The following is a 57671-nucleotide window of genomic DNA, read 5'->3' as shown; positions in this document are numbered from 1 at the left end:
CGTCAGCGCCCGATCAGTCCCAGTGCGTGACGGATGAACGCGTCGCGGTCCGTGACCCATCGCGCTTGGGGCGGTAGTGCCGGATCGACCAACGTCCAGCCCTGCGGCGCATAGACCTGCGCCAGCGTTCCCCTGGTGTTGAACGCCATGGAGACCATGCGCTGCTGCGCCAGCGTCGTCTGGCTGTTGCCTTCCATCGCCACGCCATCGGGCGCGAGATGCGTTCCTTGCGGGCGCAGCGCGATCGCATAAGGCTCCGTCCGGAAGCTCTGGACCGTGGTGTTGAGAAAAATCGACAGATAGACCTTGTCCAGCGCCTGTCCGACGACAGCCGCTTTCGTAGCCGGCATCCGCCATGCGGGATCGGCCAGCAGGCTCCACGGGTAATTCTCCGGCGCGCCATACCGCAGTTCGGTACGCAGATCGACGAGTCCTTCGCGCGGCGCCTGCGCCGGCGCGATCCGGTTCAGCCGCAGCCCGTTCGACCACGTGAAGCCAAAGGCGCTGACATCCAGCAGCGGCATGGCCGACGGCGTGGAACCGACGGGTCGGTTCGATACCGTTACGTTCTCGTAGATGCGCAGATAGGCCTTGTCCTTGATCTGGTGGCCGCTGGCGAGGTTCTGCCACGCGCGCTGGCCCTGCCAGCTCGAACGGACGAAATGCGAAACCAGCGTACCGTTGATATAGGTACTGTGTTCCTGATCGCTGTTGGTGCCGACGTTGCCGGCAATCTCGCTGTCCTCGACATAGAGCATGGTCTGGCCGCTGGGGACGAAGATCGCGTTTTTGCCGCCGTAGATCTTCGAGCGCCGGATAACAGCGGTGAACAGGCCCGGCCGATGCCCGTCGAAGGCTTCGAGATAGACCGCGCCGATCGGCTGGATCGCGCCGGGGAAGTCCAGTTCGACATCGCGCATTTCGAAATGCAGCCGCTGCTGGCCAATGTCGTAGAGGTGCAGGCCGACGGACGCCCACTCGTTCCCCGACCGGAAGGTGACACGGCGACCAGGGATCGACGAGCGCAGGATATATTGAGTTCCGCGCAGATCGCCCGCGACCTGCGGCACCAGCGGCGCGAACGGATAGACGCACGGTTGCCCAGCGCCATCTAGCGCTTCGTAAACGAGTTCGTAGCCCCCTTCGATGCGCCCGCCGAAATCGTCAACGCTCCGTCCGGCATAGACTTCACGGCCGGCGGCGCGCGAGGCATCGCATTTCACCAGCAGCCGGACGGCGGGGCGGCGCAAGCCATCCATCGGCATATAGAATGGATAGGCGCGGTCGGCCTGGTCGGGTGGCAGCGTTGCCGCCGACGGCGGTGGAGGCGCATCCTGCGCGCCGGCCAGCGTCTCCGGCATGGAAACGTCGGCATAGCGCAGGCTTTGCCCGGCTCCCGCCCCCGCACCGGACAGCAAGGGCAGCGCCAGCACCGGCAGGGCCAGCATCGTCAGCAGTTTAACCCTTGCAGGCACGCGCACCGGCTGCTCCCTGTTTCACGCGAACGGAACACCGCCCTAGACGAAAGGGCGTTAAGGCGAAGTATCGATACGGCCAGTCAATGGCATACCTTCAGGGCCGGACGCAGGCATCCGAACATGCTCCGGATCGGTGGAATCCGCGTCTGCAAATTCAACCGAACTTAACGATTGTGACCAATAAACCTTCCCCTCCGAAGCAGCGCCAGGCACGGTGAAGATTCGCCACGCCGCGAGAAGCGCTGCCCTGCCGCAGGTGATGGACCGCAGATGAGCTTGGTGGATACGACGGACGGACAGGCTCTACGCAAGGCGCAGGTCGAAGCCAGCCTGAAGCTGGCGCGGACGGCCGTCATCGGCGGTATCATCAACGCAATCATCGTCGCGACCGTCCTGTGGTCTTCCGTGTCGCACGCGGCCATCGCGTTCTGGACCTTGCTGGTCCTTGGGCAAGGCCTCGTCCGCATTCTGCACGCGCGCCGTCTGGCCAAGAACGATTACGAGGACCTGTCTCCGTCAAGGGACGGCCGCTTCATAGAGCTTCTTGCCACTCTTAACGGCATTGCCTGGGGCATTTCCATGGCGATCGGCGGCCTCGACGCCACGCCTGGCGTGTTCACGCTGCTGGCCATGCTCACCGGCGGCATGATGGGCGCCGCTGTCATCAGCTATGGCCCGCTTCCGCGCGCCGCCTTTTCCTATATGATCCCGCTGACGATCGGCTCGATCGCCGGATGGCTGCTGTCCGGCAATCCCCTGGCGACAACGGGCACGCTGCTGATCCTGTGCTACGCCGCCGTCCTCTCCCGCTCGATCAAGGGCAACGAAAAGGTCTTCGCTGAAAAAGTCGCGCGCGAGCAGGCGCTCCGGGAAAGCGCGGAGACCGTGCAACTCCTGCTCAAGGATTACGAGGCGCAAAGCGCGGATTGGCTGTGGTCGATCGACCGGGAGGGGCTGATCGTGGCCCCCACCGATCGTTTCGTCGAAGCAAGCGGACGCGACCGGGAAGCGCTTGAGGGGCATGCGCTGCTGTCGCTGTTCGAAGCAGGCCACGAGTACGAGCGTCTCGCCGAGATGCTCCGGAAACGGCAGGCTTTCCGCGACCTTACCGTGCAGATCACCGTGGGCGGCGAAACGTGCTGGTGGCGGCTTTCCGCCCAGCCACGCGCCGGCGGCCGCATGCAGGGCGTCGCCTCCGACGTGACGGCGGAAATGCGGGCGGAAGCACGGGTCAGCTACATGGCGCACTATTGCGGCCTGACTGACCTCGCCAACCGCTTCCTGTTCAACGAGACGTTGGGCCGCGCGGTCAAGCGCCTGCACGAAGAGGAATTGACGGCCGTCCTGTGCCTTGATCTCGATCAGTTCAAATCGGTCAATGACACGCTGGGGCATCCCATCGGCGATCGCCTGCTCTGCGAAGTCGCACGCCGCATCGAGGCCTGCGTGCAGGAAAAGGCCATGGTGGCCCGCCTTGGAGGCGACGAATTCGCGGTTCTGATCGAGCGGGTGAAATCGCCCGAAGAGGTGGAAGCGTGTGCCGCACGGATCATCGATGCGGTCGACCAGCCGTTCATCCTCGACGGGATGCAGGTGATGACGTCGACCAGCATCGGCATTGCCTTCGCCACCATCGCGGACAGCGACCCCACCGAAGTGATGAAGCGCGCCGATCTGGCGCTGTACAGCGCGAAGACCAACGGGCGGAACCGCTTTGCCCATTTCCAGATCGGCATGGACGAAGCGGCGCGCGAACGGCGCGATCTGGAAATGGACCTGCGCGCGGCGCTGGTGCGCAACGAGTTCACGCTGCACTACCAGCCGCTCGTCAACATCTCGTCGGGCGATGTGGTGGGCTACGAAGCGCTGATCCGCTGGCAGCATCCCACGCGCGGGCTGATCATGCCCAACGCCTTCATCCCGCTGGCCGAGGAAACCGGGCTGATCGTGCAGGTGGGCGAATGGGTGATTCGGCAGGCGACCGCGCAACTCGCGCTGTGGCCGGCGGACCTGCGCATCTCGGTCAATCTTTCGCCCGCGCAGATGCGCAGCGCGAACCTGATCCCCACCGTGGTCAACGCACTGGCCAGCGCGGGGATCGACGCCGGCCGGCTGGAGCTTGAAATCACCGAAACCGTGCTGATGCAGGACAGCGAAGCCAACGTGTCGACGCTTTACAAGCTGCGCGAGATCGGAGTGCGCATCGCGCTCGACGATTTCGGAACGGGCTATTCCTCGCTCAACTATCTGCGCAGCTTTCCCTTCGACAAGATCAAAATCGACCGGTGCTTCGTGGAATCGCTCGATCACAACGCCGAATCGCGCGCCATTATCCAGGCCATCACCGGGCTGGCGGGCAGCCTGGGCATGGACACCACGGCGGAAGGCGTCGAGACCGACGCACAGCTTCAGGCGCTGCGCGACAAGGGATGCACCGAGATCCAGGGCTTCCTCATATCCCAGGCGATCGATCCCGACGGCATCGGAGAGGGAACCCGTCCTGCCGCGCAGCAGGGTGGAAGCGATGGCGGGTCGGTCGAAGCGAAAGACGAGGACGCGGAAAAGCGCAACCGAGCGGCCTGACAGGCCCTATCCGGTCGTCCGGCGCGGCACGCCGTAGCCCAGCCCTTCCAGCCGGGCCATCGCCGGCGCCCGGAACAGGCCGGGATTGGCGAGATAATCGTCGATCATCCCGATCGTGTCGAACCCCCAGAAGAGTTCCGCGCCCACTTCCACCGTCGGCACGCCGAAAACGCCCCGCGCGATCGCCGCGTCGGTATTGGCGCGCAGCCGGTCCTTCACCGTGGGCGCGGCCAGTACCGCCGCCACGTGGTCCAGCCCCAGCGCCCGGCCGAACGCTTCCAGATTGGCCGGGTCGCCAAGATCCAGGCCATCGCGGAACACCGCATCGAACAGGGCGTCCACCGCATCCACCCGCGCATCGAGCGCGACCAGCAGGCGCAGCGCCTCGATCGAGCGGAACGGGTGGACATCGGGGAAGCGGAACGGAATGCCGTGGCGATCGGCAAGCCACTGGCACATGCGGTAGATCTGGATGCGCTTGGGCGGCACTTCGGCCGGCCCCAGTTGCCTCCAGTGCTGAAGCAGGCCGCCCAGCAGAACCGGTTCGGGCCGCAACGCCAGCGTGGCGTTCCGCCGCAACTGCTTCCACATCAGGTACGCGAACGGCGATACCAGATCGAAATAGAACGTGGCGGGCGTGGTCGCGGGTGGGAACGCGGACATGGCCGGAGCCTCCTTCGCGGCGATCATGTCGCCTCGCGAGCCATCCGGCAATGTCGGTGGGCGGAAAACCGCAGCGGGCTATCCGTGCGCCCGCTCGCCATACAGCTGGGCCGCGCGCATCAGGCAGGCGGCCGTGAGGACGGGCGTAACCGCGATGATCAGCATCGAATGCCGGATGGCCATGTCGCCGTAACGCGGCGTCAGCAGATCGGTGACGAAGCCGACGGCGCTTGGCCCCACGACGTTGCCGATGAAGCTGGCGCCGAACAGCAGCAAGGCAATGGCAAGCGCGCGCTGGCGCTCGGGCACGATGTTGACCGTGGCGGCATAGACCGGCCCCTGGTGGATCAGGGTGACGAAGCTGGTCAGCGCGAAGGCGGTAAACCAGACGGCGCGGTCGGAACCCAGCAGAAACACCGCTTCCGCCGGGCCGGCCAGCAGGCAGGCCAGCGCGGGCACGGCCAGCCGCCAGCGAATGCGGCTGGCAGGCAACCGGTCGATCAGCAGCCCGCCGCACAACACGCCTGCTGCGCCGATGAAACCGCGCGTCGGCCCGATCGTCCCGGCGATCTCGGCCAGCCCCATGTGATGCACGCGCGAAAAGAACGTCGGCGTCCACGCCCCCGCCGCCCACACGTTAGCCCCCATCAGGGTGACGCCCGCGAAGATCCAGGCGTAGCACTTGTCGGCGAACAGCGCCCGGATGTCGGCAAATATCTGCGTGGCGGACAGCCGTTCGCGTTCGCGCGGCGGCGTCTTGCGCGCAGGCTCGCGAACGGTCAGCAGAAGCAGCAGCGCGACGATCATGCCAGGCACGCCCATCGCCACGAACATCGCGCGCCAGCCATGGTTCTGCGCGATCCAGCCGGCGATCGGGAAGAACACGATGAAGGCGATCGAGTTGGCCGTGCCGAAGATCGCCAGCGCCAGCGGCCGCCGGCGCGGGTGGAACAGGTCGGCGATGATCGAGTTCGACGGCGGCAGCCCGCAGGCTTCGCCCGCCCCCATCAGGAAGCGCGCGATAGCCAGTTGCCAGATGCTGGTGACGAAGCCGGTCAGCACCGTCATCAGGCTCCAGAAGCCCAGTCCGATGGCGATGATGTTCCGCCGGTTGAACCGGTCCGCCAGCCACGCGATCGGCAGGCCCAGCAGCGAATAGAGGAAAATGAACGCGAGGCCGGTGGCGAGGCCCAGCGCGGTGTCGGACACGCCGAACTCGCGCTTGATCATCGGCAGCACCAGCCCCAGCAGCGCGCGATCGAGATAGTTGAACACGGAAATGAGCGTCAGGATGAACAACGGCCAGGTGGCCGACCATGGCCATGTCGCGTTCTCTTCGCCGGGTTCCTTGCCGGATTCCTTGATCGCGCTCATTCTACCCTCATCCCTTCACGCCGCGTGCGTTCGTGATCGTCGTCGATGGTCACCGACCGCTCGGCAAAGCGGATGTCCGCCGGCGGGCACAAGTCCGAGCGCAGCCACAGGCGCAGCAACAGTCTGCGCTGCTCTGGATCGTCCTCGAACGCGGTGCGGCCGTGCAGCCACGACCAGTTGTGCCACAGCACCACGTCACCGGGCGAGAGGCGGAATTGCGCGGTCCCGGCAAGCTCCAGCGCCAGCGCGCGCAGATCGGTGACGGCAGCGGCAAGATCGGGCGGCAACGCTTCCCCGCGCGATTGCGCGGCGGCTTGCAGGAAATAGGGGTTGAAGCAGCACTGCACCCCGTCGCCATCGCCCGCGAAAACCGGAACCTCGCTGGCGCTGACGGGCGCGCGTGAGCGGAGCACCGGGTTGGTGCCGAAGAAGTACCCTTGGCGCAGCGCCGGCAGGTGATGCGGCATCCGCCGCCGGACCGCGTCGTGCAGGTCCACCGCGCGGACCAGGAACGAATCCCCGCCCCGCACCGCCTCGCGCACCGTGCCCAGCGCCAGAATATCGTGCAGATCGGTGTGCGGCGCCAGTTCGAGATCGGAATGCGTGCCGCGCGCCTGCGCATCGCCCGGCCGCCGTTCCACCCGCGCGACCAGTTCCCCTTGCGGCGACTGGATCGATGGCGTGCCAAGCCAGCGCCCCATCATCAGCAGGCAGGCGGCGAAGACCTCCTCGCCCAGAACCAAGGGATTGCCGGTTTCGATCACAATCGCCCGCGCGCCCTGCGTAAACGCTGCGCGCAGATCGGCCCGCAGTTCCGCCAGCGCCGCCTCGTCGCCGGCGGCGAACGCCTCGCGTTCCCCCGCCGACAGGCTGCGACGCGGCACCACCGCGGTCACAGGCGCGAGGCTCTCGTTTCGGTATGCGTGATGAACTCGATCAGCGCGGGCTGGCCGGCCTCGATCGCGGCAATGCCGCGCCGGATCGCCGGCGCGATCTGGTCGGGCGTGGTCACCCGCTCGCCATAGCCGCCCAGCGCGCGGGCGAAGGCGGCATAATCACCCGAGATGTCGGTGCTGCGGTAGCGCTCGGTGGCGATCGGCATGACCGGCAGTTCGATGGCCATGGCGCTGTTGTTGAGCAGGATCGACAGGATCGGCAGCCGTTCGCGTGCCGCCGTTTCGAAATCCATGCCGGTAAAGCCGATGGCGGCATCGCCCCAGACGTTGATGCACAGCTTGTCCGGGCAGGCGAGCTTCGCGCCCATCGCCAGGCCAAGCCCATAGCCGAGCTGCGTCGACTTGCCCCAGCCGAGGTAGGACAGCGGCGTCTTCGATTTCCAGAACGGCGTCAGCTGGTCACGCGGCGAACCGGCGTCATGGGTGATGATCGTGTTGGCCACGTCCACCGTGCGCTGCAGTTCCCACAGCACGCGATAGGGGCTCAGCGGCGTGTCGTCGCTTTCGAGCAGGGGCAGCCATTCCGCCAGCCAGCGGGTTTCCACGTCGCGGATTTCGGCAATGGTCGCCGAGGGATCGCGCGGCGCGTCCAGCCGGGTGCGGCAGGCCGCGACCAGCATGGCCAGCGTCAGCTGCGCGTCGCCCACCAGCGCCGCTTCGCAGCGCACGCTCTTGTTGATGTCGGCAGGGTCGAGCGTGGCGTGAATGATCGGTACATGATCGGGCATCGCCACGCCGAACGCGGTTTCCGACAGGCTGCACCCGATGCCGAGGATCAGGTCCGCGCGATCAAGGAAATGGCGTAGCTGGCCGGGAATGGCCGCGCCGCCCGATCCCAGCGCCAGCGGATGCGTTTCGTCGAACGCGCTCTTGCCTTCCAGACTGGTGGACACGGGCGCGCCGAGCAGCTCCGCCAGTTCGCGCAGCTCGGCATAAGCCTCGGCCCAGTGCACGCCCTGCCCGGCATGGATCACCAGCCGCCGCGCGGCGACCAGCCGGTCCGCCACCGCCTCGACCGCCGCGGGATCGGGGCCGAAACGGGTGCTGATGACCGGGAGGTAGTCCAGTTCCCCCGGGATCTCCTCCGCCAGCACGTCCCACGGCATTTCGACAAGGGCCGGGCGCAGCCGGCCGTTGCGCAAGGCCGAGAAGGCGCGGCGCAGCACCGCCGGCGTGTCCTCGGCACGCAGGATCGGTTCCGCCGTCTTGGTCACGTCGCGCATCGAGATCGAGGCGTTGAAGTTGTCCGGCACGTTGGCGATGCGCCGGGCATAGCCCTGCGGAAGCACCAGCACCGGCACGCTTTCCGAATAGGCTTGCGCCACGCCGCCATAGGCGTTCTCGGTGCCCGGCCCGTGCTGCATCGCGAACACGCCCATGCGGCGCCCGCGCGTCAGCCGGGACAGCGCATCGGCCATGTGAACGCCGGTGCGTTCCTGCCGGACGATCACCGGGCGGATGCCGATGGCCGCCGCCGTTTCCAGCACCGCGTTGCGCGGATAGCCGAAAATGACGTCGACGCCCTCGCGCCTGAGGATTTCCGCGATCGCGGCGCTCACCTTCATGCCGGTTCTCCGTGTCCGCCGCGGTTCAGTTGCCGGCCTGGCGCGCGGCCGGACCGACGGGCCGTTCGCCCACCACGGTGGTACGGATCAGATGCCGCCGCTCGTACTTGAAATCGTGGACCCCGCGATGCAGCGTGAAGCGGTTGTCCCACACGATCAGCGTGTCCTTCTGCCACTTGATGCGGCAATGGTAGTGCAGATGCTGCGCCAGGCTCTGGAGATAGGCCAGCAAGGCGCGGCTTTCGTCCTCGCTCCAGCCGACGAAGCGCTTGAAATAGGCACTCGTGGCGAACAGCGCCTTGCGTCCGGTTTCGGGATGAACGCGCACCGCCGGGTGGATGCTTTCGAGCTGGTCCTCGGTGAAATCGTGGCTTTCGCGCAGGCGCAACCGCTTGTCGGGGTCGAGCTTTTCGTTCTTCGCCCAGATATCCTTGCCCGAATAGACCACCTGAAGCCCATCGAGCAGCGTCTTCATCCCGTCGGACAAGTGTTCATAGACAAGGTAGGCGTTGGAAAAGGCCGTATCCCCGCCCCACTGCGGCACTTCCAGCGCGCGCATCACGATGCACTTGGGCGGCGTGGGCAGGAACGGGCTGTCGGTGTGGAAATGCTCGAACGAGGGCACCACGTTTTCCGGCTCGTGCGCTTCGCGGCGGACTTCCTGCATGTCGCGATGGCCGGCATAGGTTGGCGCCTGCGGCAGTTCGGTCAACTCGCCGAAATAGCGCGAGAAGGCCTTGTGCTGTTCCGGCGTCAGATCCTGATCGCGGAACACGATCACCAGAAACTGCTCGAACGCCTTCATCACCTCGGCCAGCGTTTCCGCGTCAAGCGGCTGGCGCAGGTCCACCCCGGTGATCTCGCAGCCACAGGCGCCCGAGATCGGTTCGACGCCAATCCGCCTGAACTCCGGCATCGGCAGGCCGGCGACGATGGGGGTTCCGGCGGGAACATCGGATGCCGAAACGGCGGGGTTGGCAACGGGTCGAGACGACACGGTGATTCCTTTCCTGCGATAGTGCGGGTCGCCGGTCTCCGACCGGGCCGAAAGTCCGGCGAAGGACGACCCGCAGGCCGTCCTTCGCCGGATCAGTCGTTCCTAGAAACGGCGCTTGAGCGTGACGGCCCAGGTGCGCGGTTCACCCGGAACGCCCTGGATCGAATTGGTCGATCCGCGATTGTCGAAAATGTCGGAATAGTAGAGCTTGTTGGTCAGGTTGCGGACTTCTACCGCCAGCTCCCAATCCTTCTCCGCCGTCGCATAGGCCACGCGGGCGTTGACCAGCGTGCGGCTGGGGATCACGCCGAAGATGTCCTTGCCGCCGGTCGCGGCATCGACGTTGTTGGCATTGCGCTCGAACGCGTCCTCGTGGTTGACGTCGATGCGCGGAATGATCGTGCCGGCCTTGCCCAGATCGAACTCGTACTGCGCACCCAGGCTCCACTGCCAGGGCGAGATATAGACGCCCTTGTCCTCCAGCCCGATGCCGGCGCTGGCCGCGATCGCGCTGATTGAATCGTATTTGAAGTGGAGATAGGCGAGCGACGCGTCGATCGAGAGGCCCTGCACCGGTCGCACCGCCAGCTCGGCCTCGAAGCCCTTGATCGTCGCCTTGCCGGCGTTGAGCGGCAGCGCGCAGGGCGCGGCCGGGACGCCCACCGCCACCGGACAGTTCGAAACCGTCACCAGGATGTCGTTGTACTTGTTGATGAACGCCGATGCGTTGAGGCGCACGCGATGATCGAGGAACTCGCTCTTCAGGCCGATTTCATAGGCCTTTAGCGTTTCCGGATTGTGCGGCAGGGCCTGGGCCGGGAAAAACGGCCGGGGATTGATGCCGCCGCCCTTGAAGCCGGTCGAGAACTGGGCATAGCCCATGATCGCGTCGGTCAGGTGGTACTGCGCGCCAAGCCGGTAATCGACCCGGCTGCCCGAGAACTCGCGCGACAGGCCGTTGAGCGGCGCCAGCGAAGCCGGAACGGCACCGCCGGTGGACGAGCCGGGAATGCCTTCGCGGCCATAAATGAAGGTCTTGCTCTGGTCTGTGTAGCGGATGCCGCCCAGGATGGTCAGCCGCGCCAGCGGCGAAACTTCGGCGTTGGCGAACACGGCCTTGGTCTTGGCCGGAATCCGGTTGTCCTCGATGAAGTTCAGCGTCGGCAGCGTGACGCGCGACCGGTTGCGGCTCGTCCTGTCCAGATAGAACCCGCCGACGGTCAGGTTGACCATGTCGCCAATCTTGGCGGACAGGCGCAGTTCCTGGCTGAACTGGTGGTTATAGACACGGTTCGCTTGCAGCCCGGTGTTGAACGGCGAACTGTCACCCGACGAATAGTTGCCGTCGAACTTGCGATAGGCGGTGATCGAGGTGAGGTTGAGGTTGTCGGTCAGTTCCGCCGTGATCGTGCCCGAAACGCCCCAGCTGTTGATCAAGCCCTTGAGCGGCGCGGACCACGTGCCCGAACCATCGCGCGGGGTGACCTCGGTGTAGTTCTCGTAGCTGACAAAGGGGCTCTTGGTGAACGTATCCTGCGCGTAGTTCCCGTAGGGCGAATACGAGATGTAGGGCGAACCCGATGCGGTGCCGAAGACGTTGCCATTGAGCACATAGGCCGAGGATGGCGGCGTTGCCACGCCGGTCAGCGTCGCGCCCGGGACGGCTTGCCGGCCAACGTAGAGCAATGTCGCGGGGCCGACTTCGCTGTTGTCGCGCGTCACGTCCGCCGCAAGGTCCACTGTCACCCGGCTGGAAGCCTGCCAGCGCAGCGCGAGCCGCCCGGCGACGTATTCCTTGCCGCCTTCGGTGCCCAGCTTGCACTTGTCGGCGGCCACCATGCTCGGCAGCGTGCTGCCGGGATGGGTACAGGCATAGTCATAGCGGGTGACGTAACCGTCCTTCTTGACGGCAACGCCCGAAAGGCGGGCGAAAAGCTTGTCCGGCACCACCGTGAAATTCGCCGCGCCGCGCAGCTCCATGCGGTTGTAGCTGCCATAGGTCGCCGACAGGTAGCCGTCGTTCGAACCGTCCGGCTTTTTGGAATAGAGCTTGATCGCGCCGCCGATCGAGTTCTGCCCGGCGAGCGTTCCCTGCGGACCACGCAGGATTTCGATGCGGTCAAGGTCGATGAGGCTCAGCATCGATCCCTGCATCGTCGGCAGATAGACGTCGTCGACATAGATGCCGACACCCGGTTCGAGCGCGAACGAGGTATCGCGCTGGCCAACGCCGCGAATGTAAGCGACGACGGCGGGACCGAAGTTCGCCGAAGCCGTCCGGAGCGTCACGTTCGGGGCCTTGCCGCCCAGATCGACGAGGTTGGTCTGGCCGCGCTGTTCCAGCATGGCGCCGCTCATCGCCGTGATGGCGATCGGCACGTCCTGCAGCTTTTGGTCACGGAACTGAGCGGTGACGATGATTTCCTCGGCCACCGGATCCTTGCCCTTGGCCGTGTTGTCCGGAGCTTCCTGTGCGAAACCAGGCCCTGCCCAGAGCATCGCGCCAGCAAGCGCCATCACCGAACCGCCGGCCGCCCGTAACATAGCACCACGCGCCATTCGTCCATCTCCCCTTGTTGCGGCCATCTTTGTCCCGGCCTACGGGAGGCATAGAGCATGTTGATAAATCAACGGTCAAGGGCGTTCCGAATTTCGGAATCACAATTCCATTATACGGAAAACTAGCTGTAAGAGATGGCCGCCAGTTCGCTGATCCGGGAAGCGGCCAACCGGACGGCGGCGGCCAGGTCATCCTCCTCGTGCAGCCGGTAGCGTGCCGAAGGCATGGTCACGCCGATGCAGCCCAGCATTTCCTTTTCGGCCCCGAAGATCGGCGCGGCAATGCCGGCAATGTCATGACGCGGATCGAAATAGCGCGCCGTTCCTTCCTTGCGGATTCGCGCGAGGTCCGCTTCCAGTTCCGCCCGCGTTGGCCGGGGGCGCCCTGTCAGTGGGCCATCGCCGGCCTTGCGCAGCAGGATTTCCCCTTCCCCCGTCGGCAGGAACGCCAGAATGGCCCGTCCGAGCGAACCCCAAGGCAGGGCAACTTCGCCCCCCTTCTCCACCGCGAACCGCAGCAGGTGCGGCGTGGAGACCACATCCGCGATGATCCCGCAGCGCCCCGGCGGACTATAGGCGCACAGCACCGCCGTCTCCTGCCATTCGGCGACCAGCATGTCCAGGAACGGCCGCGCGCTGCGCGTCAGATCGAAGCGGGCAATGAGTTGCGAAGCCGTGCGGTAAAGCTCGCGCCCGGGGCGATAGCTCTGCCCGCTTCCCCGCTCCACGAAACCGCAATCGAGCAGCACCTTGAGCAGGCGATGGACCGTGCTTGGCGGCAGTTCCGCGCGCGCGGCGAGTTCGCCCAGACTAAACCGGTGCGGGCCGGCGGCGACGAGACGGATCAGGTAGGCGACGCGCTCGGCGGCACCGCGTGGCGGTTCAGTCATGGCATCCCTTGTCGTTGATCCATCGCCTGTATCTCCCGCTTATGCTGCACGCCGGTCACCCGGCAAGGCAAGAGCGCTGCGGACGGTGGTCAAGCAAGAGAGGATGCAAACCGTGGCGCGACGCGCGCTCAGACCAGCGCGTAGTAGCGGAACAGCGAGCGGTCGGGATCGGTTCGCCGTTCCCCGCCGCCGACGATGACCGTGCGCGAGAGCCAGTCGTGCGGCCCCTCGGGCACGCGGAAATAGGGCGTCAGCCGGAAGTACGACGGCTGCGGCTCACCCGGTAGCGGACGGACGAGATAGCCCTTGTTCTGGATGTAAATCGACGTCCCGTCATCGGCCTGAAGCAGATAGTGCGCGTTCAGCTCAATAGTGCCGTCGGCGCGTACGGTCGCGTAGTCGGCACCGCTGTGCGGCACCACCGTACCGGAGAGGCGCGGGCCGAAAATGCTACCGCCGATCGCCGGGGTATAGCCCTGGTTGCCACCGCCCGGGAGCGGACCGAAAATCACCCGGTCGGCACCGAACAGGACTTCGATGTCGAACACATGCTCAAGGCGGCAGTCGGCGGGGGACGGGGTCATCGGTTTTCCTCGGAACTGAAAGGCAACAACGGGTTGCAATCAAAGGCGCCACCACCCGGGAGGCGATCGCGGCAGGTCACAGCACAACGAAGTAGTGGATGCGGTTGGCCCCGGGGATCTTTTCCGCCACGCCCACGAAAACATGCTGCGACAGCCACGCGTGCGGCCCTTCGGGCGCATCGAACCGGGGCGTGACCCGCATGTAGTAGTCGTCGAAGCCCACCGGCTCGTTGCGGCGCATCCGGTCGGCGATCTCGTCACTGCGCGCCCAGCGGAAACCGCGGTTTTCAAGATAGATGATCGCGCCGTCATCCGCTTCCAGCAGGTATCGCGCGTCGAAGTCGATCACCCCGTTCGGGCGCGTCAGCGGAAAGTCCCCACCCGACATCGGCACCACGCGCCCGTTGAGGCGCGGCCCTTCGACCACACCGTCCTTGGCGTAGATTGCCGCGCGCGAATCCCCCCTCGCGGCGGGCGTGACCCAGCTCGGCCGCGACAATGTGATGGAGATCGTGAAGGCATGTTCGAGGCGCGGCAGGAAGGGATGCAGGTTCGTCATCCATCGAGCTAGACGCACAATAGTTGATTCGTCAACACAATAGCGATGGCGATTCTGCGCAGCATTTTGGCAACGGCAGGACCGATACCGCGTACGGCGCGGGCTTCAGACGGAAAAGATGGCGATCAGGATCGAACGAAGGTCGTTCCTGTCACCGCCGGCCGCAACGAAGCGTTCCGCCTGCCCCACGACCGCCAGCGCCGCGACGATGCGCGCTTCGCCCTGGGCGGCCGTCAGCCCAGGCCGGCCGTTCCGCAACGCCCGCACAAGAGAGGCCACGGCATCACCGCGCAGGCGCTCCAGCCGCGCCAGGTCTGCGGCCGACATATCGGCCACGGTCCCTTGCAGCAGGCTGACAATTGCGCCTTCTTCGATGGCGTGACGCGCCAGCACGCCGGCCATCGCCTCCACGCCAGCGCCGGGCGATGCCTCCAGCGAGGCCACGGCCTGAGTGACCGCCGTTTCCAGCAACGCCAGCAGCAGTTCGGTCTTGCCGCTGAAATAGCGATAGATGGCCGGTCCGCTGACGCCGGAGGCCGCCGCGATCGCATCGACACTGGCCCCGGCGAACCCATGGCGCCGAAACATTTCCGACGCGGCCGCAAGGATCACGCCACGGCGCTCCGCCGGCGCCATGCGCGTTCGCCGTGCCGCGCGAGCGGGTGGGGCAATGCCGTTTTCCATGCCTCCCCCCTAGCGCGGATGCCGCACGAATGCTAGTGAACGATCGTTCACTAATGAATCGGAGACGGATGATGACCTCGCGCCCGCTGGCCGACCCTGCCTGTTTTGACCCCGACCGCTTCTCCGCGCAGGGCTATCCGCACGATGTCTGGACCCGGATGCGGCGGGAACAGCCGATCGCCTGGCACGACGACGGCGAGCGCGAACCCTTCTGGGCGCTCACCCGCTATGCCGACATCACCGCCATCGGAAAGGACAGCGAAAGCTTCATCAGCGGGCCGGGCGTCACCATCCTGCGCAAGGATCAGATGGTGGAGGCGAGCGCGCCGCGCGTCCCGCTGATGCTGACAATGGACCCGCCCGAGCATCACAAGAACCGCATGATCCTGCGCGAACGCTTCAAGCCCAGCGTGATGCGCGCGCTGGAGGAGCATATCGTGGCACGTTGCCGGGAAATCGCCGATGACGTTGCCGCCGCACGGATCGCGGCGGTGGCGGCGGGAACCAGCGACGAAATCGATTTCGTCGACGCCATAGCCATGCGGCTGCCGCTGGACGTGATCCTGGAACTGCTCGGGGTGCCCACCGACGATCGCGACCAGATGTACGTCTGGAGCAACGCGGTCATCGGCGCCGAAGACCCCGAATATGGCAGCGTAGACCTTCCGCGCGAAGCGATCGTCGCTGCACAGCAGGCCATGTTCGGCTATTTCGCGCGGTTTATCGCGCAACGTCGCGCCGCCCCGCGCGAGGATCTGGTCAGCTTGCTGGTGGAAGCGCGGATCGATGGAACCCCACTGAGCGATCGCGAAATCCTGGGTTTTTGCTTCCTGCTGGCGATCGCAGGCAACGAAACCACGCGCAATGCCACCAGTGGGGCAATGCTGGCGCTGATCGAACATCCGCACGCCCGTGCCGCCTTGACCGCAGACCCATCGATGATGCCGCATGCGGTGGAGGAATTGCTGCGGTGGGTCACGCCCATCGTCTATATGGCGCGAACCGCGACGCGCGATGTGGAGATCGCGAACCAGACCGTGCGGGCCGGCGAAAAGGTGGTGCTGTTCTACCCATCGGCCAACCGGGACGAAGAAGTTTTCGAACACCCGTTCACGCTCGATCTTGTGCGCAAGCCCAACCGGCATCTCACATTCGGATTCGGCAGGCACAGTTGCCTGGGCAACGATCTGGCCCGGATCGAACTGGCCGCCGTGCTGGGAGAATTGCTGGCCCGCTTTCCTGACCTGCACCTGACCGGCCCGGTCGACCGGCTGCGTTCCAATTTCGTTGGCGGGATCAAGCACATGCCGGTGCGCCTGACGAGATAGGACTCGACAAGGTCTCATCTCTTATAAATACAATCATTATAATAATGGAGAAGTCGTCGCGGGCGGACACGATTCCTGCGCACGCGGGGCGGCGATTAGATCGTCGCCTATGACGCGCCTCCGCAACGGCACCGCAAAGGGAAAACCATGACCGACTGGACCACGCTTTACGCCACCCGGATGCAGCAGGTGGTCGCCTCGGACATCCGCGAGCGCATAAAACTGCTGGATGCCAAGCAGATCATTCATCTGGGGGGCGGCCTGCCCGATCCGGCGATTTTTCCCTACGACGCACTGGCAGCCGCGTCGCAGGCGATCTGGGCGGATCCGGTGCGGGCGCGCACGGCGCTGCAATACGCGCCGAGCGAGGGCCACGGACCGCTGCGCTCGTGGATCGCCGCGCACATGACGGCCCAGGGCACGCCATGCACCGTGGACAACGTGATGATCACCAACGGATCGCAGCAGGCCCTGGATTTCATCGCCCGCCTGTTGCTGTCGCCCGGCGACACGGCCATGGTCGAAATCCCCAGCTTCATCGGCGCGCTGCGGGCCTTCGACGCCTATGAGCCACGCTATGTCGGCTTGCCCGTGGACGCAGCGGAATGGGACGCGGCCCGCCTTGCGGGCGCCAAGTTCTGCTACGTCGGGCCGGATTTCCGCAACCCGACCGGCACCACGATGACCCGCGCGGAACGGGAAAAGCTGCTCGACCTGGCCGAAGACACCGGCATGGCGGTGGTCGAGGATGGCTGCTACGAGGCGCTGCGGTACGACGGGCAGGCCGTGCCATCCCTGCTGTCGCTGGCGGTCGAGCGGTATGGCGATATCGAACCGGTGCCGGTCCTGCACACCGGCACGTTCTCCAAGACGATTGCGCCCTCGCTGCGGATCGGCTGGATCGCCGGCCCGGCGGCAGTGATCCGCAAGCTGGTGCTGATCAAGCAGGCGGCCGATCTTGCCACCAGCGCGCTCAACCAGATGCTGCTGCTCGATGTCGTGCAAACCCATCTCGACAATGCCGTCGCGGCGGGCTGCGCCGCCTATCGCGAAAGGCGCGATTCCATGCTCGCCGCGCTGGAGGAGGCAATGCCGGCGGGCGTCACGTGGACGCGCCCCGAAGGCGGGCTGTACATCTGGGTCGAACTGCCGGAACACATGGACGCCACGCTATTTGCGCAGCGCGCGCTGGCCGAGCATTCGGTGTCGATCATCGGCGGCGCGGCATTCTTCCCGGCCGGCGCGGAGAAGCTGCCGGGCCGCACCAACAGCCTGCGCCTCAGCTTCTCGATGATCGGTGCCGAACCCGCGCGCGAAGGCGTGCGCCGGCTCGGCCTGCTGGCGCATGAAATGGTGGCCGAAATGGCGTGACCACGCCTCCTTCCCTCCCTTCGCAGGTTGAGGGGAGAATAGCGGACGCTAATCCACCGCTGCGATCACGACGATCTCCAGCGCGTAGGCAGGCGAGGCCAGGATGGCCTGCAGGGTTGTGCGCGTGGGCACGCAGCCGGGCACGATCCACCGGTCCCACGCCGCGTTGAGTTCGGGCAGCGTCGCCAGATCGGCCAGCAGAATCGTCGCTGTCAGCAGTCGGGACCGGTCGCTGCCGGTTTCGACGAGCAGGTCGTCGATCCGGCGCAGCACTTCGGCCACCTGGTCCACCACGGCGCCACCACGATGATCGATCGCCACCTGCCCCGACAGATAAGCGACCCCGCCGTGCACGACGGCGCCACTCATGCGGGGATTGACAGCGAAACGCTTGATATCCGCCATACTTCTGCTCCTAGAACGAATGGCGCATCGACGCGCCGAACATGCGCGGACCCGTCAGCGGGTTTGCGCGAGCGCCAGCGCGGCGATCCGGTCGAGCTGCTCGACCGCCAGCTCCGCCTGCGATGACGATGCGGTGCCGCGAAGGAGACGTCCCTTGATGCCGTGGATGATCGCCGCCAGCCGGAACAGGCTGAAGGCCAGGTAGAAATCCAGCCGATCGATGCCGTCCCGCCCGGTGCGGCGGCAATAGGCCTCGACATAGCGTTCCTCGTCGGGGATGCCGAGCGCCGGAAGGTCCAGCCCGGCCAGCCCCGTCGAAAATCCCGGCGGCATCCGGTAGATCATCAGATGATAGGCAAAGTCCGCCAGCGGATGCCCCAGGGTCGAAAGCTCCCAGTCCAGCACCGCGATCACGCGCGGCTCGCGCGGGTGGAACAGCATGTTGTCGCAGCGGAAATCGCCGTGAACGATGGTGCAGTCATCGCCGGCGGGAATGTTCGCAGGCAGCCATTCGATCAACGCATCCATCGCCGCAAGGCGCCCGGCTTCGGGATCTTCCAGATATTGCCGCGACCAGCGCCCCACCTGCCGTTCGAAGTAATTGCCCTGCCGCCCGAAATCCCCGAGCCCCGCCGCCACCGGATCGATCGCGTGGAGCCGGGCGATCGTGGCGTTCATCGCTTCGAACATGGCCGCCCGCTCGTCGCGCGGCACTTCCGGAAAGGCGGTGTCGCGGAAACTGCGGCCTTCCACCATCTCCATCACATAGAACGAGGTGCCGATAACCGCGTCATCGAGGCACAGGCCGAACGGCGCGGGCACCGGAAAGCCGGTGGCGTGAAGCGCCGAGATGACCCGGAATTCCCGGTCCACCGCGTGCGCGCCCTTGACCAGCACGCCGGGGGGCTTGCGCCGCAGCACATAGTCGCGGCCCGCCGTGCGCAGGCGATAGGTGGGGTTGGACTGGCCGCCATCGAACTGGCTCACCGAAAGTGGCCCGCGGAAATCGGGAACGTGGTCGTCCATCCACCGCGCCAGCGCGGCTTCGTCAAATCGATGATTCGGGCGAACTGGCGCCAGTTGGTCAGGCATCGGCCAGCACGCGCGAAAGTTCATAGCGCGATTGCTCCAGTCCCGTTTCCGGAACCATCTCACCCTCCCGATCAAGGATCTGGCCGAGCCCGGCCAGCACGCGCTCCGGCGCATCGTCGCCCGTGCCGGCGTGGATGCCGCGCGTCAGCGTAATGTGAGCCGCTTCGCAATGGCCCGCCCCGGCACACAGGACCACGCTCGTCGGCGCGGCATCGCAGACAAGCGCGAGCATGGCCGGCGAAACCCCGGCCGGATCGAGCGCGGCTAACTGCTCCTCGCTCATGATGTCGGCGGTCATCCGCGTGGCAGCGGTGGGAGCGAGCGCGTTAACGCGGATGTCATACTTGCGCCCCTCCTGCGCCAGGGTCTTCATCATGCCGACAAGGCCCAGCTTGGCCGCCCCGTACTGCGATTGGCCGAAGTTGCCATAGAGGCCCGACGAGGACGTGGTCATCATGATCCGGCCGAAATTCTGCGCTGTCATGATGCCCCACACCGCCTTGGTGCAGTTGGCGGCGCCCATCAGATGCACGTCGATCACGGTGCGGAAATCCGCGAGATCCTGCTTGGCGAAAGTCCGGTCACGCAGGATGCCGGCGTTGTTGACGAGAATATCGACCCGCCCCCAGGCCGCCACCGCCTGTTCGACCATGGCCTCAACCTGCGCATAGTCCGTCACGCTCGCGCCGTTCGCTATGGCCTCGCCACCCGCCGCGCGAATCTCGTCGACGACCTGTTCGGCCATCGTCGTGCTACCGCCGCTGCCGTCGCGCGCGCCGCCAAGATCGTTGACCAGCACCTTTGCGCCGCGCCGGGCCAGCAACAGTGCGTGCGCGCGCCCCAGCCCGCCGCCGGCCCCGGTCACGATGGCCACGCGGCCGGACAGATCGATCGACATTCCCGTTTCTCCCATGATTACAGGCAAGCCGCCGGTATCGCCGCGGGCAATGCGCTGCCGGCCAGCAGCGGCGCGATCCACACCTCGATTTTCGGCATCTCGCGTTCGAAAAAGTATTGGCAGGCCCAGACCTTGCCTGCACGGAACGGGGCATCCTCACCTGCCCCAGCACATAGCAGCGCGCGGTCCAGCCATTGCCAGCCGGCCACGCCGTGCCCGAATGCCCGCAGCAAGGCGGTAGCGTTGGATGCCAGCACGTCTGGCTCCGATGCCCGCAAGACCTCCGCCGCCATGCCGAGCCGGTCCCAGGCTTTGGCCAGCCTACGGCCCAGACCGGCCAGTTCCGGCTCCTGCGCTGCCTTGGCAACGGTCTGGTCGATACGCCCCCGCAACAGCGCAAGGGCAGCGGCGTCCTTTAGTTTCCGGCCGGCCAGATCCAGCCCCTGAATGCCGGTCGTGCCTTCGTGGATCGGGTTGAGCCGATTGTCGCGCCACAGCTGCTCGACATCGAAATCGCGCGCATAGCCGTATCCGCCATGCACCTGGATGGCGATGTCGTTGGCCGCCAGGCCATATTCCGACGCCCAGGTCTTGGCGATCGGCGTCAGCAATCCCAGCAGCACGGCCGCATCGGGATCGTGCGACTCTTCATCCACCAGCCGGGCGCAGTACAGCACCAGCGCCAGCGCACCTTCGGCATAGCATTTGCCCGCCAGCAGCATCGCGCGCACGTCGGGGTGGCCGACGATGGGCAGCGACTTGCCCGGCGCGGTTCCCGGCGGGCGCCCCTGCAAGCGCTCGCCCGCATACTGCACCGCATGGCGCCAGCCGCGATAGCCCAGCGCCGCCGCACCCAGCGCCACGCCGATCCGCGCCTCGTTCATCATCTTGAACATCTGGGGCAGGCCCTGGCCGGGCGCGCCCACGATCCAGCCGATCGCGCCCTCGCGTTCGCCGAAGTTCAGCAGGCAATTCGTGGTGCCGCGATAACCCATCTTGTGATTGAGCCCGGCCACCGCAATATCGTTGCGATCGCCCGAAGGCAGGATCTTCGGCACCACGAACAGCGACAGGCCCTTGGTACCCGCAGCCTGTTCTCCACAGTCATCCACCGTCCGCGCCAGCACCAGGTGGACGATGTTTTCCGAGAGGTCGTGATCCCCGCCCGAAATCCACATCTTGTTGCCGGAAAGCCTGTAGCGCGTGCCCAGCGCGTCCTGCCCGTCCGGCACCGCCCGGGTTGCGACGTCGGCCAAATTCGAACCGGCCTGCGGTTCGGACAGACACATCGTGCCGAACCACCGCCCCGCGATCTGCGGCAGGGCGAATGCCTCGATCTGCGCCTCGGTGCCGAACGCCAGCAGCAGGCGGGCATTGGCGGTCGTGAGCATGGGATAGGCGGCCGTGGCGACATTGGCGGCCAGAAACTGCGCGAAGGATGCGTTGGCGAGCAGGGCGGGCAGCCCCATCCCGCCCCGGTCGGGCGGTAAGCTGGCGGAAAACAGGCCCAGTTCGGCATATTCGCGCAAGGCCGCGCCGATTTCCGGCAGCGCCCTGACGCCGGAAGCGGTCAGTTCCGGTTCGCGGTTGTCGGACAGCTTGTAGTGGGGAAGGAAGCCGTTCGCGGCCAGCTTGGCCGAAAGGTCGAGGATCGCACCCGCGCTTTCCCGGTCGATCCCGCCATCATCGGATTCGGCGAGCACCCGGTCGAGGCCGAGCCACTCCCACAACAGGAAATCCAGTTCCTCCCGCGCAATCAGAATATCACTCATGCCGCTCCCAATCTGGTCTCACGTCCTAGGCCACAACGAAACAGGACGTCGAATATCGAAGGCGGATCGGAGGTATCGCAATCCGGCAATTGCCGTCACGCACCTATCAGCCGGAAATGGCCGGACTCAGGGAGATGACGATGGGACCGCTCGATCCGGAAATGCAGGCCATTCTCGACCGGCGCAACGCGCTGGGCCTTCCGGGATTCTCGGCCGGAACGCCCGACGATGCCCGCCGCGCCTTTGCCCAGTCGCAGGCTGCCCTGCCGCCCGCGCGGGGCGCGCAAAACGTGACAGTGCACGACGCCAGCGTGCCAGGGCCGCACGGAACGGTGCCGGTGCGGCACTATCGGCCGGAGCAAGGGAACGGCGGACGAATCCTGTACATGCATGGCGGAGGCTGGGTCTTCGGCACGCTGGACGGCTTCGATCCCGTGTGCCGCCAACTGGCGCACGAGAGCGGCGCCGAGGTGGTGAGCATCGATTACCGGCTGGCGCCCGAACACCCCTTTCCCCAGCCGCTTGACGATTGCTGGGCGGTGTTGGAAGCGCTGGGCGAAGGCATGCCGCTGGCGGTCATGGGCGATAGCGCGGGCGGCAATCTCGCCGCCGCCCTGGCGTTGCGCGCGCGCTACAGGGGTGGGCCGCCGATCGCTTTGCAAGTGTTGCTCTATCCGGTGCTGTCCGCCGATTTCACGCGCGATTCCTATACCGCGTTCGGCCAGGGCGATTACCTGATCTCCCGCGAAGACATGCGGTGGTTCTGGGACCAGCACGTGCCGCCGGAGATGCGCCACATGCCCGAAGCGGCGCCACTTGCCGCAAGCGACTTTGCCGGTTTGCCCGAGGCGATCATCGTTGTGGGCGGTTGCGATCCGCTGCACGACGAAGGCGCGTGCTACGCCGCCGCGCTGCGCGACGCGGGCGTAAAGGTCACCCTGCGCGATCATCCCGGCATGGCGCACGGCTTTTTCACGCTGGTGGACCTGCTCAGCGCCGCCAACGCCGAGGTACGGGAGCTTGGCGCGCTGATCGCCAGCAGGCTCGCCCTGCCCTGAACGGGGGTCAGCTTCCCGCCGGCCCCGCTTCGTCCGCCAGGCTTCGACGCACCAGATCGATAAAGCGTTCGATCACCCGCGATCCGTTCCCTTTCGCCCACAGCATGCTGATCGGCAAGGGCAGGTCGAGGTCCGTGATGGAGCGCAGCACGATGCCCGGCGGCGTGCGATCCGCCCGCGCGGCGGTGATGATGCCAAGGCCGATGCGGGCCGAAGCAAGCTCATAGGCGATATCGACCGCGGACACTTCCACTACGATATTCGGCGAAACGCCCCGCGCATCGAACGCCGCGATCATGCGATCGAACAGCCGTGGCGAAGTGTGCCTCGCCGGCCATAGCAGCGGCTCGGCCGCGATATCGCTGAGCGTGACGGCATCCAGCGACGCAAGCGGGTGATCGTCCGGCAAGGCAAGGACGAAGTGGTCCACGCCCACCGACAGGCGCTCGAACTGTTCCACGTCGCTCGCTTCGTCGATCACGAAGGCAACGTCGATCTCGTCGGCGAGCAGACGGTTGCGCTGCGCATCAGAGGTCAGCGGAAACGCGCGCAATTCTACTTCGGGGTACAGCGAACGGAATTCCCGCAGCACCACCGGCAGCACAGGACGGCGCAGCATGGCTTCCGAAAACGCCACGCGCACAAGACCTGAATCGCCCTCCGCGATGCGGCGCGTATTACGCCGGGCTTCCTCGATCTGCAGCAGGATACGCCGCACGTCCTGTGCCAGCACCTGCCCGGCGCGCGTTATCGCCACGCCGCGTGCCTGCCGCTCGAACAGCTCGATATTGCCCAGTTCGCGCTCAAGATCGGCGATGCGGCGCGACAGGGCCGATTGCGCGATGTTGAGTCGCTCGGCCGCGCGATGGAGATTCTGCTCCTCGGCAACGGCAAGAAAGAACGGGAAGTGCTTGGCGATACGTAACGTGCGCAGAGTGGCCACCTCGCGCGGCACGCTGGGGGGAAGCGACGTCGACATGGGCGCAGCTATGCCCGGTTCCGCCTGGCTTGAACAGGCATGGTTGCCCACGTCAGCCGAGCGCCACACGGACCACCGCCCTTGCGCTTGCGTTCCGCGCTTGCAGGATGATTTCGACATCCGCGTTGTTGGTGCCATCCAGATGGCGCGCCATGACCCTGCCCGCCAGCCGTTCCGGGGCAAAACCATCGTCCAGGCCATGGGCCGAAACCAGCGAGGCGCTTGGCGTACCCGACCAGCGCCGGACCATGTCGCACACGCGCTGTGCCAGTGGTCCGTCTCCGGCAAAAGCACCGTCGAAACTCACCGCCTCTCCCAGGCGGACATCTTCAAAGCGCAGCGGCATGGCTTGCATAGCCAGGCTCTCCTTTATGTGCTATCTTTTAAATGATAAAGGAATCGACTAGAGAGTCAAACACCAAGCGGCAACAGCCGCAAACCGAGGGAGAAATCGGACCCATGGCGACCATCGCCGAGACGCGGACATGCGCGGAAACACTCGCCACCCGCCGTTCGCCGCTGCCGGATGCGCTCGTCGCACCCGGGCCGAGCAGCAAGGAGATCGACAAGATCGTCGAAATCGCCCTTCGCGTCCCCGACCACGGCCGGCTCAGCCCCTGGCGGCTGATCCTGATCGCGGGCGAGGCCAAGCGCCTCTGGGTGGACCGCCTTCTGGAACTCGCCGATCAGCGGCCGGATGCGGGGAAGACGCGCGTCAGCACCCGCAAGCTCGTTTCAGCGCCGCTCGTGGTCGTGGTCGTCTCGGCGGCAATCCCGGGGCACAAGGTGCCGGAATGGGAGCAGGTGCTGTCGGCCGGCGCGGTCTGCATGAACGTCGTCAACGGCGCGCACGCGCTCGGATATGGCGCGCAATGGCTCACGGGCTGGCACGCCTATGACGAGCAGGCGACGGCCCTGCTTGGCCTGGAGGAAAACCAAAAGGTTGCAGGCGTCATCCTGGTGGGCAGCGTGGTGGAACCAGCCCCGGAGCGTCCCCGCGCATCCGCGGCCGACGTGACGCGGTGGCTCGAAGCGTAGCAGCCCCATGCGCGATCAGTACCGCAACGTGTCCGCCTTGACCGTTACCGAGGTATCGAAGCCGTGCCGTCGTTCGCCTCCGCCCGAGAAATGCTCGCGGATAGCGCGTTCGGCGGTCGTCGCGTCGCCTTCCTCGATCGCCCGGTAGATACGCTCGTGTTCGCTCAGCAACGACAGGCGCAGCGCCCGGTCGGCAAACGTGCCATGGACCGACCGGTCCACCGCCAGGGTTTCGACTTGCGCGGTCCAGAGCTTTTCGAGCGCGCCGACGACCAGACTCATCGTCTCGTTGCCGCAGTTGTTGACCAGCTCGGAATGGAACGCGCGCGCAAGGCCGATGAAGGCGGCCGGATCGTCGATCGCGGCGGCGCTGGCGTCGATATTCGCCCGAAGCCGGGGCAGCACGCTCGTCGCCCGATCGGGCCTGAGCGCCGCTTCGGCCGCGCAGGCGGGCTCCAGCAGTCGCATGCCGTTCAGCAGATCGAGCAGGGAAACCGATCGCGACTGCAACACCAAGCCGAGCATGTAGGCCGCCGTACCGGGGTGGGGCACATGCACAATGGCGCCCCCCACATTGCCGCGGATCACCGTAACCAGCCCTTCGGTTTCGAGAATGCGAAATGCCTCGCGAATGCAGGGGGGGCTGACGCCGAATTCGGCCAGCAGCTCCTCCTGCTTGGGGAGCATGTCACCATCCGCCAGCGCGCCGGAGAGAATGCGCGACCGCAAGCTCGATGCCACGATTTCTGCGACGCGAGGCTGACGCAAGCGGCGCTTCTCCGTCTTCAAGCTCAACCTAGGTACCCCCGTTAGGCCAATCGGAAAGGCCCTGCATTACGCTTGTGCTAAATCTTTGCAAGTCCAGCCGGTCTCCCCCCTATTTCAAGGCCCCGCATTTCAAGGAGAGAATGATGAAAGCCGATGCGTCCCGCCTCCAGACCTTCACGATCAGCATAACGCCGTTCACCGAAGATGGCGCGATCGATGAAGCGGCGCTTCGCCGGCACCTGCGCAAGCTGGGCGATGCGGGCGTTGGCGTCTATGTCGGCGGCGGCGGCAGCGGCGAGGGCTATACCTTGTCGCCGGAAGAAACGGGACGCCTGCTGACCATCGCGGTCGAGGAACTGAAGGGCAAGGCTCCGGTCCGCGCCATGGGGGTGGAGCCACGCACTGCCCGCCAGATGATCGCCTTTCTGGACATGGCACAGGGTGCCGGCGTCGATGCCGCGCAGGTCTATTCGCTGGACGTGGGGCACGGCCATGTCCCCACCCCGCGCGAGCTCGACGCCTATTTCAGTGAAGTGCTGGCCAACACATCGGTTCCCGCTGTCCTGTCCACGCACCAGTCGGTGGGTTACGTGATCCCCGCGCCGGTCATTATCGACCTGTTCGCCAAGTATCCGCACCTGATCGGCCTGAACGTTAGCCACCAGGATCCCGGCTACCTCCGCGCGCTGGTCGATGCGCTGGGCGATCGGATCGACATCTGCGTGGGAGGCCCGCACCAGGCGCCGCTGGTGCTCGCGCTCGGCGGCCAGGGCTACCTGTCCTCGGAAGGCAATATTGCGCCGCACCTGTGCGCCAGCGTGATCGCGGCGGCGCAAGCGGGCGACAATGCGGCGTTCCTCGAACGCTGGGGCAAGCTGATGCGGTTGTTCATGGCGCTCTATGGCAACGGCGGGATTCGCGTGACCAAGGCCCTGCTCAACCACTTCGGCCTTGCCGGAGGCTATCCGCGCGCACCGCGCCTGCCGGTCGAACCGGATGCCTTTGCCAAGGCGCTGGCGGTCGTGGAGGAGGTCGGCCTTGCCGAGATCGAGGGCTGGTAATCGGGCTGGCCCGCTTGCGCGGCGGCGCTATTCCCCGCGCAGGTCGGCCAGGCTTGCTTCAAAACGCCGTGCCGCCCGGTCCACGTAGCCGGGATGGGTCAAGATCTTCGCCCGCCGCGCCCTTGCCCCGTCGAAGGCGATCACGGCGGCGGCTTCGGGCGTGATGGAATCCGCCGGCGGCGCACGGTCGGGGTCCACGGCATCGAAGATGGGCGTGGCGACCGCGCCGGGCATGAGCAGGGAAACGCCGACGCCGGTGCCCTGCAATTCGGCGTCCAGCGCCTCGGTCACCGGCCACAGCGCGTGCTTTGTCGCGCAATAGGCGGCAAGGTCCGGCGCGACGACCATCGATCCGGTCGATCCGGTCACGACGACCTGGCCCCCGTGCCCATGCGCCACCATGGCCGGCACGAAGGCCTGCAACGTGCCGATGGCCCCCAGCACGTTAATGTCGAACAGCAGCCGCCAGTCGGCGGCCGGCATATACAGCACGCCGCCCCCGCGCAACACGCCGGCGTTGACGAACAGCAGCGCAGTGGGGGGCAGGAGTTCCACGCACTCCGCCGCGAACGAAGCCAGTTCATCCGCTTTCGTGACATCCACCACGCGCAGGCAATGCGCGATGCCGGCCGCATCGAGGTCCGCCTCCAGGCGCACAAGGCCGTGGGCATCGCGGTCGCATGCGGCCACGGCCATGCCCTGCCTTGCCGCATGCCGCGCCAGCGCCGCGCCGATGCCCGATGCGGCCCCGGTCACGACGGCGGTGCGGCCCGATGTGGCTATCGTCACCGGAAGTGCGGGATCACATGGGTGCCGATCTTGCGCAGCGTTTCCAGCTGCGCCCATTGCGGCACGGTGCCCATGTTGGTCATGAACAGGATCTCGTCGGCGCCGGCAGCCGCGAGTTGCTCCACGTAGTTGATGCAATCGGCCACGCTGCCATAGGCGTTCCTGGCATTCAGGATGCCGCCGCTCGGACGGCGTCCGCCTTCGTCCGGGCGCAAGTCCATGGTCAGCGTCTCGGAGGCGAGCTTGGTGGTGATGATCGTGTCGGTGCCTTCCTCGACAAGCTGGTCGCCCCAGGTTTCGGGTTCCGGCTTCGGGCCGCCGCCGTACCAGTAGTTGAGCGATTCATAGAAATAGCGCTGGCCACGAATGCCGATCCGGCGTGCCTCCTCCGCATCGTCCAGCACGATGGTGGGGCACAGCGCCGCAAGGTGCTGGATGGGACGGTAACCCACCTGGTCCTCGGGCAGACGCGTCGCCCAGGCATCGCGATAAACCTTGTTCTTGGTCGCCACCTCTTCCGGTCCGCCGAACCCCAGCACCAGCGCGCCCATGCCGCGCTGGCCGGCGCGCGCCAGCGTATCCATGTTGGTGCACGCCAGGTACATCGGAGGGTGCGGTTCCTGAAACGGCTTGGGATGGATCGGGCGCGGCGGAATACTGATATGCGGGCCGTTGTGTTCGACCTCGTCTTCCACGAACATGCGCGGAATCAGGTACATAGCCTCGTCGATCAGTGGCTGCAGCGCCTTGAGGTCATAACCGTAAGCGCCCGCTTCCTGCTGGCTTCCGCCCTTGCCGACCCCGAAATGCACGCGGCCCTTTGAGAGGATATCCAGCGTCGCGACCCGTTCGGCGACCTTGATCGGATGATTCATGGCAGGCATGAGACACACCACCCCGTGCCCGATGCCGATGCGCGACGTCCGCCCGGCGATATAGGCCAGGAACGTCTCCGGCGCGCTCATGTGGGCATAGTGCGTAAGCGAGGTATGCTCCACGCTCCATACCACGTCGAAGCCCAGCTGTTCCGCCAACAAGGCCTGTTCGACCAGTTCGTCGAACACCTGCTTCTCGCCGCGTGGCGAAGCATCGACGATCTGAGCTTCAAAAATCAGCGAGAATCGCATTGTTGTTTCTCTCAGGCTCCCAGTTCCGTTTCCGTAACTCGGCGTGAGGCACCCGCCTTTCAAATGCCGTTTGGCGGCGCGAGAGTTAGCGTGCGGGCATCGCTGCGCCCGAACCTTGCCGGTTTGCGATCGCAGCCGCGACGGGTCGATGCCGCCCGTCGATGCCGCACAGCGACGGCCTTGATGATCCAATGGCAATAGAGCGCCGCATCCCGCCCGGATAACGCCGTCCCCGACAGGCCACGATGAAAGCGGCCAGATCTGCGGAGAAGGAACCCCATGCGCGAAGCCCTTGTCGTCTCCACCGCCCGGACTCCGATCGGGAAGGCCTATCGCGGCGCCTACAACAACGCCGAGGCCCCGTTGCTGTCGGGCCATGCCGTGGCCGAAGCGGTGCGGCGGGCGGGGCTCGATCCGGCGCGCGTGGAAGACGTGATCATGGGCTGCGCCGCGCAGCAGGGGACGCAGGGCTACAACATCGGCCGGCTGACGGCGGCGGCGGCGGACCTGCCCGACAGCGCCGCCGGCATGTCGCTGGATCGCCAGTGCGCGTCGGGGCTGATGGCGATCGCCACCGCCGCGAAGCAGATCATGCACGACGGCATGGATGTGGTGGTGGGCGGCGGTGTCGAATCGATCAGCCTGACGCAGAACGCGCACAAAAACGGCTATCGCGCGCAGTCCGAAGCGGTTCTGGCGCACAGCCCGCACATGTACATGGCGATGATCGAAACCGCAGAAGTCGTCTCGGAACGCTATGGCATCAGCCGCGAGGCGCAAGACGCCTATGCCTTGCAAAGCCAGCAGCGGACCGCGGCCGCCTACGCCGCCGGACGCTACGACGCGGAGCTGGCGCCGCTGGCCACGCGCATGATCGTGACCGACAAGACCACCGGCGAGCAGAGCGAACGCACCGTCACGCTCGACCGCGACGAAGGTCCCCGCGCCGAAACCACGCTTGACGGCCTCTCCAGCTTAAAACCGGTCTGGACCGGCGGCGAACTGAAGGGGCCTGGCCAGTTCATCACTGCTGGCAACGCCAGCCAGCTGTCCGATGGTGCCGCCGCGTGCGTGCTGGTCGAAGCGGGGGTTGCCGCGCGCGAGGGGCTGACGCCGCTGGGCGCGTATCGCGGCATGGCCGTGGCGGGCTGCCCGCCCGAGGAAATGGGCATCGGACCGATCCATGCGGTGCCCAGGCTGCTGGCGCAACATGGCCTGACGATCGACGATATCGGCCTGTGGGAACTGAACGAAGCGTTCGCCGCGCAAGTGCTGCCATGCCGTGACAGGCTCGGCATTCCCGACGACCGCCTCAACGTCGATGGCGGCGCAATTTCCATCGGGCACCCGTTCGGCATGTCGGGCGCGCGCATGGTCGGGCACGCGCTGATCGAGGGAAAGCGGCGAGGTGTGCGCTATGTCGTGATCACGATGTGCGTCGGCGGCGGCATGGGCGCCGCCGGACTGTTCGAGGTGCTGTGATGACCGCGCTGGCTCCGATAGCGCTGCGCCATCGCTTCCTGGCGACGCCCGAGGAAATCATCAACGAAGCACGCAACGGCCGGATGTTCATTCTGGTCGATGACGAGGATCGCGAGAACGAAGGCGATCTCGTCATCCCCGCGCAAATGGCGACGCCCGACGCGATCAATTTCATGGCGCGGTACGGGCGCGGCCTCGTGTGCCTGGCGATGACGCGGGACCGGTCGGAACAGCTTGGCCTGGAGCCGATGAGCCGCCGCAACGGATCGCCGTTCGAAACCGCTTTCACGGTCTCGATCGAAGCGCGCGACGGCGTGACCACAGGCATTTCGGCAGCGGACCGCGCCCGCACCATCGCGGTGGCGATCGACGCGGCCCGGACACGCGCGGACATCGTCACGCCGGGGCATGTCTTTCCACTGGTGGCGCGCGATGGCGGCGTGCTGGTGCGCGCCGGGCATACGGAAGCGGCAGTCGATGTCGCCCGGCTGGCGGGCCTCAACCCATCGGGCGTCATCTGCGAGATTCTCAACGAGGACGGGACGATGGCCCGGCTCGACGACCTTATTCCCTATGCGCAGGACCACGGTCTCAAGATCGGGACGATCCGCGATCTCATCGCCTATCGCCGTCGGCACGACCATCTGGTCGAACGCCGCGCGGAAATGCCGTTCCGCAGCAAGCATTCGGGCGACTGGCGGATCATGTCCTATCGCAACACCGTGACCGGCGCGGAAATCGTCGCGCTGGTCAAGGGCACCGTCGATCAGGATAGCCCGGTGCTGACGCGGATGCATGTCCATTCGCCGCTTGCGGATCTGCTGGCAGAGGACGACCCCCGCTCGGGCCTTCTGGAACGCGCGATGGAACGGATCGCGCAGGAAGGCAGCGGCGTGGTCATCGTGCTCAGTTCGCCCGCGCCCGATCTGGTTGGCTGCATCATCCGCGCACGCGAAGCGGGGCGCGAGGAAAGCGCTGGCCGGCATGTCGCCGTGCGGGAATACGGGATCGGCGCGCAAGTACTCACCGATCTCGGCATCCACCGCATCGTGCTGCTCAGCAACAGCGAGACCAGCTTCATCGGGCTGGATGGCTACGGGATCGAAATCGTCGACCAACGGCCTCTGACCGACGACATCTAACATTGCAATGTTAGCTATAATATGGCCTTATCAGATTTCAAAGACAGGAGAGGCGCATGACCGATATTCTGATCAAGGGGGGAACCGTCGTCGATGGCACTGGCGCACCAGCCTATGCTGCTGACGTTCGCGTGAAGGATGGCTTCATCGCGGAGATCGCGCCCGGACTGGCGGATGCTGCCGGCGAACGTGTGGTCGATGCGAAGGATTGCATTGTATCCCCCGGGTTCATCGAGCCGCATACCCACATGGACGCGGTGATGTGGTGGCAGCCCGATCTCGATCCGCTGCCCGGCTATGGCGTGTCCACCGTGGTCATCGGCAACTGCGGCTTTACCGCCGCGCCCGTCCACGCCGATCCCGAAATTCGGATGGAAATGGTCAAGATCTTCTCGTTCTTCGAGGAAGTCGCCGAAAAGCCGTTCCTGGACATCCTGCCCTGGGACTGGAGCACCTGGTCCGAATACCGCGCCTCGATGCAGGCGAAGTGCAAGGTTTCCACGAACATCGCCGGCTATGCCGGGCACATCGCCATCCGCCTTGCCGTGATGGGCATGGACGCTTGGGATCGCGCGGCGACTCCCGACGAAATCCGCAAGATGTGCGCGCTGCTGGAAGATGCCATCGATGCCGGTGCGCTGGGCATGTCGTCCAACCTGATGGACCATGACAGCAAGGATCGTCCGGTGCCGAGCCTTGTCGCCGACGATGCCGAATGGACCGCGCTGATCGGCGTGCTCGCCAGCCGCCCGGGCAGCCAGTTGCAGGTCATTCTGGATACCTTCTTCAAGCTGAAGGCGCCCGAACAGATGGAGCGGCTCGGCAACCTGTGCCGGGGGCTGGGCGTGCGCGTGCAGATGGCGGGCGCAGCCGGCCTGCTGCATTTCCAGGATTCGATCCGCGACCGGATGTGGGAGATTTCCGAGCAACAACGCCAGGAAGGGCTCGATTTCTGGCCGAGCTTTGCCCACGTTCCGCCCACCACGGCGCTCAACTTCTTCAGCAGTTCCTCGTTCGCGCAGGCCAACGAATACGTGTGGCACGAGATCGTTCAGGCCCCGACAACCGAGGAAAAGATCGCGCTGCTCCAGGACGAGAACTTCCGCGCCCGCGCCCGTGACAGCTGGGACAACAAGGCCTTCCGCCAGTCGCTCGTGGCGAATCCGCACATGATGTTGCTGATGGATTCAGAAACCGGCGCCGGCCCGCTTGGGCTGAGTCTGAAGGACCTGGCCGAACAGACGGGCAAGCACCCGTCCGACGCGCTGGCCGACTGGGTGCTGGCGAACGGGGTCGGGTCGATCGTCAACCGCGTGCCGCACGCCATGCACTTCGACAAGACGGTCGATCTCATCCGGATGAGCCAGACCGTGGCCAACATTTCCGACGCCGGCGCCCACGGGCAAATGCTGTGCGGCGGCGGCGAGAACATCCTGCTCATCACGCGCTTCTTCCGCGACAAGGAACTGACGCTGGAAGAGGCGATCCATGCGCAGACGGGCAAGCAGGCAGAACATTTCAATTTCAGCGACCGCGGCGTGCTCAAGCCCGGCTATCGGGCCGACATCGCGGTGTTCCACCTCGACGAGATCGAGGCCCGCCCCCTGCGGCGCGTGTTCGACGTGCCGGACGGCAAGGGCGGCTTTACCTGGCGGTTCACCCGCGATGCCGCACCGATGCGCCTCACGCTCGTCAACGGCGTGCCGACATTCGAGAACGGCGCGTTTACCGGGGAACTTCCCGGCGAGTTCGTCGGCCCCGCCATCCAGAAAATCGCGGTCGCGGCAGCATGACCGTCGCGCCCCGCATCAGGAGGTCGAGAGGATGAACGAAGAAGAACTGCCCTATCTCCAGCGCGGGCGGCAGAAGGTGGAGACAACGAGCAGTGTGCTGATCAGCTCGTCGAAGTATCTCAACGACCCCCGCATCCGCGAATGGGTCACCACGCAGTGCCTCAAGCGCAATGGCCGCGACTACCCCGTCACGTATGGCATCCCCTCGCTGATAGAGGCGGTGCGCGAGGTGCAGGACCACGGCCGCATCGAGGACCTGTTCAACGAAGCCCGGCGAACCTGGCCGGAATTCGACAAGTGGCTCGACGATCGCTGGCTGGCGCGGCTGACGCGCGAGGACATGAAATCGTGCCCGGAAGGCTCGGTCGGCGGCATCTGGTACCAATGGCTGGTCGGCGCGGGCATGGAAGTGGACATCATCCCCACGTTCGAGCCGCGATCGGGCTTCGAGTACTTCTTCCTGCGCGGCGTACAGACGCATGACATCATGCACATCCTCTCGGGCGGCGGGTTCGACGGGATCGGCGAGATCATGCCGGCGTTCCTCAAATACGGGAACCTGTTCCGCCACTTCGGGCCAGAACTGGCCGGGCTGCTCAACGTGCAGAACACGTTGCTGACGATCCCGATGTTCATGCGCGGGCCGCTGCACTATCCCGAACTGACGCTGCGGATGTTCGACCTGGCGCACTATGCGATGAAGGTGGGCGAGCAATCCGACGCCCTGTTCCTGCCGCGCTACGAGGAATGGCTGGACCTGCCGCTGGAAGAAGCGCGCCGCAAGTTCGGCGTGCGCGGTGCGCGCACGATCGATACCTCGCGCGAATCCGCCTACTGGAGCGAGCAGGTGCCGACCTTCGAGCCCGAGCCGGAGCCCCAGGCGGAAGCGGCGGAATAGAGCAATCCCGAGTGTATTGGGGAAGCGGCGGGGAGCGATCCCCGCCTTTTTTTGCGCACAAAAAAGGCGGGCGCGCCCTGCACGCGCCCGCCCCAATGCGCTGGTCACACAGCCGGGTGGAACTGCTTGTACCAGTCGCGATACTTGAGGATCGGCCCGTCCACCGCGCTCAGCAGCGGCTGTTCGACATAGGCCTTGAACGGCCAGATCTTGCCGTCGCTCCACTGCTCCTTGAGGCCGTGCTCGGCCGCCAGCGCCGTGAACGCCGCGATTTGCTCTTCCGTCATCGGGCAATCGTCGTCACGCAGGAAGAACTGGTGGACATAGTAATGGCTGAGATTGGCATCCACCGGTGTCACCGAGACATAGTACACTGTGACAATGCCCGGTGCGTGCGGCGTGCGGCTCTCCACGCGCGAAAGACCGCCGCCGATCACTTCGGAATCAACCGTCGAACCGACGTCCACGCCTTCCACCGGTCCGTCGTATCCCGCGGGGAGGATGCGCACCGGGCTGAAGAAGCGGACGCCGTCGGCGCGGATCGCGCCGTTGCTGACCGCGCGGCCGGTGGAATGGACGCCGGGGAAATGCGCGAAATCGACGCCGTTCTCGAACACGTCCTGCGGGTGTGCCGATCCGAAATCGTCGTGCAGCTTGCGAAAGCCCGCATCGGGAATGCGGCGGCTTTCGTCGAACGCGGGCAGTTCCCACGCAGGCTCGCGGTCTTCGAGGTCGTGCCAGATGAAAATCATGCCGCCGCGCTCCAGCGTCGGCCACTTGCGCACTTTCGCGCGCGGGGGTACCGTGCGGGAGAACGGCACGCTAACGCACTTGCCACCGGTATCGTAGCGCCACTGGTGGAACGGGCAGACCAGCGTCTCGCCCTCCACCCAGCTTTCATAGCCGAGATGCGCGCCCAGATGCGGGCAATGCGCATCGGTCACCGCCACCTCGCCGCCCTGCGTGCGAAACAAGACCAGATCCTTGCCGAAATAGCGCAGGGGCCGGACGTCTCCCGGCTCCAGATCCTCCGCGAAACCCACGCTGAACCACCCTGTCGGATAGGGATGAAACGGATAGCGCGTGCCGAAACGACTGGGTGCATTCATCGTAACCTCCCCACGTTTTGCGTTCAGATAATCGATGCGCCGCCATCGACGGGCAACACCTGCCCGGTGATGTGTGCCCCGGCGTCGGACGCCAGCAGCAGTGTCGCGCCCTTGAGGTCGTCGTCGCAGCCGAGCCGGCCGCTGGGCGTATCGTGGCGCAATTCCTCGCCATGCTTGTCGAGCACGTAGCCGGTCAGCTTGGACGGGAAGTAGCCCGGCGCCAGCGCGTTGACGGTCACGCCGCGCCCGCCCCATTCCGCCGCCAGCGCGCGCGTGAAGTTGATCAGGCCGCCCTTGCTGGCGTTGTAGGCAATCGTGCCAATCATGCGCGGATGGTGCCCAAGCAACCCTTCGACCGAGGCGATGTTGACGATCCGCCCCCAGCCCGCCGGCAGCATGAATTCGCGCGCGACGGCCTGCGCCAGCAGGAATGGACCGGTGAGATTGACCGCCAGCAGCTTGTTCCATGCATCGAGGGGCATCTCCTCGGTCTTCGATCCCCACGAGGTTCCGGCGTTGTTGACGAGGATGTCGATCCGTCCACCATCCGCCTTGACCGCATCGACGATCTGCTGCGCCGCTTCGGGCTTGCCGACGTCGGCGGCGATCGCGCTGGCCGCGATGCCAAGGGCGGAGAGGTGCGCTACGGCCTTGTCCAGTTCGGCCTGTTTGCGCGCGGTAACGATCACCCGCGCGCCGAACTCGCCGAGCGCCTCGGCCATCGTGAGTCCGAGCCCGCGCGAACCGCCGGTGACAAGCGCGGTGCGGCCCGTGAGATCGAACAGGGTCTTGAGCGGTGTCGACATGGTATCCTTCGGTTTTCAGCCAGCAGTGTAGCCACCATCGACAAACAGCGTCTGTCCGGTGACGAAGCCCGATGCGGGCGAGGCAAGGAAGATCAGCGCGCCCATCAGGTCCTCGACCTCTCCCAGGCGGCCAAGCGGGGTGCGATCGACCACGCGGGCATAGAGTTCGGGCTGGGTGCGCACGAGTTCGCGGTTGAGATCGGTGACGATCACCGTCGCCCCCAGCGTGTTGACAGTGACGCCCCGGCCGCCGAACTCGAACGCACAGGCCGCGCCGAAATTGGCGAGCCCGGCCTTGGATGCGCAGTAGGCGCCACGGTTGGCCATGCCCCGACCCGACAGGATCGATCCCATGTTGATGATCCGGCCGAAGCCGCGCGCCAGCATAGCCGGCGCGAAGGCGCGCACGGCATGAAACGCACCGGCGATGTTGACTTCCTGCACGCGCAAGAAATCCTCGGGCGAGACGTCCAGCACCGCTTGCGGGTTGGTGATGCCCGCGTTGTTGAACAGCACGTCCACACGGCCGAGCGCGGCTTCGGCTTCGGCCGCGGCATCGACCATCGCCCGCGCGTCGGCGACGTCCGCCTCGATCACGATCGCCCGGCGACCAGCCGCCTCCACGGCGGCAGCCGATTCTTCCAGCCTCGCACGGTTGCGGGCCACCAGCACCACGTCCGCGCCGCATTCGGCCAGCGCCAGCGCACCGGCCGATCCCAGCCCGCCACCGCCGCCGGTGACGACCGCAACCCGCCCTTCCAGCGAAAAGCGCGCGAAGCCGCTCACACCGCCTCGCCGAACGATTGCAGCTCGATCAGCGCCGCCACCCGCGCGCGCAAATAGGCGTACTGCCCCTTGAGCAATGCGTCCTCGCTCTGGGCCAGCCGGTCGGCCAGCGCCAACATTTGCGCCAGCAGCGCGCCGTCCTCGTCCCGGTCGGCCATCGCGCCCTCCGTCACAGCCGGTATCCGTCCTGCCGTTCGTCGGTCCAGCGGCGCGCCTTGTAGGCAAAGCCCTGGAACTCGGCGCGCGGCACCTCGCATACGTCGACCCACATGTTGCTGCGCTCCTTGATCGCGTTGCGCACCGACTGGAGCAGCCGCTTGCGCTCGTCGGCGGAAAGACCCGTCTGGTGGTCGGCCACGGCGATCTTCACCTCCACCTCGGTCTTGCCGTCGCGGGTGTAGACACGACCCTTGTATTCGCCCACTTCCGGGTGCGCGAAAACCGCCGCGTCGAACATCGTCGGCCAGACGTTGTTGCCGCGGATCTTCATCATGTCGTCGAACCGGCCGATCGTGCCGCATTCGATCGCGTTCCACGCGCCGCCGCCGCATTCCTGCCAGGGCACGAAGCGCGCCGCGTCGCCGGTGCGGAAGCGCACCACCGGGCTGCCCTCGACCGACAGGTTGGTGACGACCATCTCGCCCTGTTCGCCGGGCTTCACCGGCAAACCCGTGGCGGGATCGACGATCTCGACCAGATGCTCCCATTCGAACAGGCGGATTAGCCCGCGCTCGCCCCCAGAAGCAGAGCCGCTGCGGAACACCCCGGCAGACGCCGTCGACCCGCCGAACCCGTTGAGCTGCGTGGAGCCATAGCCTTCCTGCAACCGGCAGCCCCAGTGTTCCTCGATCTTGGCCGCCCATTCCAGCGGATAGCCTTCTGCGGCGATGAACAGGCCGTGCATTCCCGGAAATGCCTCGCGCGGAGTGATCCCACGTGCCAGCAGTGCCTCGGTCAGCGTGTGGAGATAGTTGGTCGAGGCATAGATGAACCGGAGCCCACCGAGCTTCAGCATCAGGTCGATCTTGGCATCGGTGGAGGTGTTGCCGCCGACGTGGAAGCCGGTGGCGCCCAGGATGCGGATTGCCTCGCCCGGCCCCCAGCCCCCGGTGGTCATGCCGCCCGCCGGCACGCAGTTGATCGCGGTATCGCCCTGGCGCAGCCCAGCCATGAACCACGGCAGCGCATGGAGATAGCCCAGCATGTGCACGTCGCGCTGGGTGCGGCCATAGATTTCCTGGCCCTGTCCCGAGGTGCCGCTGGTCATGCTGATATGCACGACATCCGCGCGATCGACGCCGAGCCGCGTACCGAACGGCGGCGCGGCCTGCTGGTCCTCGAGGAAATCCGCCTTGGCCGAAGAGGCAAACGCCTTCGAGAACCGGTCAAGGCTGTCGACGACGCCACCCTGCAGCCCACCCGCATCCATCCTGGCGCGATAATAGGCGCTGTTGGCATAGAGCCGTTCGCACAGCGCCTGAACCTTGCGAAGCTGGTAGGCTTCCAGGTCCGCGCGCGTGGCCTGCGCGAAGCGGCGCAGCAGCGGCGAGGCGGCGAAGGGATCGTCGATCGCGGGCGAAGCCATGGTTACCCCTTCGCCGGGCGGAACGCCGGCAGCGTGATCTCCGGCGTGACGCGGTTGTAGACGATCTCGACCGGCATTCCGGCGCGCACATCCTCCGGCGCGATATCCACCAGGTTGCCGGTCATGCGGCAGCCTTCTTCGAGCGCGATCAGCGCAACGACGTAGGGCACCTCGTCGGCATAGACGTCGCGCGGGACCGGATGGCGCACCACGATCCAGCTGAACACCGTGCCCTTGCCGCTTGCCTCCACCCATTCCGGGCGTTCGAGCGATCCGGGGCTGAACGTCACCGGCGGGAACAGATATTCGCCGGCCGACGAACGCTGGAGCATCAGATGGCCTTCGCGCATCCCGTCCCAGAACGGCGTGCTTTCGGGATCGGGAACCGGCAGCGGCTTGGCATAGGCAGTGGGTTGAAACATCGATCAGTTCCTCAGGATCATGGCGCTGCCGCAGGTCATCGCCCCAGCGGTGGTGAGTGCGATCTCCGCGCCTTCCACCTGGCGCACGCCGGCCGTGCCGCGCAGCTGCTCGACCGCCTCGGTCACGTGGTTGAAGCCGTGGATATAGGCCTCAGACAGCAGGCCGCCGTGGGTATTGAGCGGCAGTTCGCCACCCGGGGCGATGCGGCCGTCCATCACGAACGGGCCGCCTTCGCCTTCCTTGCAGAAGCCCAGGCCTTCCAGCGCCATCAGCACGCTGTAGGTGAAGCAGTCATAGATTTCGGCAACATCGACGTCCTTCGGACCGATGCCGGCGCTGCCCCACAGATCATGGGCCAGGTACTTGAAGCAGTTGTGCGAATGGCTGGGCCAGCGGATCGCGTCGAACAGGTCGTCGCCCTGCGTCGGTCCGCCGCCGTAGGCGCCGCCCATGATATAGACCGGCTTGTGCCGCAGATCGCGCGCGTGTTCGGCCGCGGTGATGACCACCGCGCAGGCACCGTCGCTTTCCAGGCAGATGTCGTACATCCGGAACGGATCGACGATGAAGCGCGAGTTGTAGTAATCGTCCTTGCTCATCGGCGTGCGCTGCATCGCGCGCTCGTTCCGCACCGCGTTGGCGCGGAAGGTGGTGGCAATCTCGGCCCAGTGTTCCTCGGTGGTGCCGTAGTCGATCATGTGGCGCCGCGCCCACATCGCCATCGCCTGCGGATACGTAATCCAGCCCAGCGGGGCTGTGTATTGGGTGACGCCGTAGGCCGACATGTCGCGTCCGCCGCCGAGGCGGAAGCCCGAACGGCCGTTCATCGCGCGGAAGCAGACTACATTCTTGGCCAGCCCCGCCTCGATCGCGGCGGTGGCGGCCAGCGTGATCAGGTTCGCGCCGTTTCCCCCAGCGGCATAGTCGACCGCATAGCCGGCGTTCTCGATGCCCATCTCGGTGGCGACGCCGATCGCGGGCGCGCTGTCGTTGAAGTTGAAGCTGACGATGCCGTCGATATCGCCGACGGTCAGCCCGGCGTCCTCGATCGCCTTGAGGCAGGCTTCGGTCGCAAGGCTTCGCACCGTGCGGCCGGAGAACTTGCTGTATTCGGTGTTGCCGATCCCGGCGATCGCATACTTGTCGCGCAACTTGTACATGTGGTCAGTCTTCCTTCCGCGCGCCAAAGTTTGGCGCACGTTTCTCCTTGAAGGCCATGAGGCCCTCGGTGGCGTCGGGTTCGGTGGTGGCGTAGCGGTGGACGAACGCGATCTCCTGCCGCAGGCCTTCCTCGTAGGGCGTATCGAGCGTCATGTTGGCGAGGCGCTTGGCGCCGGCGAGGCCAACCGCACTCTTGGTCGCCATGCCCGCGATCCACGTTTCGGCCTCGGCGAGAAGGTCGGCGTCGGGCACGACTTTCGTGACCAGCCCCCACGCCTCGCTTGTCCGCGCATCCAGCAGTTCGCCGGTCAACATCAGGTGCTTCGCCCGCAGCAGGCCGATCGCGCGGGGCAGCCGCTGCGACCCACCGGCGCCGGGCAACTGGCCGAAGTTCAGATGCCCGTCGCCGATCCTCGCGCTTTCCGCCGCGATCGCCATGTCGCAGGCGAGCAGCAGTTCGATCCCGCCCGCGACACAGACTCCGTTGACCGCCGCGATCCACACCGCCCGCGCCTGCTCGATGCCGGTCAGCATCGCGTGGAAATCGTCGAGAAACGCCTGAAACGCGGGCGGATCACGATAGAGCCGGACATACCCGTCAAGATCGCCGCCAGCCGAAAAGCTGCGTCCCTCGCCGGTCAGCAGCACGAAATCGATGCCCGGCTCGGCCTCGATCCGCGCAACTACGGCCTTCAGTTCCTTGACCGTGGACCAATCGAGCGGGTTGAGCTTGTCCGGCCGCGCCAGCGTGACGCGGGCGATGCGGCCTTCCAGGGCGAGTTTGATGTTCTGGTATGTCATGCCGGCACCGCCCAGCGCTTCTTCGCATCGGCGGCGAGTTCGCCCTTGGCGACCTTGCCGCCCGACGAGCGCGGCAGGTCGTCCATCAGGACGAGATATTCGGGGAACCATTCGCGCGAGACGCCGCGTTTCGCGAGGTGCGCGGTGATCTCTTCCAGCGCCACCGTCTGCCCGGGGCGCGGGGCGACATAGATGCACACGCGCTCACCGAACACCGGGTCGGGCGCCGGGACGGCGGCAACCAGGGCCACCGCGGGGTGCGTCGCCACCTCCGCCTCGATCGCGGGCGCGGACAGGTTCTTGCCGCCGCGAATGATGAATTCGGACGTGCGGCCAACAACGCGCAGATAGCCGTCGCCATCGACCTCGACGATGTCGCCCATGAGCATCCAGCCGTCCGGGGTGAACAGCCTGGCATTCGCCTCGTCGTCGTCCCAGTAGCCGAGGCAGGTGGCCGGCCCCTTGCAGGCTGGCTGTCCGCGTCCTTCCACCTCCGCACCGGTGGCGGGATCGAACAGACGCACGCCCATCTCGGGGATGACCTGGCCGGCGGTGGTAAGGCGGCGGTCGCGCGTGTCGGCGGCGGTGGTGTGGCTGAGCGCGCCGGTCTCGTTCGAGCCATAGAACTGCAGCACGGCGGCGCCGGTCACGTCCTCGAACTCCGCCGCGCGCCGATAAGGGACCGCCTCGCCACCGGTGAACATGCACTTGAGCGACGAGAGATCGCGCGGACGTTCCGCCTGTTCGTTCAGCAGCATGATGAACTGGGTGGACACACAGCACAGCACCGTCACCCGCTCGCGCGCAATCATGTCGAGCGCTGTGCCAGCATCGAACTTCGGCAATACCACCGTGGAGCATCCCAGCGCGGCGGGCGAGAAATGCGACGTCCACAGGCCGAAGCCGAACGGCATCGGAACAGCCCCGAGGAACACCTCGCCGTCCCCGAACCGTCCCGCTTCGGCCGCAAGGCGGTGGAAATAGAACCACCGGTTCTGCGTGTGCATCACGCATTTGGGCATGCCAGTGGTACCGGAAGTGGAATTGATGAGAAACAGCGTGTCGGGATCGCCGACCGGGAACGGCGCGTGATCGGCAACGGGGCCGTCGCACCAGCCGGGTTCGGCAATCAGATCGGGCAACACCAGTGTGTCGGCAAGCGGCGCACCCTGTCCGCGCACCGCAGCAACCAGTTCTTCCAGCGAGCGATCGCGCTGGCGCGCGTGCGCGATCAGCAGCGTGGCACCGGTGCGCTTGAGCAGGTGCGCCACCTCGGCCACGCCCGCGCGCGCGCCGATGCCGACCGCAACCATGCCAGCGCGCTCGACGCCAAGCAGCGCGGCGTGGACCGCCGGTCCATCGGGCAACAGCACCGCGACGCGCGCGCCGGGCGCCAGGCCGCGTCCGGCGATCAGCGCGGCGATCCGCGTCGCCGCGCGATCATAGGCGCGCCAAGTGCAGTGGCCTTCCGGAGTGATCCAAGCGACAGCATCGGGCCGCGTCGCGGCGAGTTCGGCGATGCGGGCGGACAGCGTCCGGTCGCTCCACCAGCCGGCAGCGCGATAGCGCGCGGCATCATCCGGATCGGCGCGCAACGAGCGGGCGATCTCAAGCGGCTTCACTGCGCGCCTCCTGCTGCAGCGGTACCGCGTCGAAGGTACGATCCGGACCCAGCGGCGCGGAAAGCATGTGCTCAGCCACGCGCGCGCGGTGAAAGCCAGGCGTGCCCCACGCCTGCCCCAGCGCCAGCGCCCGCTTGAGCACGAAATGCACGTCGACCTCCCACGAATAGCCCATCGCCCCGTGGACCTGTACGGCGGCATGGCTGGCCGCGTCTGCGGCGGCCTGCGCGGCAAGCTTGGCATGGCTGACCCGGGCGCGGGCGAGCGACGAAGCGGGCAGCGCCGCCGCCGCCAGCACCACCGGCCGCGCAAATTCTATCTTCACCTGCGCCGACGCCAGATGGTGCTTCACCGCCTGGAACGACCCGATCGGCTTGCCGAATTGCTGACGCTCCTTCGTATAGGCCACGGAAATATCGACCGCGCGCTGCGCCAAGCCCAGCAATTGCGCCGCCGCCAACAGCGCACCCCGCTCCAATGCCGCCTCCCACAGCGCGGCGCCACCGGTGCGCGTTGCGGGCGCGGGCTTCCAGTCCACGCGGAACAGGCGGCGGAAGGGATCGATGCTGTCCTGCCGCACCAGCGTTACCGCAGCACGCGGCACCAGATGCATCGCATCCCCATCCGCCAGCAACAGCGCTTCGGCGGTATCGGCATCGGCGACGAACGGGTTAACCGGATGGCCGACCGCAACGGTGCCCGCCGGAACGTCGCGCCCGGCCGCCACCAGCGCCGGCACGGCGATGCCCGCGTGCTCCACCAGCGGTTCGGGCAGCGCGGCATGGCCGCAGGCGATCGCGACCAGCGCCATCTCGACCATCCCCAGCCCGCTGCCGCCGCGCGCTTCCGGCGCGAGCATCAGCGGCAGGCCCATCGCCTCGATCTGCGCCCAGCGCCCGGCATCGCGCGCCGCGCCACTTTCCAGCAATCGGCGCAAGTCCGCGCCGCTGCAGCAATCGTGCAGCAAAGCGCCGACGGCTTCGGCCAGCATCGTCTGTTCGTCGGTCAGGCGGAAGTCCATGCCATCACCTCGGTAGGCCGAGCATCCGCTCGGCGATGATGTTGCGCTGGATTTCGTTGGCGCCAGCATAGATCGGACCGGCCAGCGAGAAGATGTAACCGTCGAGCCAGTCGCCCACATCGGCGGAAGCATCGGGCGCGGCGGCGGTCAGTTCCGCCTCGGCACCGAGCAACGCCAGCGCGGTCTTGTGCAGGTCGAGATCCAACTCGGACCAGAATATCTTGTTGGTGCTGGTTTCCGGCCCGATCGTCCCGCCGGCCATCAGCCGGCTGGCGGTGGCATAGATCGACAGCGCATAGGCATCGGCGTCCATCCACGCCTGCGCCACCGCGGCACCCAACGCCGGATCGGCCGCGCCAGCGCGCGCGCGGTACAGATCGACCAGCTTCGCCGCCGCAACCTGGAATCGCGCCGGGCTGCGCAGCATCAGCCCGCGCTCGAACCCGGCGGTGGACATGCACACCGCCCAGCCCTGCCCTTCGTCGCCCAGGCGGTTCGCAACGGGCACGCGCACGTTATCGAGGAACAGCTCGGCGAAGACGGGCTTTCCGTCGAGGCGCTGGATCGGCCGCACGGTGACGCCCGCCGCATCGAGCGGGAACAGGATCAGCGACAACCCCTTGTGCCGCTCGCTGCCCGGCGCGCGGAAAAGGCCGAACGCCCAGTCCGCATGGACCGCGCGCGAGGACCAAATCTTGTGACCAGACAGGACGTAATCATCGCCATCGCGAACGGCGGTAGAACGCACGCCGGCCAAGTCGCTGCCCGCGCCCGGCTCGGACCAGGCCTGCGCCCAGATATGGTCGCCCGCCGCCATTGCCGGCAGGAACCGGGCCTTCTGCTCGGGCGTGCCGTATTCGATCAGCGTCGGGCCTAGCAGGAAGATGCCGTTCTGGTTGACCCGCCCCGGAGCACCCGCGCGATAATATTCCTCCTCGAAGATCAGCCAGCGGATCAGGTCGAGCCCGCGCCCGCCATATTCGACCGGCCAGGTGACCATGCCCCAGCCGCCCGCGTGCAGCGTGCGCTCCCACTGGCGATGCGCTTCGAAGCCTTCGCGCGTGGAATCGAAATCGGGAAGCGGTTGCGCGGGAACATGCGCCGCCATCCAGCGCCGCACTTCGACGCGGAAGGCCTGCTCCTCGGGCGTATAGCGAATGTCCATGGTCAGAACGCCGCCGCCTTGCCGGTATCCACGAAGGCATCGCGCGCGCGCTGGCTGTCCTCGTGAAGATACATCTCGAGGGTGAAGCCCTGCTCGAAGCGATAGCCATGATCGACATCGCGCGGCTCGATGCCGTTCAACGCTTCCTTGGCCGTGACCAGCGCCTTGCGGCTCTTGCCCGCGATCACCGCGCAGAACGCCCGCGCTTCCGCGACCAGGCTTTCACGCGGGACGACCTTTTCGACCGCGCCAAGGCGCCAGGCCTCCGCCGCGTCTATCCGGCCGCCGGTGAAGAACGCGGCCCGCACTTTCTGCAGGGGGAACATCCGCATCAGGTGGCTGGCCCCGCCCATCGCGCCGCGATCGACCTCGGGCAGCGAAAAGAACGCGTCATCGGCCGCGATCACCACATCGGACGCGCCGCAGATGCCGATGCCCGATCCGATGATGAAGCCATGCACCGCGCTGACCACGGGCACCTCGCACGCGCGCACCGCCTGGAACGTGCGGAAATTGCCGCGATTGAGCGCCACGATCCGTTCGGGATGCGCTTGCATCTCCTTGATATCCACGCCGCCACAGAAGCCGCGCCCTTCCGCGCGGATCAGCACGCAGCGCACGTCGGGATCACGCCCCATCGCGGTCACGATGTCGGGCACTTCGTTCCAGGCCGCGCTGCCCAGCGCGTTCACGGGCGGATGATCGAAAATGATCTCGCCGATACGGTCGGCGACATGGATTCGGACCGGCATCAGGCGGACATCCTCAAGTGGTTGGGGCTCAAGGGCGTGGGGTCAGGCGACAGCGCGGCCAGCCGCGCGCGCGCGTCATGTTCGATCGCAGCGAGCAGGTCAGCTACCGAGGGGAGATCGGAAAGGCGCCCGGCGACCTGACCGGTGGCCATCAGCCCAGCCTCACTGTCACCCGATACCACAGCGCGCTGGATCAGCATCGGCGCGGCGGCAGCACGCATCGCCTGCGCGAGCGTCAAGCCGCCGTGCACACGCATCCCTTGCGCCGCGCGCAGGATTTCGCCCCAGGATGCGCCGGTGGCACGCTTAATCGCAAGGCCAGCGGAGACCGCGTTGCGCCATGAGGCCAGCGCGCCGCCGACGGCCAGGCGGGTCAACGCCTTGTTGCGGATCATCCGCTGCGGCAGACCATCCACCGTGCGCGTAACCTCGATGTCGTCGGTCCCGGCGGCAAGGTAGCGCTGCTTGACCGCGTCAGGCACCGGGCTCTCGCGCGTCATCAGGAAGCGCGTGCCCATGGCCACGCCGGCCGCGCCCCAAGCCAGCGCCGCCGCCAGCCCACGTCCGTCGGCGAAGCCTCCGGCGGCAACGACGGGAATGCCCACGCTGTCGAGCACCTGCGGTAGCAGCACCGTGGTCGCCACCGCACCGGTGTGCCCGCCGCCCTCGGCGCCCTGCACCACAACCATATCCACGCCCAGTTCGGCCATCTTGCGCGCGTGCTTCACCGCGCCCACCGTCGGCACACAAAGGATACCCGCATCGCGGAAGCGGGCGATCATCTTCGCGTCCGGCCCCCGTCCGAAGCTCACCGCCCGCACCCGATCGCGGTTGGCGACGATGATTTCCACCAGATCGGCCGCGCCCGGCTGGAACATATGGAAGTTTACGCCGAACGGATGCGCAGTCAGGCCGCACAGCACCGCGATCTTGTCGGCCGCCTCGCCCGGCGTCATCACCGCCGCGCCCAGGAAGCCGAAGCCGCCCGCCTCCACCGTCGCCGCGACCAGCGCCGGCTCGGCGATCCAGCCCATCGCGGTCTGGATCACCGGCAGCCGGCAGCCGAGCAGCGCGGCAAGAGGCGTGGCGAGCGGATCGGTCATGCGCCCGCCTTTTCGCCCGCCTTGTTGTCCGCCGCCGCGCTCTTGCCGGTGACGCCGCCCAGCGCGTGACCGGTGACGAGATCGTTCTGCGCATGGGCGAAGTGGTGCATGTGGAAAGCGGCATCCATGGCGGAGCGCTTGCCGCGCAGGTCTTCCACGTGATTCACCGCCTGTTTGGTAAGCCACATGCCCAGCGAGGCCTGGGCCGCAAGCTTCGCCGCCATCGCCGTGGTCGCCTGCTCCAGTTCGTCGCGCGGGACGACGAGGTTGACCATGCCGAGATCATAAGCGCGCTGTGCCGGCATCCGATCGCCCAGCAGCAGGAATTCCTTGGCGACGCGGGGCGGCAGCTCGAACGCATGCGCAAAGTATTCGACACCCGGAATGCCCATCAGGCGCGAGACCGGGTCCTGGAAGAACGCATCGTCCGAAGCGACGATCAGATCGCACACCCAGGCCAGCATCAGCCCGCCGGCAATGCACGCGCCCTGCACCATCGCGATGGTGGGCTTGGTCACATCGCGCCAGCGCCGGCACATGCCGAGATAAACTTCCTGTTCGCGGGTGTAGAGCATCTCGGCGCCGGGGCGGCCGACGTGATCGGGCAGCAGGTGCGCGCGATCGAAGCTGCGCGCCACATCGCGCCCGGGGGTGCCGATGTCGTGCCCGGCGCTGAAGTGCTTGCCGGAACCGGCCAGCACGATCACCTTCACCGCGGGATCGTCGACCGCGCGCCGGAACGCCGCATCGAGCGCGTAGGTCATCTGGCTATTCTGCGCGTTGTTGTAGCGCGGCCGGTCCATCGTGATCCACGCCGCGCCGTCGCGCACATCGTAGCGCACCGGGGTGTCCGTCTCGTAGGTGATTTCCGCCGGGCTCATCGCCACGCTCCTGTTCCTCTCTCGCCTCTATCAATCATTGCAATGTTAAAGGAGGTCAACATCGGGGACGATAGCTTCGCGGCAAGCCTGCGGTGCTTTGCCGCGATCCCTCGGCCGCCAGCCGTCACATGGCGCGAACGGACGCGGGACGAACGGCGGCAGGATTGCCCTTGATCAGACCGGCACGAATATTGTGCGGATCAAGCCGCGCGATAATGGCCAGCGCTGCGGCATCGGGCAGAGGCGTTTCGCCCACGCCCTGTTCGAGCACGGCAAGGTCGAAACCGGTATTGTCCCGCACTTCCTCCATCGGCACGCCGGGATGGAGCGAAACAAGGCGGATCGCGTGATCCGGGCCGCCGAAGTCCATCACACACAGGTTGGTCACGATCCGCCGCAAATCGAGCCGGTGCGGCTTGCGGCCATCCAGCCAGCGCGCCGGGTTGTATCCGGCGGAACAGACGAAATCGACTTCGCCTTCCACCAGCGCGCGGCGGTTGTGCTGCGGGAAGAAGAAGCTGTTGGGGTGCGATATGCTGTTGCCCGGAAAGCCGCGCGCGCCCAGCAGCGCCGCCTTGGGCCGGGCGTGATCGCCGATCACGCTGATGTTGGTCTGCCCGAAGCGATCGATCTGGACCGGCGCGACCAGCGCGTGCCGGCGCCCGCCCCACAGGTTGTCGAACGTGCGGGCATAGGGCGCCCAGCCTTCCACCACGGGACCGCCATCGCGCGGGCCGATCGGCGCCGGTTGTTCGAGCAGCATGTTCTCGCCGTCGGTGATCATCAGGCGCGGGTTGAACGTCAGCTTGGCGAGGCTGGCGCCCAGGCGCGGGATCGGCGTGATACCCGTCGCCAGCCATTCGGGATCGTCGCGCCAGACTTCGGCGCACTGCGCCACGAGCAGGTCGGCCAGGGTGGCGGTGGTTTGCGTCATCGGCCGGGTCTCCTCAATAGACCGGCGCGGGAATGGCGCGGATGGCATCCGCCCCGCCCACCGCCGCGAGATAGGCGCCCTCGTCCGCCGCGACATAGCGCTGGCGATAGGCATCCCACGCCTCGCCCTCGGCGGCCGCGTAGGCCTTGAGGTGCGCGAGATCGATCTGGTAATCGGGCGCCGCGCTGGTGGGATGCGCACCGAACGGCGCCTGCGCCACGCCGCTGATCAGCGACCGCTCGACCAGGTGGTACCGCGCGTTGCCGGGCAGGCCCAGGTCCGCCGTGGGTACGATCTGTTCGGCGGTCACGAAGGTCCGACCGGCCGCGCGGGCCATCAGTTCGTCGAAGAACGGATCGGGCGAAAGCGTCAGCACGTTGCCCTTCTCGTCGGCGCGATGAACGTGCAGCAGCGCCACGTCGGGCTTGATCGCGGGCATCGCGATCAGCGTTTCGCCATCGTCGTAGGGGCTCTTCACCGTCCGCAGGCGCGGATCCTCGGCAATCGCGGTGCCGATGCCGACGCGGGTGGGCAGGAACGGCAGACCCATCGCCGCCGCGCGCAGACCCCAGTGCAGCATGCCCTCGTCCATTTCCCACACGTCCAGCCCCGCCTGGCGCGCGGCCTTGAAATGCGGCTCGATCGGAATGTGATCGAGCGAAACGAACGCGAACACCAGCCGGCGGAGCTTGCCGCAGGCGGCCAGCATGCCGACGTCTGGCCCACCATAGGCGATCACGGTCAGGTCCTTCAGCCCCGAGCGCGCGATCGCGCGCACCAGCGCCATCGGCTTGCGCCGCGTGGCCCAGCCGCCGATCGCGATCGTCATTCCATCAGCCAGTTCCGCCACGATGGCGTCCAGCGGCATCCTCTTGTCGAGCATCTCGTTCTATCCGGCACGCGCGGGGCCAGCCACCCGTTCCGCCTGGGAACGGGCGCCAGGCCCCGTCACGGTTGCAAGGCGTCTGGCGATCAGGCGGCGGCGAGCGCCGGCTTGCCTTCCGCCTTGGCGAGCGCTTCCGCGTCGAAACCGTAGAGCTTCTCGGCATTGCCGTAGAGGATCGCGGCCTTGGTCGGCGCGGGCACGCCCGACATCGACGCCTGGATCGTCCGCCAGCTGTAGGGATAGTCCGCGCTGATGTGCGGATAGTCGGTGGACCACAGAACACGCTCGGGGTTCATGTAGTTCAGGTTGTTGAGGCCGAAGCTGTCGGTCATGTACCCGAAGTAGAAATGCTCATCGATATATTCGCTGGGCAAACGCTTCAGGCCGAATTGGTTGACCTTTTCCAGCCGCTGGTAGTTGTTGTCGATCTGCTCCTTGACGTAGGGCACCCAGCCGAAATCGACTTCGGCGAAAGCGACCTTGAGGTTCGGGAAGCGATCGAACACGCCATTGAACACGAACTCGATGCAGCGGTTCGGCGCGTCGAAGAAACGGCCATAACCGGGCAGCTTGGCCTTGTGCGGGCTCGGCTTGTAGATGCCGAGCGCGACGTGGATGTTGAAGCTGACGTCGCGTTCGTGGATCGCGGCCCACAGATAGTCATGTTCCTCGGTCATGACCGTCGTGCCGGTGGGATAGGCCTGCGCCATTACCGCGCGCATGCCGGGGCGCCCAAGAACGCGCTCCATTTCCTTGACGGCGACTTTCACCCCGCCCCGGTTGGGCAGATAGACGAGGCCGCAGAAACGCGCCGGATCATAGGCGACGTACTCCGAAACCCAGTCGTTATAGGCCTGCACGGTGGCAAGGTGCAGTTCCTCGTCTTCGATCAGCGCGATCGCGGCCTGAATCGATGGAGTCGGGTACATGACTTCGGCGGTCACCCCGTCGCGGTCCTGTTCCTTGACACGCTCGGCCGGATCCCAGCCGCCCTTGCGCATATCGTCGAAGCGCATCCAGGCCTTCATGTCCTCGGGCGGCAGTCCGGCGCAGGCGTTCCAGCCAAAATTGCGCGGGCCTTCCAGCCCTTCGAAGATCCAGCCGTCCCCTTCGGGGAAACTTTCCATGCGCGGAACGCGGTCCTTGAACTTCTGCGCCACCCGCTTGGTGAAGAGGTCACCGGGTTCGTTGAAATGACTGTCAGCGGAAATCAGCTTGGAACTCCCCAAAGGCATTTTCATCTCCTATACATTTCTATCTTTAATATGATAGCAAACAGACGCGAGGGGTCAACGGGTGACGGCAGCCTTCGCGCAATCAGATCGCTCGAACGGTGTTGCGGAAACGCGTGCTCCAGCCGCCGATCAGGACCGCGATCAAGATCAGCGCTGCGCCCACCACCATGAAGGTGGCGTGGATGCCCAGCGTCAGGCGGACGGGCGCCGTGATCAGCGGATTCAGGAAATGGCCGAGGAACAGCGAGGACTGGACAAGTCCGATCGCCGAACTGCGCTTGGCCGGATCGGTCCGGTCCAGAATCCGGTTGAGGAAAAACGGAATGGTCCAGCCCGCGCCCACGCCCTCGATCACCACGCACAACAGGATGATCTCGTAACTGGGCGCCAATCCAGCGCCGATGAAGCCGGCGCCCATCAGCGTCGCCGCCACCACCAGCGTCCAGGGGCCAAGGCGGGCATAGACAAAGCCGAAGGCGAAAGCCGACAGGATGGAAATCGTGGAACTAAGCGCCGGAACCCGCGAGACCAGCACCGCGCTGGTGATCCCGTTCTCCTTGAGCAGGAACGGCATCTGGAACGAGGGCATCGTGTGGCCGATGGACATCACCAGCGAAAGCAGCAGCAGCGGCCAGAGCTGCCAGACCGAGAACCGTTCGCGCGAAGACGGGATCTGCTCAAGCCGGATCGGCTGGTCAAAGGCAAGAAACGCCAGCAGCAGCATGATGCCGGGCAGCAGGAACATGATACCGGGCGCTCGCCAGCCGTAATGCTGCGCCAGCCAGCCGCCCAGCAGCATCGTCGCGACCGTGCCGATCGACGAAATCGCCTGGCGAAATCCGATGAGCTTCGATCGCGCCGCGCCGGAGAACTGCGCGGCCAGGATGCTGGTCATCGAAACGTCTGCGACCACAGCGCTGAATCCCAGCACGAAGCGGCTGGCCAGCAGCAGAAAGTAGTTGTGCACCACAAGCTGCATCAATCCGGCAAGAGTGCAAACCCCCAGCGCCAGAAACATCGTGGTGCGCAGATTGCGATTCGAAACGATCATGCCGGCCATGAGGCCCGACACCGCCATGCCCACCGGGGCCAACGTGACCACGAACTGCGCGGACAGAACCGAATCACCCGCGCCGCCGAACTCCGCAGCAATTAGTTGCAACGCCGGGACCACCGAGGTGAACGCCAAGGCCGACTTGATGCCGCCCGTCAGGAGAATCACGATAACCAGCCAACGCCGCCACGCGGGAAGGTCGGTTGCGGACGATGACGCCGGCATATCCTGAACGACGCCCGATATCACGGCCATTGGCATCAACTCCCGATCATTATGGTGTCACGATAGCATCGGCTTGCGGCTGGCACCGTTCCCGATGAAGCATCTGTTGCTTGCCGAGCCTGCATCAATGCTGCCCGTTCGAGCAAGCATGGGCGCGGCAGCCCTGTGTCGTTCAAGCCAACGTCGTGCCGCCATCGACCGTCCAGACCGCACCTGACACGTAGGAGGCCGCCGGACTGGCGAGAAAATGCGCCACGCGGGCGATCTCATCGGGATCACCGATTCGCAGATGATCCGCCTTGAAGGCCCGCCCGGCCATGGCCCCGTCCGCGATCGCTGCAAGGCGCGCTTTCGCGGCTTCGGTCAGGACCGGGCCTGGCGCGACCGCGTTGACGCGTATGCCATATGGCGCCAGTTCCACGGCGAGCACGCGAGTCAACGCCTCTATGCCGGCCTTCGATGCGGCATAGGCAGCCTTGCCGGGGGTGGACCGCTGCCCCTGCACCGACCCGATATTGACGATGGCCCCGCCCCGGCCGCCATCGCGCATCCTTCGCCCGGCAAGCTGGCCGAGACGCATCGTGCCTTTCAGATTGACGTCCAGCAAAGTGTCCCAGTGCTCCTCATCGAGATCGAGCGCGGGCGCGGACGGAAAAATGCCCGCGGCATTCACCAGGATATCCGGGAAGTCGGCCCCGAGAAGATCGTCGAACGCGCGTTGCAAACCCTGCCAGTCGGAGACATCCACGGTCGCGGTACCGCGCGCTGAAAGATCGTCACCGGCACGCTTCACCGCATCAGCGTCGCGGTCAAGCAGCAGCAACGTTGCGCCCGCATGGGCTAGGTGGCGGCTGATCGCACGGCCGATGCCCGACCCCGCCCCGGTCACGATCGCGCAACGGCCTGCGAGCCGGGCGCAATCGGACAGCCACGGTGACGGGTCCGGCGTCTTGCTGGCAGGCGAAGCCGCCGGATCGCCTTCCACCCGGGTCAGAGCTCCACGCCCAACGCCACGCCATAATAGCGCGGGCGGTTGAACGTACCGGCCATGATCGCCCCGAAGTCCGAAGCAAACGTGATGTAGCGGTTGTTGCTGAGGTTTTCGCCGAACACCTGTGCCCGGAACTTGCGGCCGTTGGATTCGAAATCCCACATCAGGCGGGCGCTGAAATTGTCCTCGCGGCCAAAGAGCGGAACCTGGGCGGTATTCGGCGCTTGCGAAATCAACGTGTAGCTCGGCGAATTGCTTTTGCCGGTGTAATCGCCGCGCAGCGTAAAGCCGCCGATCTTGCCGGTATCAATCCGGTATTGTGCGCCCACGTGATAGGTCCAACGCGGTACGTTGGCAAACTTTGCCTGCGACGCGACGTTCGTGGGCACGCCGCCCACCGCCAGAATGTATTCCTGATACTTGGGATCGACGTGGCCCAGATTGCCGTCCATCCGGAAATTGCCGAACACGACCTGGCCTTCCACCTCGAAACCGCGATAACGCGCCTTGCCGGCGTTGGTCAGCGAATTGGTGTTGGTGGCGATATTGTAGCCGTTGACCTGCAGGTTGTCATAGTCGGTCTGGAACACCGAAACGTTGAAGCGCAGGTGCCGGTCGAACAGATCGCTCTTGAAACCTGCTTCGTAGCTGATCGCTGTTTCCGGTCCAAAGGGCGGCGCGCCGACGGTCGGGGCATTGTATCCGCCCGACCGGTAAGCCGAAGAGGCACGAACGTAGGCCATGACAAGGGGTGAGACACGGTAGCTGATCGAGCCCAGCCAGCCGACATTGTCCCATTTGTCCTTGCGCGATTGCGCCGCAGTGGTGGTCGTGGTCGTGCGCGAAACGGTATTGGAAACGAGGGACTTCTTGTCTTCGGTGTAACGGACGCCACCGACGACCTCGAGCTTCCCGTCCGCGAACGAAGGCTTCCAGCCGACCTGCGCGAAACCGGCGTAGGACTTCGAATGGATCGCATAGATCGTCGTGCGGTTGAGGCGCACGGCCGTGGTTGCGGAGAGCGGCGAATTCAGGATGGTGGTGAGATTTTCCCTCACCTTCTCATCATAGTAGTAGAAGCCGACCAGATAATTGAAATCACCGAGATTGCCGAGCAGCTGGAGTTCCTGCGTGAACTGCTTCTGATGACCTGGGTTATAGGGCGTGACATGGGCGCTGACCGGTTCGATATTTTGCCCGGCGACAACCGGATTCACCACGAAACCCCGCGTCGATCCGCCACCGATGTTGGCGTGGAGATCCTGGTCGATGCCCGTGTACCCGGTAATCGACTTGATCGTGAGCGCGGGGCTGACGGCGTAGGTGAGGGTCAGCGCGCCGCCATAGCTCTTGGCGACGGAGCGCCCGTCCGTGCGCGGATCGCGATACGTGTAGTCCCGCGGCCCCACGCCGATCGGGAACGGCAGGCCATTGGCGGTTCCCGAGTTGCGGAAATAGGTTCCGCCCACCGTCGTGGCCGCCAGAGCCTCCCATCCCGTGTAGGATTCGACGTTGTTATAGCGACCACGCAGATCGACCGTCAGCTTGCCCAAGTCGCCCTGGACCGCCGCTCCGAAGCCATAGCTGTAAAGCGCGCCGCCCCACTTCGAAGGCGAATAGTTCGGCGTGCGCACCCATCCATCGCGGCTGTGAGCCTGTGCCGACAAGCGCACCTTGAACGGCGAATTGCCGATACGCCCCAGTTGCGCCACCGCCGATGCGGTAACCTCGCTGCGCGAACCAATCGAGAAATCGGCTTTCAAGCCGGCGTCCTCGCTCGGCGCCTGAGTCGTTAACACAATCGCGCCACCGGTAGTGTTGCGACCGAACAGCGTTCCCTGCGGCCCGCGCAGCACTTCCACGCTGGCGATATCGGGAAGATCGAACGTGTTGCCGCTCGGACGCGGCGTATAGACGCCATCGACGTAAATGCCGACGGCAGGTTCCACGTAGAGTGCGGTCGACAGCGTGCCGATGCCACGAATGTAGATCGCGGGAGAGTTGCCGCTACCACTCGCCTGGGTGATGCGCAGGCTGGGCGCAAGCTGGGTAATGCCCTCCAGCCGGACGATATTCAGCTCCTTGAGCTGCTGCGACGAGATGGCGCTGATCGAGAGTGGCGTGTCCTGCGAACGCTCTTCGCGGCGGCGCGCGGTAACGATGATGTCCTGAATGCCCGTGCCGGCGCCTTCGGCGGATTCCTCCGCCCCGGCGGGCGATGCACTCGCCCCTTCCGGCGCGGCGAAGGCAATCCCCGGCAGTCCCAGCACAATCAGGGCGGCACTTCCGCCTAGCAGGCGGCCCCGTCGTCCCAGCGCGATACGTCCAGTCGATCCCGAATAGGCACCCTTCACCGCAACTCTCCCATGCCATTTTTTATATGATCAGCATTTAAAGGGCACGGTTCGAACCACAAATCTCGTTGAAGCACATTAGCGTTTCCCAACGGGCATCAACCATGTTCCAAAGGCATCCCCAGCCGACCAATCCTGGCCCGGTTTGCAGAGTGCGGGCAAATTCAGCCATCCGCAACAGGTGTAGAAGGCTATTTCCTAAAGAAATTCTCTGTCAGCCAGATTCCTGATGGACGATCCGGCGAAGCGAAGCGCGGCCCGAAAACCATTGTCACCCGCGACAACAGCGATCGGGACGTCGCTTGACGATCCCTTTTATTATATAAATCATAAATATGAATAAGCACGACATCTGAACGCGCATAACCCTGTCATACCGGGCGCGTTCCACTGGCCCGTCCGGAGCCCGAGGGCTCCGGCGGTTCCAATTCGAGGCTCTGTCGGCGCTCAGCCGCCGTAAAACACCTTTTCGCCGAGATCCTTCATCTCGAGCACGGCGGCATCCGCGCGGCCTCCGGGTTCGCGCATCACCATGGCTTCGGTCACCTCGGCGATGACCAAATGGTGATCGCCTTCTTCCACCACCGTCACCAGCTTGAGCTCCACGGCCGCGGCCGCGCTTTCCAGAACCAGCGCGCCATTGCCCGCGGCGCGAACGCTCTCGCCCGAAAGCTTGCCGTCCACATAGTCGGCCGGCTTGAAGAACGTGAACGCCGCGCCCTGCTGCCCCTTGCCCAGGATGTTGAGCACCGCAACGCCGGTTGCCCGGAACGCCGCATAGGAACCCGAATCCGCCTTGACCGCCAAGGCTACCAGAGGCGGTGCGAACGAGGTCTGCGTCACCCAGTTGACCGTTGCCGCGAACGGTGCACCGTCGGCATCGCTCGTGGTCAGCACATAGATGCCGTAGGGGATCATCCGCAGCGCGGTTTTCTTTGCGATTTCATCCATAACCGTACTCCTCACCCGGTCATCTTCCTGCGGTGGTGCCGCCCGGAAGTCACGCGGGCAAAGCGCCATAACGGCCGGCGGCGAGCAATTGCCGGTTCGTCATCGCAGCGATCCTGGATGCGTATTCGACAGCGTGCGGGCCGCGCGGCACTGCCCCCAACCGGCCTCCCGCCACGCAATGGCATGGACGGGGACGGCGCAAGGGGCACTTATGGACTTTGATATATCCCCCCGGCAACGCGAATGGCGCGAACGGGTCAGGGCCTTCATGGCCGCGCACGTCCTTCCAGCGCAAGACCGCTACAAAGCTGAACTCGCGGAAGGAGCGACGCGCTGGAAGGTGCTGCCGGTCATCGAAGAACTGAAAGCGCGGGCGCGGGCCGGAGGGCTGTGGAACCTGTTCCTGCCGCCCAACCCGGCGCATGATACCGATCTTTACCACGGTGCTGGGCTGTCCAATCTCGATTATGCCCTGTGCGCCGAGGAAATGGGCAGGGTGCCGTGGGCATCGGAAGTGTTCAACTGTTCCGCGCCCGATACGGGCAACATGGAACTGCTGCATCGCTATGGTACGGCCGAACAGAAATCGCAGTGGCTCGGCCCCCTGATGGCGGGCGAAATGCGCTCCGCCTTCGCGATGACGGAACCCGATGTCGCCAGCTCCGATGCGACCAACATCGCCACGCGGATCACGCGGGACGGAGAAGATTACGTCATCAACGGGCGGAAGTGGTGGATTTCCGGCGCGGGCGATCCGCGTTGCAAGGTGCTGATCGTGCTGGGCCTCAGCACGCCGGATGCCCCCCGGCACCAGCAGCACAGCCAGATACTGGTACCGGTCGACGCCCCGGGTTTGACCATTGGACGCGCGCTGTCGGTCTTCGGCTATGACGATGCGCCGCACGGCCATTGCGAGATCGTTTTCGACAATGTCCGCGTGCCGGCCACCAACATGATCCTGGGGGAAGGCCGCGGGTTCGAGATAGCGCAGGGCCGCCTCGGCCCCGGGCGCATCCATCATTGCATGCGCGCGATCGGCCTTGCCGAGATGGCGCTGGACCACATGGTTCCCCGGCTGCTGTCGCGCACGGCTTTCGGCAAGCCCATTGCTGAGCAGTCGGTATGGGAGCAGCGCGCCGCCGCCGCGCGTACCCAGATCGAGATGACGCGGCTGCTGTGCCTGAAGGCGGCGGACATGATGGACAAGGTGGGCAACAAGGCCGCCCAGCGCGAAATCGCCATGATCAAGGTCGCCGGGCCGGACCTTGCGGTCAAAGTGCTGGACGACGCCATTCAGGCCCATGGCGGAGGCGGCGTCTCGGAGGATTTCCCGCTGGCTTCGGCCTACGCGCTCGCGCGGACGCTGCGTCTCGCCGACGGGCCGGACGAGGTCCATAACCGCGCGATCGCCCGGCTGGAGTACAAGAGCTTCCGCGCCTGAACCGGCGCGACCGGTCCGCTGCCTACTGCGCTTGCGCCCCGGATGCGGTTTTCCCAGTCTTGCTTGCTGCGGCCTTGCTTGCAGCGACCATGGCGTCCCAGGCGCTCCATTCGATCGCGCGGCCGGGATAGGCCACCTTCGCGAAAGGCCAGTCGGTCCGCACCCAGTGGGTGACCCACTGGTAAAGTTCGGCGTCAAAGCCCGCGTCGTACTCGGCCTTGGTCACCCATAACCTGACCACGGCGTCGTAGCCCGGAACAGTGCTGGGATAGACATAGACACAGCCGCGTTCGCGCATGCCATCGGGCGTCAGCACGGAATAGGCGAAGGACTTGCGAGCCTGGAACCGCGCCTGCTCGGTCTCCATGTCCTGCACGGCGTCGGCGGCGGAGATGCCCTCGTGAGGCCAGCTGGTGCTGCGCGAAAAGGTCTTCTGCAAGTGCTCGATGGAAGCCATGTAGGCGTCGTAATCGATCTTCGCCAAGGCGGGGG

General features: G+C 66.0%; 53 protein-coding genes (1 of these 53 running past the window's edge). 11 read left to right on the top strand and 42 right to left on the bottom strand.

Annotated features, from left to right (window positions below; translation table 11 throughout):
* Positions 1-2: 2 nt before the first annotated feature.
* Entirely contained in the window at positions 3-1475 is a 1473-nt protein-coding gene (locus FA702_RS21260; protein ID WP_136957585.1) for a hypothetical protein, read from the bottom strand.
* 273 nt (positions 1476-1748) lie between these two features.
* On the opposite strand from FA702_RS21260, the gene FA702_RS21255 reads away from it, so the two are divergent.
* On the top strand, positions 1749-4061 hold the full coding sequence (locus FA702_RS21255; protein ID WP_136957584.1) for a bifunctional diguanylate cyclase/phosphodiesterase: 2313 nt from the start codon (positions 1749-1751) through the stop codon (positions 4059-4061).
* Between the two features lie 6 nt (positions 4062-4067).
* Here FA702_RS21255 and FA702_RS21250 read toward each other — a convergent pair whose 3' ends face one another.
* From FA702_RS21250 to FA702_RS21205, 10 genes are all read right to left on the bottom strand, one after another.
* Positions 4068-4724 carry a 2-hydroxychromene-2-carboxylate isomerase gene (locus tag FA702_RS21250; protein WP_136958052.1) on the bottom strand — a complete coding sequence of 219 codons (657 nt, stop codon included), beginning with the start codon at positions 4722-4724 and terminating at the stop codon, positions 4068-4070.
* A 78-nt stretch (positions 4725-4802) separates the two neighbouring features.
* The gene (locus FA702_RS21245) at positions 4803-6098 is read right to left on the bottom strand and encodes an MFS transporter (RefSeq protein WP_136957583.1); all 1296 of its coding nucleotides are present in this window, start codon (positions 6096-6098) and stop codon (positions 4803-4805) included.
* On the bottom strand, positions 6095-6994 hold the full coding sequence (locus tag FA702_RS21240) for a TauD/TfdA family dioxygenase (RefSeq protein WP_136958051.1): 900 nt from the start codon (positions 6992-6994) through the stop codon (positions 6095-6097). The genes FA702_RS21245 and FA702_RS21240 overlap by 4 nt, the downstream gene beginning before the upstream one ends.
* Positions 6991-8619, bottom strand: a complete 1629-nt coding sequence (locus tag FA702_RS21235; RefSeq protein ID WP_136958050.1) for a thiamine pyrophosphate-requiring protein — start codon at positions 8617-8619, stop codon at positions 6991-6993. The genes FA702_RS21240 and FA702_RS21235 overlap by 4 nt, the downstream gene beginning before the upstream one ends.
* Positions 8620-8644: 25 nt before the next feature.
* Positions 8645-9616, bottom strand: coding sequence for a TauD/TfdA family dioxygenase (locus FA702_RS21230; protein ID WP_136958049.1), 972 nt, complete (start codon positions 9614-9616; stop codon positions 8645-8647).
* Positions 9617-9718: 102 nt separating this feature from the next.
* Complete coding sequence (locus FA702_RS21225) at positions 9719-12175, bottom strand: TonB-dependent receptor (protein WP_168196188.1); 2457 nt, start codon at positions 12173-12175, stop codon at positions 9719-9721.
* 122 nt (positions 12176-12297) lie between these two features.
* Positions 12298-13065: an IclR family transcriptional regulator gene (locus tag FA702_RS21220; protein WP_136958047.1), complete on the bottom strand. Its 768-nt coding sequence runs from the start codon at positions 13063-13065 to the stop codon at positions 12298-12300.
* A gap of 128 nt (positions 13066-13193) precedes the next feature.
* A complete protein-coding gene (locus tag FA702_RS21215; RefSeq protein WP_136958046.1) occupies positions 13194-13649 on the bottom strand; it encodes a DUF3237 domain-containing protein in 456 nt (151 codons plus the stop codon).
* A gap of 76 nt (positions 13650-13725) precedes the next feature.
* Positions 13726-14208, bottom strand: coding sequence for a DUF3237 family protein (locus tag FA702_RS21210; protein ID WP_136958045.1), 483 nt, complete (start codon positions 14206-14208; stop codon positions 13726-13728).
* A gap of 105 nt (positions 14209-14313) precedes the next feature.
* A complete protein-coding gene (locus tag FA702_RS21205) occupies positions 14314-14892 on the bottom strand; it encodes a TetR/AcrR family transcriptional regulator (RefSeq protein ID WP_125953619.1) in 579 nt (192 codons plus the stop codon).
* A gap of 68 nt (positions 14893-14960) precedes the next feature.
* Between FA702_RS21205 and FA702_RS21200 the strand changes: the two genes are divergently transcribed.
* Positions 14961-16220: a cytochrome P450 gene (locus tag FA702_RS21200; protein WP_168196187.1), complete on the top strand. Its 1260-nt coding sequence runs from the start codon at positions 14961-14963 to the stop codon at positions 16218-16220.
* Positions 16221-16367: 147 nt separating this feature from the next.
* Positions 16368-17591: a PLP-dependent aminotransferase family protein gene (locus tag FA702_RS21195; RefSeq protein ID WP_136958043.1), complete on the top strand. Its 1224-nt coding sequence runs from the start codon at positions 16368-16370 to the stop codon at positions 17589-17591.
* Between the two features lie 48 nt (positions 17592-17639).
* Here the strand turns inward: FA702_RS21195 and FA702_RS21190 are convergent, their stop codons facing one another.
* From FA702_RS21190 to FA702_RS21175, 4 genes are read right to left on the bottom strand one after another with little or no spacing between them, the layout of a single operon-like run.
* Positions 17640-17996: a RidA family protein gene (locus FA702_RS21190; RefSeq protein ID WP_136958042.1), complete on the bottom strand. Its 357-nt coding sequence runs from the start codon at positions 17994-17996 to the stop codon at positions 17640-17642.
* Between the two features lie 54 nt (positions 17997-18050).
* Positions 18051-19022: a phosphotransferase family protein gene (locus FA702_RS21185; protein WP_370385534.1), complete on the bottom strand. Its 972-nt coding sequence runs from the start codon at positions 19020-19022 to the stop codon at positions 18051-18053.
* A gap of 58 nt (positions 19023-19080) precedes the next feature.
* A complete protein-coding gene (locus FA702_RS21180) occupies positions 19081-19986 on the bottom strand; it encodes an SDR family NAD(P)-dependent oxidoreductase (protein ID WP_136958040.1) in 906 nt (301 codons plus the stop codon).
* Between the two features lie 17 nt (positions 19987-20003).
* Entirely contained in the window at positions 20004-21758 is a 1755-nt protein-coding gene (locus tag FA702_RS21175; protein ID WP_136958039.1) for an acyl-CoA dehydrogenase, read from the bottom strand.
* 116 nt (positions 21759-21874) lie between these two features.
* Between FA702_RS21175 and FA702_RS21170 the strand changes: the two genes are divergently transcribed.
* Entirely contained in the window at positions 21875-22816 is a 942-nt protein-coding gene (locus FA702_RS21170) for an alpha/beta hydrolase (protein ID WP_136958038.1), read from the top strand.
* A 7-nt stretch (positions 22817-22823) separates the two neighbouring features.
* Here the strand turns inward: FA702_RS21170 and FA702_RS21165 are convergent, their stop codons facing one another.
* Together FA702_RS21165 and FA702_RS22940 are read right to left on the bottom strand one after the other, a co-directional pair.
* Positions 22824-23795, bottom strand: coding sequence for a LysR family transcriptional regulator (locus FA702_RS21165; protein WP_168196186.1), 972 nt, complete (start codon positions 23793-23795; stop codon positions 22824-22826).
* Between the two features lie 52 nt (positions 23796-23847).
* Entirely contained in the window at positions 23848-24150 is a 303-nt protein-coding gene (locus FA702_RS22940; protein ID WP_168196185.1) for a hypothetical protein, read from the bottom strand.
* 104 nt (positions 24151-24254) lie between these two features.
* On the opposite strand from FA702_RS22940, the gene FA702_RS21160 reads away from it, so the two are divergent.
* A complete protein-coding gene (locus tag FA702_RS21160; protein ID WP_136958036.1) occupies positions 24255-24833 on the top strand; it encodes a nitroreductase family protein in 579 nt (192 codons plus the stop codon).
* A 15-nt stretch (positions 24834-24848) separates the two neighbouring features.
* On the opposite strand, the gene FA702_RS21155 is transcribed toward FA702_RS21160, so the two are convergent.
* Complete coding sequence (locus tag FA702_RS21155; protein ID WP_136958035.1) at positions 24849-25601, bottom strand: FadR/GntR family transcriptional regulator; 753 nt, start codon at positions 25599-25601, stop codon at positions 24849-24851.
* Between the two features lie 140 nt (positions 25602-25741).
* On the opposite strand from FA702_RS21155, the gene FA702_RS21150 reads away from it, so the two are divergent.
* Positions 25742-26662, top strand: coding sequence for a dihydrodipicolinate synthase family protein (locus tag FA702_RS21150; RefSeq protein ID WP_136958034.1), 921 nt, complete (start codon positions 25742-25744; stop codon positions 26660-26662).
* Between the two features lie 27 nt (positions 26663-26689).
* On the opposite strand, the gene FA702_RS21145 is transcribed toward FA702_RS21150, so the two are convergent.
* Entirely contained in the window at positions 26690-27451 is a 762-nt protein-coding gene (locus FA702_RS21145) for an SDR family oxidoreductase (protein WP_168196184.1), read from the bottom strand.
* Positions 27448-28578 (bottom strand): LLM class flavin-dependent oxidoreductase, encoded by a 1131-nt coding sequence (locus FA702_RS21140; protein ID WP_125953632.1) that lies wholly within the window; start codon positions 28576-28578, stop codon positions 27448-27450. Before FA702_RS21140 ends, FA702_RS21145 begins: the two co-directional genes overlap by 4 nt.
* A gap of 279 nt (positions 28579-28857) precedes the next feature.
* Here FA702_RS21140 and FA702_RS21135 point away from each other — a divergent pair, with 279 nt between their 5' ends.
* Genes FA702_RS21135 through FA702_RS21120 form a run of 4 tightly spaced genes read left to right on the top strand, consistent with a single transcriptional unit; the run spans position 28858 to position 33893 of the window.
* On the top strand, positions 28858-30060 hold the full coding sequence (locus FA702_RS21135) for an acetyl-CoA C-acyltransferase (protein WP_136958032.1): 1203 nt from the start codon (positions 28858-28860) through the stop codon (positions 30058-30060).
* Positions 30060-31202 carry a 3,4-dihydroxy-2-butanone-4-phosphate synthase gene (ribB, locus tag FA702_RS21130; RefSeq protein ID WP_136958031.1) on the top strand — a complete coding sequence of 381 codons (1143 nt, stop codon included), beginning with the start codon at positions 30060-30062 and terminating at the stop codon, positions 31200-31202. The genes FA702_RS21135 and ribB overlap by 1 nt, the downstream gene beginning before the upstream one ends.
* A gap of 56 nt (positions 31203-31258) precedes the next feature.
* The gene (locus tag FA702_RS21125) at positions 31259-32995 is read left to right on the top strand and encodes an amidohydrolase family protein (protein ID WP_136958030.1); all 1737 of its coding nucleotides are present in this window, start codon (positions 31259-31261) and stop codon (positions 32993-32995) included.
* Between the two features lie 31 nt (positions 32996-33026).
* The gene (locus tag FA702_RS21120) at positions 33027-33893 is read left to right on the top strand and encodes a Coq4 family protein (protein ID WP_136958029.1); all 867 of its coding nucleotides are present in this window, start codon (positions 33027-33029) and stop codon (positions 33891-33893) included.
* Positions 33894-33997: 104 nt separating this feature from the next.
* On the opposite strand, the gene FA702_RS21115 is transcribed toward FA702_RS21120, so the two are convergent.
* The 21 genes from FA702_RS21115 to FA702_RS21020 form a co-directional block, all read right to left on the bottom strand.
* Positions 33998-35002, bottom strand: coding sequence for a Rieske 2Fe-2S domain-containing protein (locus FA702_RS21115; RefSeq protein ID WP_136958028.1), 1005 nt, complete (start codon positions 35000-35002; stop codon positions 33998-34000).
* A 23-nt stretch (positions 35003-35025) separates the two neighbouring features.
* Positions 35026-35808 (bottom strand): SDR family oxidoreductase, encoded by a 783-nt coding sequence (locus tag FA702_RS21110; protein WP_136958027.1) that lies wholly within the window; start codon positions 35806-35808, stop codon positions 35026-35028.
* 15 nt (positions 35809-35823) lie between these two features.
* Positions 35824-36594 carry an SDR family NAD(P)-dependent oxidoreductase gene (locus tag FA702_RS21105; protein WP_168196183.1) on the bottom strand — a complete coding sequence of 257 codons (771 nt, stop codon included), beginning with the start codon at positions 36592-36594 and terminating at the stop codon, positions 35824-35826.
* Entirely contained in the window at positions 36591-36752 is a 162-nt protein-coding gene (locus FA702_RS22935) for a hypothetical protein (RefSeq protein ID WP_168196182.1), read from the bottom strand. Before FA702_RS22935 ends, FA702_RS21105 begins: the two co-directional genes overlap by 4 nt.
* An 11-nt stretch (positions 36753-36763) precedes the next feature.
* Complete coding sequence (locus tag FA702_RS21100) at positions 36764-38179, bottom strand: phenylacetate--CoA ligase family protein (protein ID WP_136958025.1); 1416 nt, start codon at positions 38177-38179, stop codon at positions 36764-36766.
* A 2-nt stretch (positions 38180-38181) separates the two neighbouring features.
* Positions 38182-38601, bottom strand: coding sequence for a Zn-ribbon domain-containing OB-fold protein (locus tag FA702_RS21095; protein WP_136958024.1), 420 nt, complete (start codon positions 38599-38601; stop codon positions 38182-38184).
* A 3-nt stretch (positions 38602-38604) separates the two neighbouring features.
* Positions 38605-39762: an acetyl-CoA acetyltransferase gene (locus FA702_RS21090; RefSeq protein ID WP_136958023.1), complete on the bottom strand. Its 1158-nt coding sequence runs from the start codon at positions 39760-39762 to the stop codon at positions 38605-38607.
* A 4-nt stretch (positions 39763-39766) separates the two neighbouring features.
* Complete coding sequence (locus FA702_RS21085) at positions 39767-40564, bottom strand: enoyl-CoA hydratase/isomerase family protein (RefSeq protein WP_168196181.1); 798 nt, start codon at positions 40562-40564, stop codon at positions 39767-39769.
* Positions 40561-42186 carry a class I adenylate-forming enzyme family protein gene (locus FA702_RS21080; RefSeq protein WP_136958021.1) on the bottom strand — a complete coding sequence of 542 codons (1626 nt, stop codon included), beginning with the start codon at positions 42184-42186 and terminating at the stop codon, positions 40561-40563. Before FA702_RS21080 ends, FA702_RS21085 begins: the two co-directional genes overlap by 4 nt.
* Positions 42173-43207, bottom strand: a complete 1035-nt coding sequence (locus tag FA702_RS21075; RefSeq protein ID WP_136958020.1) for an acyl-CoA dehydrogenase family protein — start codon at positions 43205-43207, stop codon at positions 42173-42175. Before FA702_RS21075 ends, FA702_RS21080 begins: the two co-directional genes overlap by 14 nt.
* A gap of 4 nt (positions 43208-43211) precedes the next feature.
* Positions 43212-44372 (bottom strand): acyl-CoA dehydrogenase family protein, encoded by a 1161-nt coding sequence (locus FA702_RS21070; protein ID WP_136958019.1) that lies wholly within the window; start codon positions 44370-44372, stop codon positions 43212-43214.
* 2 nt (positions 44373-44374) lie between these two features.
* Positions 44375-45124: an enoyl-CoA hydratase family protein gene (locus FA702_RS21065; protein ID WP_136958018.1), complete on the bottom strand. Its 750-nt coding sequence runs from the start codon at positions 45122-45124 to the stop codon at positions 44375-44377.
* Positions 45124-46227 (bottom strand): nitronate monooxygenase family protein, encoded by a 1104-nt coding sequence (locus FA702_RS21060; protein WP_136958017.1) that lies wholly within the window; start codon positions 46225-46227, stop codon positions 45124-45126. The genes FA702_RS21065 and FA702_RS21060 overlap by 1 nt, the downstream gene beginning before the upstream one ends.
* Positions 46224-47108, bottom strand: a complete 885-nt coding sequence (locus FA702_RS21055; protein WP_136958016.1) for an enoyl-CoA hydratase — start codon at positions 47106-47108, stop codon at positions 46224-46226. Before FA702_RS21055 ends, FA702_RS21060 begins: the two co-directional genes overlap by 4 nt.
* Before the next feature lie 124 nt (positions 47109-47232).
* A complete protein-coding gene (locus FA702_RS21050) occupies positions 47233-48042 on the bottom strand; it encodes a CoA-transferase subunit beta (RefSeq protein WP_136958015.1) in 810 nt (269 codons plus the stop codon).
* 13 nt (positions 48043-48055) lie between these two features.
* Positions 48056-48925, bottom strand: a complete 870-nt coding sequence (locus tag FA702_RS21045) for a CoA transferase subunit A (protein WP_136958014.1) — start codon at positions 48923-48925, stop codon at positions 48056-48058.
* A gap of 89 nt (positions 48926-49014) precedes the next feature.
* Positions 49015-50163 (bottom strand): amidohydrolase family protein, encoded by a 1149-nt coding sequence (locus FA702_RS21040; protein WP_168196180.1) that lies wholly within the window; start codon positions 50161-50163, stop codon positions 49015-49017.
* An 82-nt stretch (positions 50164-50245) separates the two neighbouring features.
* On the bottom strand, positions 50246-51472 hold the full coding sequence (locus FA702_RS21035) for an MFS transporter (RefSeq protein WP_168196179.1): 1227 nt from the start codon (positions 51470-51472) through the stop codon (positions 50246-50248).
* A gap of 142 nt (positions 51473-51614) precedes the next feature.
* Positions 51615-52427 carry an SDR family NAD(P)-dependent oxidoreductase gene (locus tag FA702_RS21030; RefSeq protein ID WP_168196178.1) on the bottom strand — a complete coding sequence of 271 codons (813 nt, stop codon included), beginning with the start codon at positions 52425-52427 and terminating at the stop codon, positions 51615-51617.
* Between the two features lie 5 nt (positions 52428-52432).
* Positions 52433-54787 (bottom strand): TonB-dependent receptor, encoded by a 2355-nt coding sequence (locus FA702_RS21025; RefSeq protein ID WP_136958010.1) that lies wholly within the window; start codon positions 54785-54787, stop codon positions 52433-52435.
* 447 nt (positions 54788-55234) lie between these two features.
* The gene (locus tag FA702_RS21020) at positions 55235-55738 is read right to left on the bottom strand and encodes a flavin reductase family protein (RefSeq protein ID WP_136958009.1); all 504 of its coding nucleotides are present in this window, start codon (positions 55736-55738) and stop codon (positions 55235-55237) included.
* 211 nt (positions 55739-55949) lie between these two features.
* On the opposite strand from FA702_RS21020, the gene FA702_RS21015 reads away from it, so the two are divergent.
* Entirely contained in the window at positions 55950-57179 is a 1230-nt protein-coding gene (locus FA702_RS21015; RefSeq protein WP_136958008.1) for an acyl-CoA dehydrogenase family protein, read from the top strand.
* A 22-nt stretch (positions 57180-57201) separates the two neighbouring features.
* Here the strand turns inward: FA702_RS21015 and FA702_RS21010 are convergent, their stop codons facing one another.
* Positions 57202-57671 carry the 3' portion of a twin-arginine translocation pathway signal protein gene (locus FA702_RS21010; protein WP_370385533.1) on the bottom strand. The gene runs 82 nt beyond the window's last position, so only the last 470 of its 552 coding nucleotides appear in the window; its start codon lies beyond the right edge, outside the window; the stop codon is at positions 57202-57204.

The organism is Novosphingobium sp. EMRT-2, from assembly GCF_005145025.1.
Taxonomy (GTDB): domain Bacteria; phylum Pseudomonadota; class Alphaproteobacteria; order Sphingomonadales; family Sphingomonadaceae; genus Novosphingobium.
Note: the sequence above shows the minus strand (reverse complement) of the source record. Positions and strands in the feature narration are given on the sequence as shown.

Bases quoted from the DNA above. Each gene is read 5' to 3' on its own strand.
- FA702_RS21255 (WP_136957584.1), top strand. From the start codon at position 1,749: ATGAGCTTGGTGGATACGACGGACGGACAGGCTCTACGCAAGGCGCAG.
- FA702_RS21250 (WP_136958052.1), bottom strand. From the start codon at position 4,724: ATGTCCGCGTTCCCACCCGCGACCACGCCCGCCACGTTCTATTTCGAT.
- FA702_RS21245 (WP_136957583.1), bottom strand. From the start codon at position 6,098: ATGAGCGCGATCAAGGAATCCGGCAAGGAACCCGGCGAAGAGAACGCG.
- FA702_RS21235 (WP_136958050.1), bottom strand. From the start codon at position 8,619: ATGAAGGTGAGCGCCGCGATCGCGGAAATCCTCAGGCGCGAGGGCGTC.
- FA702_RS21225 (WP_168196188.1), bottom strand. From the start codon at position 12,175: ATGGCGCGTGGTGCTATGTTACGGGCGGCCGGCGGTTCGGTGATGGCG.
- FA702_RS21220 (WP_136958047.1), bottom strand. From the start codon at position 13,065: ATGACTGAACCGCCACGCGGTGCCGCCGAGCGCGTCGCCTACCTGATC.
- FA702_RS21215 (WP_136958046.1), bottom strand. From the start codon at position 13,649: ATGACCCCGTCCCCCGCCGACTGCCGCCTTGAGCATGTGTTCGACATC.
- FA702_RS21210 (WP_136958045.1), bottom strand. From the start codon at position 14,208: ATGACGAACCTGCATCCCTTCCTGCCGCGCCTCGAACATGCCTTCACG.
- FA702_RS21205 (WP_125953619.1), bottom strand. From the start codon at position 14,892: ATGGAAAACGGCATTGCCCCACCCGCTCGCGCGGCACGGCGAACGCGC.
- FA702_RS21200 (WP_168196187.1), top strand. From the start codon at position 14,961: ATGATGACCTCGCGCCCGCTGGCCGACCCTGCCTGTTTTGACCCCGAC.
- FA702_RS21195 (WP_136958043.1), top strand. From the start codon at position 16,368: ATGACCGACTGGACCACGCTTTACGCCACCCGGATGCAGCAGGTGGTC.
- FA702_RS21190 (WP_136958042.1), bottom strand. From the start codon at position 17,996: ATGGCGGATATCAAGCGTTTCGCTGTCAATCCCCGCATGAGTGGCGCC.
- FA702_RS21185 (WP_370385534.1), bottom strand. From the start codon at position 19,022: ATGGACGACCACGTTCCCGATTTCCGCGGGCCACTTTCGGTGAGCCAG.
- FA702_RS21180 (WP_136958040.1), bottom strand. From the start codon at position 19,986: ATGTCGATCGATCTGTCCGGCCGCGTGGCCATCGTGACCGGGGCCGGC.
- FA702_RS21175 (WP_136958039.1), bottom strand. From the start codon at position 21,758: ATGAGTGATATTCTGATTGCGCGGGAGGAACTGGATTTCCTGTTGTGG.
- FA702_RS21170 (WP_136958038.1), top strand. From the start codon at position 21,875: ATGGCCGGACTCAGGGAGATGACGATGGGACCGCTCGATCCGGAAATG.
- FA702_RS21165 (WP_168196186.1), bottom strand. From the start codon at position 23,795: ATGTCGACGTCGCTTCCCCCCAGCGTGCCGCGCGAGGTGGCCACTCTG.
- FA702_RS22940 (WP_168196185.1), bottom strand. From the start codon at position 24,150: ATGCAAGCCATGCCGCTGCGCTTTGAAGATGTCCGCCTGGGAGAGGCG.
- FA702_RS21160 (WP_136958036.1), top strand. From the start codon at position 24,255: ATGGCGACCATCGCCGAGACGCGGACATGCGCGGAAACACTCGCCACC.
- FA702_RS21150 (WP_136958034.1), top strand. From the start codon at position 25,742: ATGATGAAAGCCGATGCGTCCCGCCTCCAGACCTTCACGATCAGCATA.
- FA702_RS21140 (WP_125953632.1), bottom strand. From the start codon at position 28,578: ATGCGATTCTCGCTGATTTTTGAAGCTCAGATCGTCGATGCTTCGCCA.
- FA702_RS21135 (WP_136958032.1), top strand. From the start codon at position 28,858: ATGCGCGAAGCCCTTGTCGTCTCCACCGCCCGGACTCCGATCGGGAAG.
- ribB (WP_136958031.1), top strand. From the start codon at position 30,060: ATGACCGCGCTGGCTCCGATAGCGCTGCGCCATCGCTTCCTGGCGACG.
- FA702_RS21125 (WP_136958030.1), top strand. From the start codon at position 31,259: ATGACCGATATTCTGATCAAGGGGGGAACCGTCGTCGATGGCACTGGC.
- FA702_RS21120 (WP_136958029.1), top strand. From the start codon at position 33,027: ATGAACGAAGAAGAACTGCCCTATCTCCAGCGCGGGCGGCAGAAGGTG.
- FA702_RS21115 (WP_136958028.1), bottom strand. From the start codon at position 35,002: ATGAATGCACCCAGTCGTTTCGGCACGCGCTATCCGTTTCATCCCTAT.
- FA702_RS21110 (WP_136958027.1), bottom strand. From the start codon at position 35,808: ATGTCGACACCGCTCAAGACCCTGTTCGATCTCACGGGCCGCACCGCG.
- FA702_RS22935 (WP_168196182.1), bottom strand. From the start codon at position 36,752: ATGGCCGACCGGGACGAGGACGGCGCGCTGCTGGCGCAAATGTTGGCG.
- FA702_RS21100 (WP_136958025.1), bottom strand. From the start codon at position 38,179: ATGGCTTCGCCCGCGATCGACGATCCCTTCGCCGCCTCGCCGCTGCTG.
- FA702_RS21095 (WP_136958024.1), bottom strand. From the start codon at position 38,601: ATGTTTCAACCCACTGCCTATGCCAAGCCGCTGCCGGTTCCCGATCCC.
- FA702_RS21090 (WP_136958023.1), bottom strand. From the start codon at position 39,762: ATGTACAAGTTGCGCGACAAGTATGCGATCGCCGGGATCGGCAACACC.
- FA702_RS21085 (WP_168196181.1), bottom strand. From the start codon at position 40,564: ATGACATACCAGAACATCAAACTCGCCCTGGAAGGCCGCATCGCCCGC.
- FA702_RS21075 (WP_136958020.1), bottom strand. From the start codon at position 43,207: ATGGACTTCCGCCTGACCGACGAACAGACGATGCTGGCCGAAGCCGTC.
- FA702_RS21070 (WP_136958019.1), bottom strand. From the start codon at position 44,372: ATGGACATTCGCTATACGCCCGAGGAGCAGGCCTTCCGCGTCGAAGTG.
- FA702_RS21065 (WP_136958018.1), bottom strand. From the start codon at position 45,124: ATGCCGGTCCGAATCCATGTCGCCGACCGTATCGGCGAGATCATTTTC.
- FA702_RS21060 (WP_136958017.1), bottom strand. From the start codon at position 46,227: ATGACCGATCCGCTCGCCACGCCTCTTGCCGCGCTGCTCGGCTGCCGG.
- FA702_RS21055 (WP_136958016.1), bottom strand. From the start codon at position 47,108: ATGAGCCCGGCGGAAATCACCTACGAGACGGACACCCCGGTGCGCTAC.
- FA702_RS21050 (WP_136958015.1), bottom strand. From the start codon at position 48,042: ATGACGCAAACCACCGCCACCCTGGCCGACCTGCTCGTGGCGCAGTGC.
- FA702_RS21045 (WP_136958014.1), bottom strand. From the start codon at position 48,925: ATGCTCGACAAGAGGATGCCGCTGGACGCCATCGTGGCGGAACTGGCT.
- FA702_RS21040 (WP_168196180.1), bottom strand. From the start codon at position 50,163: ATGCCTTTGGGGAGTTCCAAGCTGATTTCCGCTGACAGTCATTTCAAC.
- FA702_RS21035 (WP_168196179.1), bottom strand. From the start codon at position 51,472: ATGGCCGTGATATCGGGCGTCGTTCAGGATATGCCGGCGTCATCGTCC.
- FA702_RS21020 (WP_136958009.1), bottom strand. From the start codon at position 55,738: ATGGATGAAATCGCAAAGAAAACCGCGCTGCGGATGATCCCCTACGGC.
- FA702_RS21015 (WP_136958008.1), top strand. From the start codon at position 55,950: ATGGACTTTGATATATCCCCCCGGCAACGCGAATGGCGCGAACGGGTC.